General features: G+C 67.7%; 51 protein-coding genes (1 of these 51 only partly in view). 19 read left to right on the top strand and 32 right to left on the bottom strand.

From position 1 onward, the window contains the following. From QZ951_RS05645 to QZ951_RS05630, 4 genes are all read left to right on the top strand, one after another. A protein-coding gene (locus tag QZ951_RS05645) for a hypothetical protein (protein ID WP_292999456.1) crosses the window boundary here: on the top strand, positions 1–229 show its 3' portion. The gene continues 104 nt to the left of window position 1, outside the view; the window shows 229 of its 333 coding nt (coding positions 105–333); the start codon falls outside the window, past its left edge; the stop codon is at positions 227–229. 301 nt (positions 230–530) lie between these two features. Then, complete coding sequence (locus QZ951_RS05640) at positions 531–2,687, top strand: DUF4331 family protein (RefSeq protein WP_292999454.1); 2,157 nt, start codon at positions 531–533, stop codon at positions 2,685–2,687. A gap of 193 nt (positions 2,688–2,880) precedes the next feature. Further along, on the top strand, positions 2,881–4,116 hold the full coding sequence (locus QZ951_RS05635) for a hypothetical protein (protein WP_292999452.1): 1,236 nt from the start codon (positions 2,881–2,883) through the stop codon (positions 4,114–4,116). 20 nt (positions 4,117–4,136) lie between these two features. Then, entirely contained in the window at positions 4,137–5,495 is a 1,359-nt protein-coding gene (locus QZ951_RS05630; RefSeq protein WP_292999450.1) for a HupE/UreJ family protein, read from the top strand. Between the two features lie 76 nt (positions 5,496–5,571). On the opposite strand, the gene QZ951_RS05625 is transcribed toward QZ951_RS05630, so the two are convergent. After that, complete coding sequence (locus QZ951_RS05625; protein WP_292999448.1) at positions 5,572–5,775, bottom strand: hypothetical protein; 204 nt, start codon at positions 5,773–5,775, stop codon at positions 5,572–5,574. Between the two features lie 112 nt (positions 5,776–5,887). Beyond that, entirely contained in the window at positions 5,888–6,814 is a 927-nt protein-coding gene (locus QZ951_RS05620) for a histone deacetylase family protein (RefSeq protein WP_292999446.1), read from the bottom strand. 155 nt (positions 6,815–6,969) lie between these two features. On the opposite strand from QZ951_RS05620, the gene QZ951_RS05615 reads away from it, so the two are divergent. From QZ951_RS05615 to QZ951_RS05600, 4 genes are all read left to right on the top strand, one after another. Further along, on the top strand, positions 6,970–7,809 hold the full coding sequence (locus QZ951_RS05615; protein ID WP_292999444.1) for an ion transporter: 840 nt from the start codon (positions 6,970–6,972) through the stop codon (positions 7,807–7,809). Positions 7,810–7,920: 111 nt separating this feature from the next. Next, on the top strand, positions 7,921–9,474 hold the full coding sequence (locus QZ951_RS05610; protein WP_292999442.1) for an EAL domain-containing protein: 1,554 nt from the start codon (positions 7,921–7,923) through the stop codon (positions 9,472–9,474). 111 nt (positions 9,475–9,585) lie between these two features. After that, the gene (locus QZ951_RS05605; RefSeq protein WP_292999440.1) at positions 9,586–10,668 is read left to right on the top strand and encodes a phosphotransferase family protein; all 1,083 of its coding nucleotides are present in this window, start codon (positions 9,586–9,588) and stop codon (positions 10,666–10,668) included. A 21-nt stretch (positions 10,669–10,689) separates the two neighbouring features. Further along, positions 10,690–11,031: a hypothetical protein gene (locus QZ951_RS05600; protein ID WP_292999438.1), complete on the top strand. Its 342-nt coding sequence runs from the start codon at positions 10,690–10,692 to the stop codon at positions 11,029–11,031. Positions 11,032–11,055: 24 nt separating this feature from the next. Here QZ951_RS05600 and QZ951_RS05595 read toward each other — a convergent pair whose 3' ends face one another. Further along, entirely contained in the window at positions 11,056–12,936 is a 1,881-nt protein-coding gene (locus tag QZ951_RS05595) for a M48 family metallopeptidase (RefSeq protein WP_292999436.1), read from the bottom strand. A gap of 55 nt (positions 12,937–12,991) precedes the next feature. Here QZ951_RS05595 and QZ951_RS05590 point away from each other — a divergent pair, with 55 nt between their 5' ends. From QZ951_RS05590 to QZ951_RS05570, 5 genes are all read left to right on the top strand, one after another. Then, positions 12,992–13,768: an SDR family oxidoreductase gene (locus QZ951_RS05590; protein ID WP_292999434.1), complete on the top strand. Its 777-nt coding sequence runs from the start codon at positions 12,992–12,994 to the stop codon at positions 13,766–13,768. A gap of 32 nt (positions 13,769–13,800) precedes the next feature. Then, positions 13,801–14,400 carry an LON peptidase substrate-binding domain-containing protein gene (locus QZ951_RS05585; protein WP_292999432.1) on the top strand — a complete coding sequence of 200 codons (600 nt, stop codon included), beginning with the start codon at positions 13,801–13,803 and terminating at the stop codon, positions 14,398–14,400. Continuing rightward, the gene (locus QZ951_RS05580; RefSeq protein ID WP_292999430.1) at positions 14,400–14,960 is read left to right on the top strand and encodes a DUF1415 domain-containing protein; all 561 of its coding nucleotides are present in this window, start codon (positions 14,400–14,402) and stop codon (positions 14,958–14,960) included. Before QZ951_RS05585 ends, QZ951_RS05580 begins: the two co-directional genes overlap by 1 nt. A gap of 114 nt (positions 14,961–15,074) precedes the next feature. Beyond that, positions 15,075–15,863, top strand: coding sequence for an alpha/beta fold hydrolase (locus QZ951_RS05575; protein WP_292999428.1), 789 nt, complete (start codon positions 15,075–15,077; stop codon positions 15,861–15,863). Between the two features lie 68 nt (positions 15,864–15,931). Next, positions 15,932–17,590 (top strand): fatty acid--CoA ligase, encoded by a 1,659-nt coding sequence (locus tag QZ951_RS05570; protein ID WP_292999426.1) that lies wholly within the window; start codon positions 15,932–15,934, stop codon positions 17,588–17,590. Between the two features lie 375 nt (positions 17,591–17,965). Here the strand turns inward: QZ951_RS05570 and QZ951_RS05565 are convergent, their stop codons facing one another. The 3 genes from QZ951_RS05565 to QZ951_RS05555 all read right to left on the bottom strand — a co-directional run bounded on the left by QZ951_RS05565 (position 17,966) and on the right by QZ951_RS05555 (position 20,724). Continuing rightward, complete coding sequence (locus QZ951_RS05565) at positions 17,966–18,271, bottom strand: hypothetical protein (protein ID WP_292999424.1); 306 nt, start codon at positions 18,269–18,271, stop codon at positions 17,966–17,968. 397 nt (positions 18,272–18,668) lie between these two features. Next, a complete protein-coding gene (locus tag QZ951_RS05560; RefSeq protein WP_292999422.1) occupies positions 18,669–19,304 on the bottom strand; it encodes a response regulator transcription factor in 636 nt (211 codons plus the stop codon). Further along, positions 19,297–20,724, bottom strand: a complete 1,428-nt coding sequence (locus QZ951_RS05555) for an ATP-binding protein (protein ID WP_292999420.1) — start codon at positions 20,722–20,724, stop codon at positions 19,297–19,299. Before QZ951_RS05555 ends, QZ951_RS05560 begins: the two co-directional genes overlap by 8 nt. Positions 20,725–20,925: 201 nt before the next feature. Between QZ951_RS05555 and QZ951_RS05550 the strand changes: the two genes are divergently transcribed. The 3 genes from QZ951_RS05550 (at position 20,926) to QZ951_RS05540 (ending at position 24,610) form a co-directional block, all read left to right on the top strand. After that, the gene (locus QZ951_RS05550; RefSeq protein WP_292999418.1) at positions 20,926–21,834 is read left to right on the top strand and encodes a bestrophin family protein; all 909 of its coding nucleotides are present in this window, start codon (positions 20,926–20,928) and stop codon (positions 21,832–21,834) included. 44 nt (positions 21,835–21,878) lie between these two features. Continuing rightward, positions 21,879–22,886, top strand: coding sequence for a universal stress protein (locus tag QZ951_RS05545; RefSeq protein WP_292999416.1), 1,008 nt, complete (start codon positions 21,879–21,881; stop codon positions 22,884–22,886). Between the two features lie 365 nt (positions 22,887–23,251). Further along, positions 23,252–24,610, top strand: coding sequence for a hypothetical protein (locus tag QZ951_RS05540; protein ID WP_292999414.1), 1,359 nt, complete (start codon positions 23,252–23,254; stop codon positions 24,608–24,610). 127 nt (positions 24,611–24,737) lie between these two features. Here QZ951_RS05540 and QZ951_RS05535 read toward each other — a convergent pair whose 3' ends face one another. The 4 genes from QZ951_RS05535 to QZ951_RS05520 all read right to left on the bottom strand — a co-directional run bounded on the left by QZ951_RS05535 (position 24,738) and on the right by QZ951_RS05520 (position 28,832). Next, positions 24,738–25,244 (bottom strand): DUF417 family protein, encoded by a 507-nt coding sequence (locus QZ951_RS05535; protein ID WP_292999412.1) that lies wholly within the window; start codon positions 25,242–25,244, stop codon positions 24,738–24,740. A gap of 10 nt (positions 25,245–25,254) precedes the next feature. After that, positions 25,255–26,421 (bottom strand): beta-propeller fold lactonase family protein, encoded by a 1,167-nt coding sequence (locus QZ951_RS05530; protein WP_292999410.1) that lies wholly within the window; start codon positions 26,419–26,421, stop codon positions 25,255–25,257. A 249-nt stretch (positions 26,422–26,670) separates the two neighbouring features. After that, positions 26,671–27,141 (bottom strand): GNAT family N-acetyltransferase, encoded by a 471-nt coding sequence (locus QZ951_RS05525; RefSeq protein ID WP_292999408.1) that lies wholly within the window; start codon positions 27,139–27,141, stop codon positions 26,671–26,673. Further along, positions 27,138–28,832 carry an AMP-binding protein gene (locus tag QZ951_RS05520; RefSeq protein WP_292999406.1) on the bottom strand — a complete coding sequence of 565 codons (1,695 nt, stop codon included), beginning with the start codon at positions 28,830–28,832 and terminating at the stop codon, positions 27,138–27,140. The genes QZ951_RS05525 and QZ951_RS05520 overlap by 4 nt, the downstream gene beginning before the upstream one ends. Before the next feature lie 185 nt (positions 28,833–29,017). Here QZ951_RS05520 and QZ951_RS05515 point away from each other — a divergent pair, with 185 nt between their 5' ends. After that, on the top strand, positions 29,018–30,181 hold the full coding sequence (locus tag QZ951_RS05515; RefSeq protein WP_292999404.1) for an acyl-CoA dehydrogenase family protein: 1,164 nt from the start codon (positions 29,018–29,020) through the stop codon (positions 30,179–30,181). Between the two features lie 40 nt (positions 30,182–30,221). After that, positions 30,222–30,899: a transglutaminase family protein gene (locus QZ951_RS05510; protein WP_292999402.1), complete on the top strand. Its 678-nt coding sequence runs from the start codon at positions 30,222–30,224 to the stop codon at positions 30,897–30,899. A gap of 14 nt (positions 30,900–30,913) precedes the next feature. On the opposite strand, the gene QZ951_RS05505 is transcribed toward QZ951_RS05510, so the two are convergent. The 7 genes from QZ951_RS05505 to QZ951_RS05475 are packed head-to-tail and all read right to left on the bottom strand — an operon-like array spanning position 30,914 to position 38,002. Next, complete coding sequence (locus tag QZ951_RS05505) at positions 30,914–32,926, bottom strand: biotin carboxylase N-terminal domain-containing protein (protein WP_292999400.1); 2,013 nt, start codon at positions 32,924–32,926, stop codon at positions 30,914–30,916. Then, the gene (locus QZ951_RS05500; RefSeq protein WP_292999398.1) at positions 32,923–33,552 is read right to left on the bottom strand and encodes a GNAT family N-acetyltransferase; all 630 of its coding nucleotides are present in this window, start codon (positions 33,550–33,552) and stop codon (positions 32,923–32,925) included. Before QZ951_RS05500 ends, QZ951_RS05505 begins: the two co-directional genes overlap by 4 nt. Beyond that, on the bottom strand, positions 33,549–33,968 hold the full coding sequence (locus tag QZ951_RS05495) for a hypothetical protein (protein WP_292999396.1): 420 nt from the start codon (positions 33,966–33,968) through the stop codon (positions 33,549–33,551). The genes QZ951_RS05500 and QZ951_RS05495 overlap by 4 nt, the downstream gene beginning before the upstream one ends. Then, the gene (locus tag QZ951_RS05490; protein ID WP_366943823.1) at positions 33,965–34,789 is read right to left on the bottom strand and encodes an enoyl-CoA hydratase-related protein; all 825 of its coding nucleotides are present in this window, start codon (positions 34,787–34,789) and stop codon (positions 33,965–33,967) included. The genes QZ951_RS05495 and QZ951_RS05490 overlap by 4 nt, the downstream gene beginning before the upstream one ends. A 45-nt stretch (positions 34,790–34,834) precedes the next feature. Continuing rightward, the gene (locus QZ951_RS05485; protein ID WP_292999392.1) at positions 34,835–35,131 is read right to left on the bottom strand and encodes a GIY-YIG nuclease family protein; all 297 of its coding nucleotides are present in this window, start codon (positions 35,129–35,131) and stop codon (positions 34,835–34,837) included. A gap of 50 nt (positions 35,132–35,181) precedes the next feature. Next, positions 35,182–36,348 carry an acyl-CoA dehydrogenase family protein gene (locus tag QZ951_RS05480; RefSeq protein ID WP_292999390.1) on the bottom strand — a complete coding sequence of 389 codons (1,167 nt, stop codon included), beginning with the start codon at positions 36,346–36,348 and terminating at the stop codon, positions 35,182–35,184. A 28-nt stretch (positions 36,349–36,376) separates the two neighbouring features. Then, positions 36,377–38,002 (bottom strand): acyl-CoA carboxylase subunit beta, encoded by a 1,626-nt coding sequence (locus tag QZ951_RS05475; protein ID WP_292999388.1) that lies wholly within the window; start codon positions 38,000–38,002, stop codon positions 36,377–36,379. A 117-nt stretch (positions 38,003–38,119) separates the two neighbouring features. Here QZ951_RS05475 and QZ951_RS05470 point away from each other — a divergent pair, with 117 nt between their 5' ends. Next, positions 38,120–38,737, top strand: coding sequence for a TetR/AcrR family transcriptional regulator (locus tag QZ951_RS05470; RefSeq protein ID WP_292999386.1), 618 nt, complete (start codon positions 38,120–38,122; stop codon positions 38,735–38,737). Here QZ951_RS05470 and QZ951_RS05465 read toward each other — a convergent pair whose 3' ends face one another. The 15 genes from QZ951_RS05465 to QZ951_RS05395 all read right to left on the bottom strand — a co-directional run. After that, complete coding sequence (locus tag QZ951_RS05465; RefSeq protein ID WP_292999384.1) at positions 38,738–40,417, bottom strand: hypothetical protein; 1,680 nt, start codon at positions 40,415–40,417, stop codon at positions 38,738–38,740. A gap of 5 nt (positions 40,418–40,422) precedes the next feature. Next, entirely contained in the window at positions 40,423–41,343 is a 921-nt protein-coding gene (locus QZ951_RS05460; RefSeq protein WP_292999382.1) for a hypothetical protein, read from the bottom strand. 21 nt (positions 41,344–41,364) lie between these two features. Continuing rightward, positions 41,365–42,582, bottom strand: a complete 1,218-nt coding sequence (locus tag QZ951_RS05455; RefSeq protein WP_292999380.1) for a hypothetical protein — start codon at positions 42,580–42,582, stop codon at positions 41,365–41,367. A 37-nt stretch (positions 42,583–42,619) separates the two neighbouring features. Then, complete coding sequence (locus tag QZ951_RS05450) at positions 42,620–43,948, bottom strand: hypothetical protein (RefSeq protein ID WP_292999379.1); 1,329 nt, start codon at positions 43,946–43,948, stop codon at positions 42,620–42,622. A gap of 31 nt (positions 43,949–43,979) precedes the next feature. Next, positions 43,980–45,032, bottom strand: a complete 1,053-nt coding sequence (locus tag QZ951_RS05445) for a hypothetical protein (RefSeq protein ID WP_292999377.1) — start codon at positions 45,030–45,032, stop codon at positions 43,980–43,982. 49 nt (positions 45,033–45,081) lie between these two features. Continuing rightward, on the bottom strand, positions 45,082–46,857 hold the full coding sequence (locus QZ951_RS05440) for a hypothetical protein (RefSeq protein ID WP_292999375.1): 1,776 nt from the start codon (positions 46,855–46,857) through the stop codon (positions 45,082–45,084). A gap of 163 nt (positions 46,858–47,020) precedes the next feature. Further along, a complete protein-coding gene (locus tag QZ951_RS05435) occupies positions 47,021–48,436 on the bottom strand; it encodes a S8 family serine peptidase (protein ID WP_292999373.1) in 1,416 nt (471 codons plus the stop codon). Then, on the bottom strand, positions 48,433–49,212 hold the full coding sequence (locus tag QZ951_RS05430) for a hypothetical protein (protein WP_292999371.1): 780 nt from the start codon (positions 49,210–49,212) through the stop codon (positions 48,433–48,435). The genes QZ951_RS05435 and QZ951_RS05430 overlap by 4 nt, the downstream gene beginning before the upstream one ends. Continuing rightward, the gene (locus QZ951_RS05425) at positions 49,209–49,484 is read right to left on the bottom strand and encodes a hypothetical protein (RefSeq protein ID WP_292999369.1); all 276 of its coding nucleotides are present in this window, start codon (positions 49,482–49,484) and stop codon (positions 49,209–49,211) included. The genes QZ951_RS05430 and QZ951_RS05425 overlap by 4 nt, the downstream gene beginning before the upstream one ends. After that, on the bottom strand, positions 49,484–50,479 hold the full coding sequence (locus QZ951_RS05420) for a hypothetical protein (protein WP_292999367.1): 996 nt from the start codon (positions 50,477–50,479) through the stop codon (positions 49,484–49,486). Before QZ951_RS05420 ends, QZ951_RS05425 begins: the two co-directional genes overlap by 1 nt. Positions 50,480–50,503: 24 nt before the next feature. After that, the gene (locus QZ951_RS05415; protein WP_292999365.1) at positions 50,504–54,484 is read right to left on the bottom strand and encodes a papain-like cysteine protease family protein; all 3,981 of its coding nucleotides are present in this window, start codon (positions 54,482–54,484) and stop codon (positions 50,504–50,506) included. A gap of 3 nt (positions 54,485–54,487) precedes the next feature. Then, a complete protein-coding gene (locus QZ951_RS05410) occupies positions 54,488–54,817 on the bottom strand; it encodes a hypothetical protein (RefSeq protein ID WP_292999363.1) in 330 nt (109 codons plus the stop codon). Positions 54,818–55,098: 281 nt separating this feature from the next. Then, complete coding sequence (locus QZ951_RS05405) at positions 55,099–56,079, bottom strand: bacterial transcriptional activator domain-containing protein (protein ID WP_292999361.1); 981 nt, start codon at positions 56,077–56,079, stop codon at positions 55,099–55,101. Positions 56,080–56,348: 269 nt separating this feature from the next. After that, on the bottom strand, positions 56,349–57,209 hold the full coding sequence (locus tag QZ951_RS05400) for an SDR family oxidoreductase (protein ID WP_292999359.1): 861 nt from the start codon (positions 57,207–57,209) through the stop codon (positions 56,349–56,351). An 80-nt stretch (positions 57,210–57,289) separates the two neighbouring features. Beyond that, positions 57,290–57,474 (bottom strand): FAD-binding protein (locus tag QZ951_RS05395; RefSeq protein WP_292999357.1); only part of this gene is annotated, 185 nt, incomplete at its 5' end.

Genomic DNA, 57,474 nt, shown 5'->3' with positions numbered 1-57,474 from the left:
CATGTGCATCGTTGTCCGCTGGCAGACCCTCAGTCGACTGGAAATCTGCATCACCAACATGCAAACGATACCAGCCCGCGTGGCCGTTGGCGCGCCCTGCAAAGGGCGACATGAAACCGTGTCCGAATTGATTTGTTCGTGCTGCACCGCAAAAACGAGCAAATCGTCACAAATCCACAATCTGGCGACCGTGATCCAGCGCACCGATCGACGCCGTATTCCAGCTTGATCGGCGTCACTCCTGCAAGTTAAGTGCCTGAAAACCCGCAACAAATCGAGCGGGTATTTTCAAACTACTCTTGATTCTGATCAATTCCTGCCCTGACGGACGTTAATTACATTGCCGTCCAGCGGTGAAAGACTGCCGCTCGTGGTGCAACGCAGTAATCAAGGATTGGAAAAGCGGTGACCCAGCTTGGCCGGTGCGGTCCTCGGGATGTGGGGATGATTTGAGGTCAGCACAGGGACAGGGCATGGGGGTTGGACTTCGCCGGATCTCGGCGAAGAACAGAAATCAATCGGAGTCACACATGACACTCAAGATGAATAGCAAGAACTGGATGCTCGCCGCTGGCGCAGCGTTCCTGGCCGTTGGCGCTTTCGCGCCGGCCGCCATGGGCGCCGACCACCGCGACTCCTTCGCCGTCGACTCGGAAATCGAAGGCGACTACACCGACGCGTTCGGCTGGCCGGACCCGGATCGTCCCGGCAACATCATTCTGGCCGGCATGGTCAACCCGTTCGCGACGCCGGGTCTGACTACCTCGTATCGCTTCTCGGCTCCGTTCCTGTACCAGATCCAGATCGACAACAACCAGGCCAACGGCCCGGCTGCCGACCTCGTGATGCAGGTCGAATTCGCTGGCGTGTCGAACCGCGCTCCCAACCAGCCGTACCGCGTGCTGCTCGGCCCGGCCACCGGCTCGGCGATCACCACTCGTCTGGTCGAAGGCGCCCCGGGCGTCACCAACCTCTGCGCCCAGCCGCTGAACGCTCCGTTCACCACGAACGGCCAGCCGACTGCCTTCACCGGCGCTGCGACCAGCTCGGCTTCGAGCCCGAATGCGGCTCGTCTCGGCACGGACGTGCAGGACAACTACATCTTCGACAACGGCACAGTGAAGTGCTACGCCGGCATCGCCGATGACTCGTTCATCACCGACGCCACGCAGGCCATTCTCCGCATTGGCCTCAACGCCAACGCCCGTTCGCGCACGGTGCAGTCGCTGCGTACCGGCATGACCGCTCCGGCGGCGTTCACCACCGGCTCGGACAACCAGCCGAACCACACGCAGGATCTGTTCCGCGGCATCACCGGTGACATCATCGGCGGTCTGCGCGGCCGTCCGGTCCAGCTCAACGGCCGTTCGGGCATCGACACCTTCGGCGGCTTCAACGGCTCGCTGTTCGCCGTTTCGATTCCGGGTTCGCTCCTCCGTGGCCCGGGCATCCCGGATCAGAGCCTCGGCGGCGCCATCAACGGCAACCTGATTGGCACCTGGGGCACCGTGTCGCGTCCGGCTTCCACCGCGTTCAATGGCTACCAGCAGACCGCCACCGGTCCGTGGCACCAGTTCGAGCGCATGGGCCAGCAGATCACCGCGACGGTCTTCGTGTTCCAGCAGCCGATGCTGCAGGTCAGCGCGCAGTACCCGAACGGCGTGTATCCGCACCTCGTCCCGGCTGACTTCGAAGGCACCGGCGTCACCGTCCCGGCCAGCAGCAACCCGATCAGCACCGCAACGCTGAAGGACCTGCACAACGCAACGGGTCCGGAACATGACTTCCGCCTGTGGGATCGTATGTACCTCGACTTCCTGACCCCGACGCCGGCTGGCGCCAACAACAGCGGTGGTGGTCTGCTCGGCGGTCTGCTGGGTGGTCTGTCGAACCTGCTGATCGGCGGTGGCAACACCGTTCAGGCCCGTCAGGCGATCCTGACCGTCCTGGGCTTCAACAGCTTCGGCATCAACGGCGTGCCGCTGTACCAGGGCCAGTTCGCAAGCCTCAGCCAGAACCAGAACCGTCGCCTCCAGGCTCAGCTGGCGCTGCCGGACTACCTGCGCATCAACCTCAACACGACGTTCGACTCGGCTCCGGGCGCTGCCCGTCCGGGCGCCGCCGCGGCGAACAACAACTCGCCGACGCTGGCTCTGCACCAGTGGGGTCTCCAGAACGGCCGCCGTCCGGCGGACGACGTCACCGACATCGTGATTCGCATCACGCGTGAAACGGCTGACGTGAAGTTCCCGGACACGCTGGTTCTGCCGGGCATCGCCAACGTGGTTCCGGGTTCCGGTCCGCGCTGGACGCCGCCGAGCGCTGCGTTCCCGAACGGCTTTGCTCGCCGCGCTGTGAACTGCGAAGAGCTGAACGTCGCCGGTGGCATCCTGAACGGCGGCCTGATCGGCAACCTCATCAACGGTGGCGTCGCTGGTCTGCTGCGTCCGGGTGAGTCGGATGGCCTGCTCGGCCGTCTGAGCCTGAACGTGCTGACCCCGTGCGAAGACAGCCGCGTGTTCCTGGTGCTGCAGGGCACCGACTGGATCGAGCCGGCTGGCGATGTTGCCAACGTCGCGACGCAGAACAGCGAACAGCAGCACCTCCGCAACACGTTCCCGTACATCGGCTTCAACCCGCTGCACGGCGAAGCTGGCGACAACGGCTTCGGCCCGACCAACCCGTAATCGGGCGTCGGACCGAGAAACGGCAGGCCGGCAACAGGGCAACGTCGCTGGTCTGACCGTTTCATCGAGACAAGTTGCGTGACACAGTGGCGGGGAGAGTTTCGTACTCTTCCCGCCATTTTCATTTGCGGTGCCGCGTCGCGGCATCTTTCCCGAATTCGAAGCAAACCCGCCCTGCGGGTGGAGACACATGATGGCTGTTGAAAAGCGCAAGTTCCGATGGCTCGCCGTTGGCGTCGTGGCCATGATCGGCCTCGCCGGCGCGGCCTGGTACTTCCTGCAAGGTGGCAATGAGCGGCTGCCGTACATCAATGCCGCCGGCGTCAAGAAACTGAAGTACTTCGATCACCAGATCGATCTTGTGCAGCAGCAGGGCTCGCAGCGGCGCACGGACCTCGACTACGCGGTGACGCTGGTCGAAGCCATGCTGAACCGCGCGAAAGTCACGGCTGACGGGCGCGACTTCGCCAATGCGATGGCGGTGATCGACTCATCGGAGTCGCTGATTGCGACCCGCACCCGCACCGAAGACGGCGCCACCGCCATTCCGGAACTGTTCGCGGCGCGTGCCAAACTGCTGGCGGCACAGCACCGTTTCGTCGAAGCCCGCGCCGTGGCCGAGAAGGCGCTGCGCAAGTACCAGAACGAAACGGGCCTGATGGCGATCGCGGGCGAAGCAGCCGTGCAGGCAGGCGATCTGAACGCTGGCGAGATCTATCTGCGCAAGCTGGTTTCCGACGAACCCCGCGTCCCCAACAATTTCATCGGCCTCGCCTATTGGGCCGAGATTTCCGGTGACCTGGAACAGGCCTCGGAACTGCTGAAGCGGGCGCCGGAGGCGCGGTTCCCGAAGCCGCTGCCACGCCTGCGTCTGGCCTATGTCTATTCCGTGCAGGGCGACGTGCAGTCCAAGCTCGGCAAGCTGGCGGTTGCCAAGCAGTACTACAACGAAGCGGTGAATCTGGAACCGACCTTCGCGCAAGCCCGGGCAGGCCTGTCGGACATCGCCCAATATGAAGGCCGCGATCAGGACGCCGAGGACCTGCTTCGCGCCTTGATCGAAACCGAATGGCCGAACGCGGACTATCAGGTGAAACTGGCCGACTTGCGCGAACGCCGCGGCGACGTAAAGGAAGCGAAACAGCTGCGCCGCGCCGCCGAGAAGTTCTACGAGTGGTCCTACAACACCGGTTTCTACGGCTATGTACGCCCGCTGGCGATCCTGAAGATGGCCAAGGGTGATTTCGACGCCGCGGCGAAGTATGCGGCGGTCGATCTGGAGATTCGTCCGAACAGCGAAAGCAAGGCGATCTACAAGAACGTGTACGACGCCGCGCTGGCGGCCGGCGAGCCGCTGGGCGAAAACGCGCTCGAGAAGCTGAAGGCCGGAACCACCACCTCGCTGAACGCTGGCAAGCCGAAGCCCTGATCCGACGTTCGAGAATTCCGATGACCCTCTGCCCCAGCCATCGCCTGCTCCGGGCGCTTGCCACCAGCGCAGCCCTTGCCGTGGCCGGCTTCGGCACGGCCCACGCCCACCCGCTTGGCCAGAACGCGTTCAACCGCGAGGCGGCGATCGTGGTGGCGCCGGATCAGGTGCATCTCGACTACCTGCTGGATCTGGCCGAGATCCCGACGCTGGAAGCCGGCTCCGAAGCCGATACCGACGGCAACGGCGAGATCGCCGATGGCGAATGGGCGACCTATGCCGAACGCTGGGCCAAGGATGTGCCGGGCAAGATCGTGGTCGAGGTCGGTGGCCAGCCGCTTTCGTTGGAACTGGAAAGTCAGAGCTGGGCGCTCTCGCCCGGCCAATCCGGCCTGACGACGCTGCGGCTGCTGGCGAAAATGAAGGCGCCGCTGGCGCTGACCGACGCTGCCGTCGCACTGGCCTATCGCGATGGCAATCCGGAGCGGCTGGGCTGGCGCGAGGTTTCGATCAGTGCGGCAGCCGGCGTCCGGATCGTGTCGTCCGATGTGCCGGCGATCAGCCGCACGAAGTCGATGACCGATTTCACGCCGCGTGCCGAAGGCCCGCCGGCGATCACCTCGGCGACGGCGCAAGTGGCGCTGGCGGCGGCTGATGCGCCGGCGGCCGCCCCCCCGGTGGTCCTCGAAATCGGCGCGCGCAGCGGTGCCGCGCAACCGGAGCAGACCCGGCAGAGCCCGACGGTCTGGTCATTCTTCAAGCTCGGCGTGCATCACATCGCGATCGGCTGGGATCACCTGATCTTCCTGCTCGGGCTGGTGCTGCTGTCCGGCAACCTGAAGCAACTCGCGTTCACGGTCACCGCGTTCACCGTGGCGCACAGCATCACGCTGGGTCTGGCCTCGCAGGGGCTGGTGACGCCGCCGCCGAACTGGGTGGAGGCGCTGATCGCGGCGACGATCGCCTATGTCGGCATCGTCGCGCTCAGGACCCGGCGCGCGAAGCATGGTCCGGTGCTGGCATTCGGTTTCGGCCTGATCCACGGCTTCGGCTTTGCCGGCGCGCTGGCTGAAAGCGTCGGCGCCGACAGCAAGCTGAACCTGATCGGCCTGCTGAGCTTCAATGTCGGCATCGAGTTCTTCCAGCTGCTGCTGGTCTGCGCCGTGGTGCCGGTGCTGGCCGCCCTCGCCCGCCGTCCGTGGTATCCGCGCGTGCACCTGGCGCTGGGCAGCTTCGTGTTTCTGGCCGGCGCGTTCTGGTTCCTCGAACGCACCCTGCGCAACGATCTGCTGACCGAAATCGGCTTCGCGCTGACGCTGGCGGTACTGGTCGGTGTCCTGCTGCTGAGCAAGCGCAAGGCGGCGCTGGAACAGGCCTGAGGCACGCGCCGCCGGCTCATGCGGTCACGCCGCGGCGTGACGGCGGATCGATCATCGAGCGAGGCGCGGCTGCAGCTCAGCGGCCGCGCGGCAGGTGTCGTTCGCCGGCATGGGCGGCCGGCTCGGCCCGGGTCTGGCGTTCGCTGCGCCGTGGATCGGGTTCGGCACCGCGATCGGTCGCGGCGGCGAGGCCACCGGCGGCTTCGGGCTCGGCGACACACAGACGGGACAGGTTGCGGCGAAAACTCCAGGCAATCGGCTGGTGCGGCACGTTGAACATCCTTGTCTGGCGATTCCTTCGCCGATACCGCGACATTAAGGACCCGACGCGTCGCCGGGAAATCAAATTTTCCTGATCTTTCGATGTCCGGGCACTATCGCCCGCGAATGGCTCAGAACGCGGACGCTCTGACGAATTCCTCGACCGAGCGGGCCAGCGCATGCAGGTCGTAGCCGCCTTCGAGCGATGCCACGACGCGGCCCTGACTCCAGCGCTCGCCCCAGCCGCGAATCTGGTCGCCGATCCAGGCGTAGTCGGCGTAACCGAGCTGCAACCCGGCCAGCGGATCGGCGGCATGGGCATCGAAGCCGGCAGACACGAGGATCAGCTGCGGCTCGAACGCTTCGAGCGCCGGCAGCCAGCGCGAAGTGACCGCTGCCCGGAATTCGGCGCTGCCGTCGCCGCGCTTCAGCGGCGCATCGACGATGTGCGGGCGGTCCGGATCGCTGACCCAGCCGGGGTAGAACGGGTCCTGATAGGTGTTGCAGACCATCACCCGCGGGTCGTCGCGGAAGATGTTCGAGGTGCCGTTGCCGTAGTGCACGTCGAAATCGAGGATCGCGACGCGCGCCAGCCCGCAGGCCAGTGCGTGCGCCGCGCCGACGGCGATGCTGTCGAACAGGCAGAAGCCCATCGCCCGACGACGCTCGGCGTGATGACCGGGCGGCCGCACCGCGCAGAACGCGAAATGCGCGCGGCCGGCCAGCACCTCGTCGACCGCCAGCATCACGGCACCGGCCGCCGCCTGCGCCGCTTCCGAGCTGTGCGCGTTCAGCGCCGTGTCGGGATCGACGCGGATGTAGCCCTCGGTCGGCTTGGCCGCCAGCAGCGCATCGACGAGGCGCTCGTCATGCACGCGCACCAGCGCCTCGCGCGGCGCCAACGGCGCGGTCAGCGGCCGGAACATCGGCAGCAGGCCGCTGGCGATCATCCGGTCCTGAATCGCATGCAGACGCGCGATCGATTCCGGATGCGACGGCCCCATCTCGTGCAGCGTGCAGGCGGGATGCGTGATCCACAGCGGCGTTTCGGTGTTCATGCCGGCATTTCGTGGCGCGCGCTGCCGGCTGTCAAGGCACGGTGCCGTGCCGCATCTCGCCGTGCATGGCCGCAACGGCTGCGGCAGGCGAATTCCGGCAGGCGCTTGCATACACTCGTCAGGTCCGCCCGCCTGCTCCGAACCCTTCGCTCCCGATGACCGATCGCACCCCGGAATCCTCCGCCGCACCGGCCCCGCCCGCGCCCGGCATGATGGCGCGCGTGCCGCTGCTCGACTGGCTGCTGCTGATCCTTGCGCTGATCTCGATCGGCCTGTTGAGCTACGAGACCTGGGGCAATGTGACGCCGGAACAGAGTCGCCTGCTGATCCGCGCCGACTACGCGATCTGCGCGATCTTCGCCGCCGAATTCCTGTGGCGCTGGCAGGCCGTCGGCTGGACCCGCGGCTACCTCGCGCGCAACTGGTACGAAGTGCTCGGCATGATTCCGGTGTCGGAGCCCGCGCTGCGCGGCTTCCGGCTGTTCCGCGTCATCCGCATCGTGATCCTGCTGTCGCGCTTCGGCATGGCCGCCGACCGCGCGCTGGGCGACGAATTCACCTACCGCCTGGTCAATCGCTTCAAGGACGCGATCATGCGGGCGATCGGCGGCATGATCACCCTCGCCGTGCTGGCCGAAGTGTCGGACGTGCTGAAGAAGGGCACCTACACCCGCAACATTGCCCGGGCGCTGGAGGAGAACGATCGCGAGCTGCGGGCGATGATTGCCGAGAAGCTGAAGCAGAACCCGCGCACCAAGACGCTGAGCCGGCTGCCGTTCTACAACGACATCGTCGCCAGCGTCATCGATGCCGGCTTGAGCCTCGCGCACGAGGTGCTGGCCGACCCGCGCACCGACGAACTGGTGGCCGACATCCTGCGCGAGAACGTCGATCAGCTGCGCGGCGCGCTGCAGGACAAGGAGGATGCCAAGCACCATCACGGCCCCGGTCATCCCCCGCCTGCTGCCGCCGGTGACAGTGACCACACCCGCTAGGCACGGGCAACGCTGGCTCCCGGCGGCTGCCGACGATATCGTGTCGGGACGACGGAATGCCGTGTTCGACGGTGGTTCGAACCCAAACCTTTCACGGAGTCCAGAAGGAGAATGAAGCGGCGCAGACGAAGGCTGGCCTGGATCGCCATTGCCGCCGTGGTGGCCGGCATCCTGCCGCCGCTGCTGACCCTCGCCGTGACCTATCGTCAGGCCGTGCGCGAAGCCGAACAGCGGCTCGCAAGCTATGCCAGCCTGATCGAACGCCGCTCCGACGAAATCTTCGGCAACGCCGAATCCACGCTGCAGGATCTGGCCACGCATCTCGACCGCAACTGCACGCAGGCCAGCTTCGAAACCCTGCGCAAGGCGGTCTACAACTCCCTGTACTTTCGCGAAGCCGGGCTGATCTACGACGGCTCGGTGCAATGCACCAGCGTCCGCGTCCTCGAGCGCCCGGTGACGATCACCAACCCGGATCATCAGGTCTGGCCGCAGGACGGCATCCACATCGCCGCGCCGGATCTGACCCTGGAACAGGAGGTGTCGATCATCGTCTTCCACGGCGTCAGCGGCGGGGTTGCGGTCAATCTGCTGCTGAATCCGCGGCAACTGCTGGAGCCGATCCGCGACGCCATCGGCGAGAACAACCTGGCGCTGCGGATCGAGCGCAAGGACGGTGCAGTGCTGGCCCGCGCCGGCAGTGCCGCAGTGGTCGACGACGGCGATTCCCTGAACGTGAGCCGGGTCTCGCAGCGCTATGGCTTCCGCGCCGTGGTCACCGGGCCGCGCGGCGCGATGCTGCACCGCTGGTGGGAAAACGCGACGCTGTTCGTCGCACTCGGTCTGGCGATGTCGCTGCCGCTGTTCCTCGTGCTGTCGCACCTCGACCGGCGCGAGCGTTCGATGGACGCGCAGCTGCGCGATGCGCTCGACAACGGCGAGCTGCGCGTGCACTACCAGCCGATCCACGCGGCCGGCAGCCTGCGCGTGGTCGGTGCCGAGGCGCTGCTGCGCTGGCAGCATCCGATGCGCGGCATGATCCTGCCGAGCGTCTTCGTGCCGATGGCCGAGGAAACCGGCTTCATCATCCCGATGACGCACTGGCTGATGCAGCGCGTGCGCAGCGACCTGCACGACGTGATGAAGGAAAACCCGGATTTCTACATCGCGCTGAACCTGAGCCCGAAGCACTTCACCGACGCGACGCTGCCGAGCCTGATCGAGGACATCTTCGCCGAGCCGTTCTCGTCCGGCCGCCTCGTGTTCAAGGTCACCGAGCGCGAGCTGCTGGCGGCATCGAACAAGACCGTGCACGAGGTGATCCGGGCACTGCGCCGCAGCGGTGCCCGCATCGCGCTCGATGACTTCGGCACCGGCTACTCGTCGCTGCGCTATCTCGCTCAGTTCAAGTTCGATCTGCTGAAGGTCGACAAGGCCTTCATCGATTCGATCGGCACCGAATCGATCACCGCCGGGCTGGTCAACGACATGCTCGCGATGGCGCGCCGCCTGCAGCTGCAGGTGGTGGCGGAAGGGGTGGAGACCATCGAGCAGCTCGAATATCTGGCCAATCTCGGCATCGACTACGTGCAGGGCTGGTATTTCGCGCCGGCGATGTCGGTCGATGCGCTGCGCGTCTATCTGCACAAGCACCGCGTGCGCTGAGCCCGCGCCAGCGGCGCGGCACCCTGCACACGCCTGCACGACGGCCCGAACGGCATTGCTATCATCGCCGCCTGCCCGCGCCTTGCCGCGCCCTGCCCGTCCCGCCTGCCGATGACCGACATCCCGACCGTTCCGCTCGATTCCGCCGGCGCCGTGCGCGACGAGAACGCCTTCGATCCGCAGGCGATCCTGCCGTTCCTGCAGTCGCGGATTCCAGGGCTGGCCGATGGTCCGCTGGAGCTGCGGCAGTTTCCCGGCGGCGCCTCGAACCTGACCTATCAGCTGACCGTCGGCGGCCGCGAGATGATCCTGCGCCGACCGCCGTCCGGCACCAAGGCCAAGGGCGCGCATGACATGGGCCGCGAGTTCCGCGTGCTGGCCCGGCTGAATCCGCATTTCGCCTGCCCGAAGCCGCTGGCCTACTGCGAGGACACGAGCCTGATCGGCTCGGATTTCTACGTGATGGACAAGCTCACCGGCGTCATCCTGCGCCGCGACCTGCCCAAGGGCGTTGGCTACGATCCGGCCCGCGCGCGGCAGCTGTGCCTGAACCTGATCGACACCCAGATTGCGCTGCACGAGCTGGATTACGAAGCCGCAGGGCTTGCCGACATGGGCAAGCCGGCCGGTTACGTCGGCCGCCAGGTCAGCGGCTGGAGCGAGCGCTTCGGCCGCGTCATCACCGATGACATCCCGAGCTACGACGCGATCATCCGCTGGCTCGCCGAGCACCAGCCGGCGGATTCGGCGCGACCGGCGATCATCCACAACGACTACCGCTTCGACAACGTCGTGCTGTCGCCGGACGACCAGATGCGCGTCATCGGCGTGCTCGACTGGGAAATGGCCACGCTCGGCGACCCGCTGCTCGATCTCGGTTCGTCGCTCGCCTACTGGGTCGAAGCCGGCGATCCGCCGGAGATGCAGGCGATCCGCATGCAGCCGTCGAACATCCCCGGCATGCTGACGCGCGCCGAGATCATCCGGCACTACGAGGAAAAGACCGGCCGCGCGATCCCGAACGCCGACTGGTACTACGTGTTCGGCCTGTTCCGCCTCGGCGTCATCGCGCAGCAGATCTACTACCGCTACAAGCTGGGCCAGACCACGAATCCGAAGTTCAAGGCCTTCGGCCTGTTCGTGACCGTGCTGGCGCAGGTCAGCGAGCGGGTCATCGCCAAGTCCCGCGTCTGAGCCGGGCACCGATCGCCGCCGATGAGCCTGCACGATCCGATCAGCGCCGAGGACGACGCGCGCCACGAGCGCATCCTCGAACGGATGCTCAGCGCCGCCACCAGCATGACCGGCATCTGCGTCGGCCTGCTCGGCGCCGTCAACGCGTTCAGCCGCTCGCAGAAGATCGAGACCGTTGCCGACGACGTCCTTGCGCTGAACGCGCTGATGTTCCTGATCTGCTGCTACCTGATCGTCTGGGGCCTGCGCACCAGCAGCCGCCGGCTGACCGCGCAGCTGCTGTCGGCGGTCGAATACCTGTTTCTGGCGGCCATGACCGTGCTGGTCACCACCGGCTTCTTCGTCGTCTACTCGATCCTGTAGCGGCCGCGGCCGGGTCCGTGCCGTTCAGGCTCGGTAGACCAGGCTGCCGTCGACCTTCCGGACCTTCTTGAACAGCGCTTTCAGATCGCTGCTGTAGACGGCCACGGTGATCGACGGGTCCAGCGCGAGCGTCGACCGCAGTTCTGCCAGCGCCGTGGCCTGACGGATGAGCGAGAGCCAGTTCGGCTTCGCCAGCAGCAGCCAGGCCGGCCGATCCGGGAACACCGTCACTTTCTTGCGCACCAGCCAGACCGTGCCGAGCCAGCGCAGGCGGCGACTCGCCGTGCGCAGCGTGTCGAGTGCTGCCTCGTCCAGCGCATGGCCCAGATAGTCGTCGGTGGCGACGAACTGCGCGCGTTCGGCCATCGCCTGCTGCTCCAGCGCCTCGCGTTCGCGCCAGGCCTGCACGAACGGCTCGGTTTCAGCCTCGCGTCCGTGCTTCATCAGGTAGTCCCAGGCCAGTTCGGCACCGGGCTTGATCGCCTCGGCATCGGCCTGCATCGCCCGTGTGAGCCAGTCGAGGCCGGCATCGTCGTCGCGCGCGAGCAGGCGGCGGCCGAGCATGAACATCGCCCCGGCATCGTCGGGGAAGCGCTCGAGATGCTGCTGCACCTGCGGCAGCGCATCGGCCGGATCGTCATGCAGCAGTTCGGTCAGCGACGCGCGCCGGTAGCTCGCCTCGCATTCCAGCGGCTGCTCCGCTGCGGCGCGATCGAGATCGGCCAGTTCCTGCTGCTCCTGCTGGCGGCGCTGGTGCAGATCGCGCCACGGCTCGGCGATATCGGCCTTCCAGCGCTCGTCGAACTCGCGGGCGATACGCTCGGCGCTGGCGCCGAGAAACACGGTTGCGGCGGACGGTCCGGACTCCGTCGGCAGTACCGGGGCCTGCCCGATCGCGGCCAGCCGGTCGACCAGCGCCGGATGGGTGTCGGACCATGCGGTACGGACCTTCAGCGCACGATCGAGCTGGCTGCCGGCCTCGCCCCACTCCGTGTAGCGCGGCGGCGCCTGCAGCAGTTGCGCATTCGGCAGCACGCTGGGCTGCGCCTCGTCGCGCACCCGCTTCCACAGCGGCTGCCAGACCTGCTGCTGCTGATAGGCGCTGCCGAGTCGCGCCAGCATCAGCGCTTCGGCCGCCGGCCGTGCGCCGACCAGCCGCGCGCTGGCGGCATCGGCGGCGTATTCCTGGGCCCGCGCCATGACGAACGAGTAGGCATTGAACTTCGGTCCGAACCAGGCGAAGAATCGCCGGAAGAAGAATCCGCCGCGCTGCTCGAACTGTCCCTGCAGGCGGCCCCACAGGATGCGCATGCGGTAGATCCGGCCCGTCATCCGCGAATCGCCCGCGCCGAAGTGGCCGAACTCGTGTGCCAGCACCGCCCGGAACTGATCCGGCGACAGCGCCGACATCATCGGCAGCCCGAGGATCAGATAGTTGCGCCACCAGCCCAGCGGCCCGAGCCGCGCATGCTCGGTGACGGCGGCATTGAAATCCTCGGTGATCAGCACGTGATGCGGCGCCGGACCGGGAATCGCGGCGCGAATCCGGGCGATTTCCGCGAACAGTTCCGGGGCTTCGGCCGGCTTCAGCTCGCGGCCCTGCGGCGGATCGAAGCGAATCCACAGCGCGCTCAGCACCGACCATGCGAACCACACCGGCAACCAGACCACCTTCAGCAGCTTGACCAGCAGGATCGGCTGCAGCAGGCAGATCACGGCGATGCCGATGCTGAACGCCAGCGCGATGACCACCAGCACCAGCACATAGACATACCCGATCGCTGCCAGCCCCAGCAGTTCCAGCCGATAGCGCAGCGGCTGTCGCTGCGCGCGCTCGGTCAGGCGTTGCACCAGGGTCTCGAACTGCTGCTCGGTCATCGCGTTCCGGCCTCCACCGGTCTTCATCGTGGGTAGCGAGCGGCTACACTCGCCGCACCCAAAATACGCAACAGGAGCAGCCGTGGCGACTCAACTTTTTGACCTGACCGGCAAGGTCGCCCTGATCACCGGCGCCTCGCGCGGCATCGGCGAGGCCACCGCCCGCCTGCTGGCCGAGCAGGGCGCGCATGTCGTGATCTCCAGCCGCAAGCAGGAAGATCTGGACAAGGTCGCCGCCAGCATCGTCGCCAGCGGCGGCAAGGCCACCGCCATCGCTGCGCATCAGGGCGAATCGGCGGCGCTGAAGGCGCTGATCGCCGACATCGACAGCCAGTTCGGCCGGCTCGACATCCTGGTCAACAACGCCGCCACCAACCCGTACTTCGGCCACATCAGCGATACCGACATGTCGATGGTCGACAAGACCATGCAGGTCAACATCAAGGGCTATTTCGAGCTCGCCGCGCTGGCCTCCAAGCTGATGAAGCGCGGCGGCGGCGGCGCCATCGTCAACATCGCGTCGATCAACGGCGTGAAGCCCGGCATGTTCCAGGGCATCTATTCGATCACCAAGGCGGCCGTGATCAATCTGACGCAGGCCTTCGCCAAGGAATGCGCGCCGTGGGGCGTGCGCTGCAACGCCGTGCTGCCCGGCCTGACCGAAACCAAGTTCGCCTCGGCGCTGACCAAGAACGAGCAGCTGCTGAAGCAGGTGCTGCCGCAGATTCCGCTGAACCGCGTGGCGCAGCCGGCCGAGATCGCCCCGGCGATCCTGTATCTGGTGTCGCCTGCCGCGAGCTATGTCACCGGCACCACGCTGACCGTCGACGGTGGCCTGATCGGCTGCGGCGGCCTGTAACGCGGTCACGCGAGATGGCGAGCCCCAACCCGATGCGCATCCCCACGGTCATCGAGATCCCGATCTTCCCGCTCGGCACCGTGCTGTATCCGGCCGGCAAGCTGGCGCTGCGGATCTTCGAGCCGCGCTACGTCGACATGACCAAGGCCTGCATCCGCGACAACAGCGTGTTCGGCGTCTGCCTGATCAAGGCCGGCTTCGAAGCCGGCACGCCGGCGATTCCGTCGGACATCGGCTGTTCCGCGCGCATCGTCGAGTGGGATGTGCCGAACCCCGGTTTGTTCAACCTGCAGTCGCAGGGCGAAAGCGTGTTCCGGCTGCTGGAACGGCGCACCCGGCCGGACGGCCTGATCATCGGCACGATCGAATACCTCGACCCGCCGGACCCGATGTCGCTGCCGGAACGCTTCGAGCCGCTGCAGCAGTTGCTGACCGACCTGATCAAGGAAATCGGCGAGGACAACTTCGCCAAGCCGGCCCGGCTCGACGATGCCGCATGGGTCGGCTACCGGCTGGCCGAACTGCTGCCGGTGTCGCCGGAGCGCAAGCAGAAGCTGCTCGAAGCCAATGATCCGCTGGCGGTGCTGCAGGACATCGAAACCATGTTGAAGCAGCTGCGGGACGATCGCTGATGTCGGCTCCGGCGCCGCATCCGGTCGAGGTGGCCGTACGCGGCTGGCTCGAAACCATCGTCATCGGCCTGAACCTGTGCCCGTTCGCCGGGCACCCGTTTCGCAATGGCCGCATCCGGATCGTGGTCAGCGAGGCCGCGACCGACATCGACCTGCTGACCGAGCTTCAGCTGGAGCTGACCCGGCTGAACGAGACCCCGGCGCGCGATCTCGAAACCACACTGATCGCGATTCCGAAGATGCTGGCGGATTTCGCCGACTACAACGATTTTCTCGATCAGGTCGACGCCCTGCTCGACCAGTACGAGTGGACCGGCGAGTTCCAGGTGGCGAGCTTCCATCCGGATTACCAGTTCGACGGCACGTTGCCGACCGATGCCGAAAACTTCACCAATCGCTCGCCAGTGCCACTGCTGCACATCCTGCGTGAGGACAGCGTCGAAGCGGCCATCGACGCGCACCCGGACCCGGACGGCATTCCGGCCGAAAACATCCGCAAGATGAAGGCGATGACGCTCGCCGAACGGCGCGCGCTGTTCGCGTTCCTGAAGCCCGGCTGATCGCTGCGGGAGCGGCGTCGCCGGCGCATCGCCGCGGGTTATAGTTTTGGAAACAGGGCGAGATCGCGAGCCCTGCGGAAAACAACGACTATTTCTTCACTTTCGAGGAGCGCGATGCCCCACGCCCACGTCAACGGCCAGCGGCTGTTCTATCAGGACAGCGGCGGCAACCACCCGGCCCTGCTGTTCTCGCATGGCCTGCTGATGGACCACGCGATGTTCGCGCCGCAGGTCGCCGCATTCCGCGACCGCTACCGCTGCATCGCCTGGGACGAGCGCGGCCATGGCCAGACCGCCGGCGACAGCATCGCCCCGTTCAGCTACTACGACTCCGCCGACGATGCCGCCGCGCTGCTTCGGCATCTCGGCATCGAGCAGGCGGTGCTGATCGGCATGTCGCAGGGCGGTTACCTGAGCCAGCGCGTGGCCCTGCGTCACCCGCAGGTGGTACGCGCGCTGGTGCTGATCGACACCCAGTCCGGCCCCGAAGACGCCACCAAGATGCCGGGCTACCTGGCGATGATCGACGACTGGTGCCGGAACGGCCTGTCCGAGCAGACCGCCACCATCATCGAGCAGATCATCCTCGGCAACGGTTGGAATGGTGCCGCCGAATGGCGTGCGAAGTGGGCCACGTGGCAGCCGCACAACCTCGCGGCGTGCTTCGCCACGCTGGGCGAGCGCGACGACATCAGCGAGTCCGTCCGCGCGATTCGCGCCCCGACCCTGGCGATCCACGGCGCGGACGATGTCGCGATCAGCGTGGCTCGCGCGCAGGCCATGGTCGATGCCATTCCCGGCGCCCGGCTCGAAGTGATTCCCGGTGCCGGTCACGCCGCGAATCTGACGCATCCCGAAGCGGTCAATCCGCTGATCGACGCTTTCCTGCAGCAACTGCCCTGAGCGGCGCGCCGGCTGAGCGATCGGTCGCGCGTCATCACTCCATTCACTGCCTTGACGAGATCACTTCCGTGAACAGCTTCAACAACATCGAACGCACTACCAGCGCCTACGACTACCAGCTGCTGATCAAGCACCTGCTGACCAGCCCGATCGCCCGCGCGTCGAAGCACGAAATCGTCTATCGCGATCAGGCGCGCTTCACCTATCCGCAGTTCGTCGCGCGCGTGAACCGCCTGGCCAACGTATTGACCGCGCTCGGCGCCAAGCCGGGCCAGACCATTGCCGTGATGGAGTGGGACAGCCACCGCTATCTCGAACTCTATTTCGCGATTCCGATGCTCGGCTGCGTGATGCAGACCGTGAACATCCGCCTGAGCCCGGACCAGATCCTCTACACCCTGAACCATGCCGCTGCCGACATGGTGCTGGTCGCCACCGATTTCGTGCCGGTGCTCGAAAGCCTGCATGACAAGCTCGAAACCGCGAAGACCTTCGTGCTGATCTCCGATGACGGTTCGAAGCCGGCCTCGAAGCTGCCGTTCGTGGGCGAGTACGAATCCCTGCTGGCGCAGGCCGGCGATCACTTCACGTTCCCGGAGTTCGACGAGAACACGCGGATGTCGACGTTCTACACGTCCGGCACCACCGGTCTGCCGAAGGGCGTGTACTACAGCCACCGCCAGATGATGCTGCACACGCTCGCCGTGGCCTCGACCTTCGGCACCGCCGGCGTACAGGGCCGCATCCATCAGGACGACGTCTACATGGCGATCACGCCGATGTTCCACGTCCACGCCTGGGGCATGCCGTATGTCGCCACCTTGCTCGGCATCAAGCAGGTCTACGCCGGACGCTACACGCCGGACATGCTGCTGCAGCTGCTGGCGAAGGAAAACGTCACGTACTCGCACTGCGTGCCGACGATCCTGCACATGATCCTGAGCCACCCGGCCGCGAAGGGTGTCGACCTGTCGCGCTGGAAGGTGCTGATCGGCGGCTCCGCGCTTCCGAAGGGCCTGGCCAAGGCCGCGCTCGATCGCGGCATCGACGTCTTCACCGGCTACGGCATGTCCGAAACCGGCCCGCTGCAGGTCATCAACCACATCCCCACCGACCAGCTCGGCGGCGACAGCGACCACCAGGCCAGCTTGCGCGTGCGCACCGGCCGGCCGGCGCTGCTGTGCGACGTGCGCACGATCGACGATCAGGTCAACGTGCTGCCGAACGACGGCAAGGCCGTCGGCGAAATCGTGTTCCGCTCGGTCTGGACCACGCAGGGCTACTACAAGAACCCCAACGCCTCCGAAGAACTGTGGAAAGGCGGCTGGATGCACTCCGGCGACATCGGCACCTTCGGCGACGATGGCGTGCTGGTGATCTCCGACCGCGTGAAGGACGTGATCAAGACCGGCGGCGAATGGGTGTCGTCGCTCGATCTCGAAAATCTGATCTCCGCCCACCCGACGGTCAGCGAAGTCGCCGTCATCGGCATCAAGGACCCGAAGTGGGGCGAACGCCCGGTCGCATTGATCGTGCTGAAGCCGGACGCGACCGGCGACGAAGCCGAGATCAAGCGCTACATGATGACCTTCGCCGACAAGGGTGTGATCTCCAAGTACGGCGTGCCGGAGCGCGTGCTGTTTGTCGAAGCACTCGACAAGACCAGCGTCGGCAAGCTCGACAAGAAGGTGCTGCGCGTGAAGTACGCGGAAGCAGGGGCGGCCTAAGCAGCGCGGGGCGGGTGCCGACCCCGCTCTCGCTTCAATCCGCCATGCCGCGGCGGACGATCGGGCAAGGGCGGAAGCGATCGGCTTTCGCGCCGTGCCCGATCGGCACATCGCGTGCATCGCTGCCGGACGGGCGCGGCTGTTGCTGGTTATCGCCTCGCCCGGCAGAGCGCGTGGATGCACCTCTGCGGGACAGTCGGCCGTGCCCGGTTCACAAGCGCGCCGTCATGTCCCGAGTGTTGGCGAGAATCGCCCACGCTGCTGGACGAGTCATGACCGAGATCAGAGCGGACGACGTCCAATCGACCGCCGTTCCGCCTTGTACGCAACTTCGGATTGGATTCGGCACGCTTGACCGGTCAGGCCGATGCGCGGTCAATACCGCTTGGATGAGTCGGTAGAACCGGGCTCGGTTTTCTGGTTGCCGCGGCTCAGTGCCGAGTGGGTGTTCTCCCGCTTCGCCTTGCGCACCTTGAGCAATTGCAGGCACACGAAGAGGATGCCGGCGCCGAGCGTCAGCAATGCGAGCCACAGCAGCGGGTTGCCGGCGGTCGCGGCCGCCGCGCCATCCTCGCGCTCGGCTGCGCGCGCCGACAGCACCGGGAGGAGCGCGAGGGACGACAGCCAGGGTTCGTGGCGCATCGGCTTCATGATCGCGGCGGACACAGGGCGGGTCTTCATCGCGCCGGCATCAGGATGCGGTCGATGACCGCGAGGACGAGCGGCGTAACGATCAGGAAGATCGCAAGATAAGGCTGCATGGCTTGACTCCAGATGAGGCGGATACCGCGCATCGGCGAATGCCGACGCGTCTGGCTTGCATGCTCTGGAGGACCGCATTCGCCGTGCCCGCGCCCGCGGATCGGCTGGCGCACCGGTGACGGCCGCGCGAATCGCCGCGTTCTTCGGCTGACACGCGCGGTCGATCGGCACCGGGTCGGTTCGCGGGCGCGCGAGCCGGGCGGCCACACGCCACACAAGCACGTTGCTCAGATGTCAGCGGCCCGCAGACAGCATCGCCATCGCCAACGCTAGGCCGCAGCGCTGTCGCCGATGGTGCAAGACGTAATGACGTGTCTCAGATCAGATCGCCGTACTGCTGGATCACGACCATCACCAGCTGGCTGCGCGAGCGCACGTCGAGCTTGTTGAACAGCTGCTGGAAGCTGGCCTTGATCGCGCTTTCCGAGCTGCCGAGCTGGCGCGCGATCTGCTTGTTCGAGTAGCCCTGCAGCAGGCCGCGCAGCACCGCGCGTTCGCGTTCGGTGAAGCTGACCCGGTCGCTGCCCGCACTCGCAGCGACGATCGACTGCAGGTAGCGCTGCTCGATCAGCACCTGACCCATCGCCACGGCGTGGATGCTGGCCTTGAGTTCGTCGGTCGACACTTCCTTGCGGCAGATGCCGGAGACGCCGAGGCGGATCAGCTCCAGCGCATCGCGTTCCGGCACGCCCGCGGTGACCAGCAGCGCCGCACCGGCCTTGGCCGGGCGCCGGCGCATGAAGTCCAGCGCGCTGTGCTCGCCGAGGTCGTAATCGACGATCACCACGTCCGGGCGCAACTGTTCGAGCTCGGCCAGCGCCGGTTCCAGCAGCCCGGACTGGCCGACGACCACGAAGCGCGGGTCGGCTGCGAGCAGGCGCAGCAGGCCTTCGCGGAACAGCGTGTGATCGTCGAGCAGGTACAGCCGGATCGCCGCCGGTGTTTCAGTCATGCGCGGCCTCGTCGGCCTGCGCGAGCGGCAGCAGCAGTTCGAAACAGCAGCCGGCGGTGCCTGGCACGTGGCGCAGCTGGCCGTTCTGATGGCTCATCAGGGTCCGCGAGATGTACAGCCCTAGGCCGGTGCCATCGGCGCCGGGCCGGAACGGTTGGAACAGGCGCTCCGGATGAGCAAGGCCGGGCCCGGAATCCTGTACCCGCAGCACCGCGCGCCCTTCGCTGATCCGGGCGCTCAGCGTCAGCCGCCGCACCGGCTGCGGTGCCACGGCGCGCAGCGCGTTCTGCGACAGGTTCAGCAGCACCTGCAGCAGCGCGTGGCGATCGGCGCGCACCGGCGGGAAATTGGCCGGCACGTCGATCTGCACCTCGCCGTCGATGTCCGACCAGTCGGGGGCGATGATCACGTCGAGCTCGTTGCACAGCGTCTGCAGCCGGGTCGGGCTGATCGACGGGCTGGCCTGCCGGCGCAGGTCGAACGAGGCCAGTTCGAGCAGCGCCTGCACCAGACTGCGCAGCGCGGCCAGATCGGGATCGTCCTGCATCGCCGGGTGGCGCGACAGGTTGGAGCTGACCACGCCGGCCGCCGAGCACAGGTTGCGGATCTCGTGCGACACAGCGCCAGCCAGCAGCCGGTTGTACTTGTGCAGATCCTGGAAGTGCGCGTACTCGCGCTCGCGGACTTCGTCGGACACGTCGACGACGATCGCCGCCAGGTGCCGGGCTTCGCGGTTGCCGTAGACCGAGAACCAGATCGTCGCCGGGAAGCCGCTGCCATCGGCGCGCCGGCCCCAGGTCGAGGTCGAGGTGCGCATGCCGTCGACCGTTGCGCTGACCGACAGGGCGTCGTGCAGCACCGGCAGGAATTCGCGCACCGGCTGGCCGATCAGCGATTGCGCCGGCTCCAGCGCCAGCATGTCCTGCGTGGCGCGATTGGCGGCGACGATGCGACCATCGGCCGCCACCGTGAGGATCGCCGCCGGGCTGCTTTCGGCGAGCAGCCGCAACTGGCGCTCGGCGCGACGGCGCAGCTGCTGTTCGGCACGCAGCCGCGCGTAGTGGCCGAGGATCACCCGCCGCGTGCGGCTGATCTCGGCGACCAGCAGGCCGCAGCCGGCATAGGCGACGGTGGCCATGATGAAGCGCAGCAACTGTTCGACTTCGCGCTCGCTGGTCACGTAGATGCCGCGCAGCGCGGCGCAGGCGATCGCCGCCATGACGATCTGCCCGCGCGTCAGCACTGTGGCCGCGACCACCACCGGCAGGATGTACAGCAGCCCCAGCGACACGCCGAGATGCGAGTACCACTCGGCCACGAACAGGATCACCAGCATCGCCGCGGCGATCCACAACGTCGTGCCGTAGCTCAGCTTCACCACCTTGCCGCGCACTTCGAACGGCAGCTTCAAACGGTCCATGCGGGCAGTTTTGCGAATTGGGAATTTTCTTCTGATCGGCGGATGCCGCGCAGGTTCCTGAACCCATCGAAAGATAGCCTCGGGCCATCCGCCGGCCAATCCAAGGCTGCGAAACGGGCGGCCATCCGATGACGGCTCGATAGCAGACAGGCCGCGCCCGGCTGACTGTAATGGCGACGTCCCCCGATTTCCGGTGTCGTCATGATCCTTCGCGAAAGCGTTCCGTTGCAGCGGCTCTGGCCGCGCACCTTCAAGCGCCTGATGCTGCTGCTGGCCTTTGATTGCGCGGTGGCCGGCCTCTACGTCTTCCTCGACTGGCACTGGCTGGCCTTCGATGCGCTGCCGATCGGCACGCTCGGCTCGGCGCTGGCGATCTTCCTTGCCTTCCGCGCCAACGCCGCCTACGGCCGCTGGTGGGAAGCGCGCCAGCTCTGGGGCCAGCTGGTCAACACCTCCCGGGCACTGGCCCGGCAGGCGCTGACGGCGCTCGATGTCGATCCGGACAACGCCCGGCATACCGCGCTGCGCAGCGGCATCGTGCTCAATCAGGTGGCCTTCGTGCATGCGCTGCGCTGCCATCTGCGGCGCCAGAATCCGTTCCCGGAGCTGGTCGGCGTGCTCGGCCATGCCGAGGCCGAAGCGCTGCGCGGCTACGGCAACATCCCGAATGCGCTGACCTTGCGCGTGGCCGAGCAGTTGCAGGAGGCGCGTGCGCTCGGCCTGATCGACAGCCTGCGCTGGAGCGCGCTGGACGGCAGCCTGACCACGCTGGCCAACATCCAGGGCGCTTGCGAGCGGATCAAGAACACGCCGCTGCCGCGCCAGTTCAGCTTCCTGCCGCGGATGCTGGTCGATGCCTTCTGCTGGCTGATTCCGCTGGCGCTGGTGTCCGGCCTCGGCATCTTCACGCCGATCGCCTCGGCGCTGATCAGCTTCACCCTGATCGCCATCGACACCGCCAGCCAGGCGATCGAGGACCCGTTCGAGAACACCGTCAACGACACGCCGATGACGGCGCTGTCGCGCGGCATCGAGCTGACGCTGCGAGAGATGCTCGACCAGCGCAAGGCGCTGCCCGAGGTCCGCGCCATCGACGGCTTCGTCTACTGAACCCTTCCCCCAGCCATCCCGAATCCATCAGCGGAGGAACCGCCATGCTGCCGATGTCCTGCACCCCGAACCCGCATCTGATCTTCGCCACCAACTTCTCCGAGGCCTGTCACGCCGCGATCCCGATGGTCGCCAACTGGGTCGACAGCCTGCAGGCGCGGCTGACGCTGCTGCATGTGCATCCGCGCGGCAACGGCGTGCAGGCAGCGCGGGCGCTCGATTCGTTCTTCGCCGAATCCGCCCACTACCCGAACAGCGAGCGGCAGCTGCTCAGCGGTCCGGCCGCCACCGGCATCGCCGAGTTCTGCCGCCAGCATCCGCAGGCGATGCTGGTGATGCCGCCGAGCGTGCGCAGCTACCTGCCGCGGCCGCTGCATGTATCGCTGCGCACGGAGGTGCTGCGCACGGCGGCCACGCCGATGCTGACGATGTTGCCCGACACGCGGGCGATCGCCACGCAGGCCACGGCCGGCGGCCATGTGGCCTGCTGGATCACGGGCGAGGAAAGTCACCTCGAGCACGTGCGCGAAGCGGCGGCGTTGGCGCAGCAGCGCGGCGCCGAACTGCACCTGCTGTTCGTGCTGCCGGAAGTCAGCGAAGGCCTGATGATCGAGGCGCTGTACTCGAATCGGCCGCTGGCCGAGCCGGCCGCCATCCGGATGCTCGATGACATCGCCGCGCGCATCGGCAACGGCGTGCGGGTGCGCGTGCATCTCGGCACGGGCAGCGCGCGGCCCACCCTGGCGCGGCTGCTGCGCGACAGCCGGGCCAATGTGCTGGTGGTCGATCGCGACACCACGGTTCGCAAGCAGTTGCTGCGGCACTCGTTTGCCTCGGCGCTACGCGACAGCCCCTGCCTGCTGGTCAGCGTACCGTCGGGCAACGCAGCGGAACGCGATCGCTTGCCGCCGCCAAACGCCAGAAAGCCGCTGGACCGGCTGGCGGCTCCGGTGGCATCGCTGCATCGTCAGCGCTTCGCGACGAAATCGCTGGGCGCCTGGCTGGCGCTCGATGGCACCGGCAATGGCTGGCGGAGCCCGCTGCCGGCGTGAACGGCGCGGCGGCCGGTCGCTTGTCGCCGGCCGTGTCGTCAGACCGTTCCGGCGTCGGCAGTGCGGATCGCCGATCCGCGCTGCCGACGGGCAAGACGGTTCGGTTCCAGTGGATTCGGCGATGCGCTCGGGCATCGTGAACGTGGACTCCACTCGTCGGAATCCCGAAATCAATCCTCCATTCGCGTCCGTCCCTCCTCCATTCGGCCGAGTCCGAATGGCCGACGGCAATGCTGACTTCGGTCACTGGCGAGGCATTTTTCGCGTGCTAGCCTGACAACGAGATCAGAACGCAGGCAGCGCCTGCCGCGCACAGGGAGACCACCATGTCGAATCGGGGATTGAAACGCGGATGGAATGCGGTTGTGGCGACGTCAGGCCTTGCGCTTGCATCGATCGGGCTGGCACTGACGACAAGCCTGCCGGCGACAGCACAGCTGGGGCTGCCGGGCCTGCCGACCTTGCCGATCAACGTGCCCGTGCGCCAGACGCTGACCTATCCCTGCAACTGGATCGAGTCGATTCATCATCAGCGACGCAACACCGGCTACCCGGATACGCACGCGAACTATCAGGTATCGGCAATGCCGGTGCTGCCGCCGGCCGGCACGGTGATCAAGGTCTCCGGCGTCTATCCGCGAACACGCTACTTCACGTTTTCGGTCTACGACGGCTTCCGGCCGGGCAATCTGCTCGACTCCATTCAGGACTGGCAACTGACGCCGCGGCTCAATGGTCAGCCGGTGCTGCCGCCGAACCTGCTGCCGGCAAATCTGCCGAACAGCGGCAACCACACCTACACCTGGGAAATCACGCTGAAATACACGCCGCCGCCGGCCAACGATGCCGACCGCGAGCCGGACACGCTCTACATGAGCGATGACACCGTGCGCTATCTCGGCTTCCAGATCCCGAACGTGTTCGGCAACAAGCAGCTCGGCCTGCGCACCTATCTGCCGGATGCCGGCCAGAACGAGTTCGGCGGCGCGCCACTGCCGGTGATCACCTACACCGCGCCGGATGGCACCGTGGTGGACTCGCGCAACAATCCCGATCAGGCCCAATGCGATCGCCTGAGCAACGGCCAGGACCTGCTGCTGACGGTGTTTCCGCAGGCCCGGGTCAGCGGCCCCGAGAATGTGGAGTTCCGGCCGGATACCAGTGTCGATACCTTCCACACCTATCCGAACGGTGGCACCAACTACATGCGCGGCCCGGCTGCACGGATCTATTCCGACATGGTCATCGCCCGCTTCCGCATGCCGGTGTCGCCCGATGCCGACGCTCAGAACGCCCTCGTACGCTACACCTCGATCTGCCAGAACCAGTACAACAACACCGCCGTCGTCGCCTGCCTGGCCGACCGCGAACTGACCGTGCAGCCGGATGGCTATGCCATCACCGTGATCTCGACCAACCAGCGCCGGCCGGTCAAGGCCTCGCCCGCGTTCGGCTACAACTGGATGCCGTGGGGCCCGGCAAACGAAGTGCTGGTCTACATCCGGCAGATCCTGCCGAATCCGGGCTTCGTCGGGAACTACGATCTGGCCGAGGCGCAGCCGCGCCAGCCGCTGTCGACGACGATCGGCGTCTGGGCACCGGAGCTGACCTACTGCGACACCCAGACCTTCAACGCCAATGCCGATGCCGGCGGTGCGGCGCTGATCGCCGCATGCCGCGCCAACTACCGGCCGTTCCGCAACGGCATCAATACCGGCAACTGATGCCGGCGATCCATCCGATGCGGCGGGCCTGACGACCCGCCGCGGCTGACCTGAAACCGGAGCACGCGATCGGCGGCTCCGGTTTTTTTTTCGATCCGCCGGGCGACCGCCGACCACCGCCGAGCGTCTAGCGCGCGGCACTGCTCGCCGGTGCCGCACCCGGATTCATCGGCGACACTCGCGCCGCCCGATATGCCTCGCCCGCCGTGCAGACCGATGCCGCGAGCAGCACCAGATCCTTCGCCAGAAACTGCCCCGGCATCGGTGACGGATACGGGAAGCCGTAGCCCGGCTGCCAGACGCCCGGCGTGGTCGCCATGAAGCTCAGCGTGATGATGAAGGTCAGCACGGCACCGCCACTGCCGATCGCCGACGCCAGCGGCGACACGCTGCGAGCCGCCATCAGCAGGCCGATCAATACCTCGATCACGCCGATCAGCTTGGACAGGTTGCGCAGGCCCATCGACTGGTGGAGCGGAGACCAGATCGCGCTGTTGACGAGAAACGGCTCGATGCCCAAGGCCTCGTATTCGGTGAACTTCAGCAGGCCGATCCACAGGAAGACCGCGGCCAGTGCGTAGCGCAGCATCTGGAAGCCGGCCGCTTCGATCCTGTGCTCCGCACGGGGGCTCACGTCCGGCAACTCAGTAGACCGCGAGGCCGGAAGCGCCATCGGCCACCGGCAGGCCGCCGATCACTGCGGCACCGAGCGCGGTCAGACTGCCGTCGGTTTCGAGCCGGAACGGCGCCACGCCACCGCTGCCGCGCAGCAGTTGGTACAGGTAGCGGCCATCGCCGCTGATGCCCACGTCCACCGGCTGGCTGGTGGCACCGACGCTGGCCGCCTGCCCGTTCAGCAGACTCAGCGTGCCGTTGCTGGCGCTGGCGTAGCTGGAGATCGTGCCGCTGCCGAAGTTGGCGGTGTAGACGTAGCGCTGATCAGGGCTGACCACGATCCAGCAGGCATCGGTCTGGCCGTTGGCGATCGAACGGCTGACCGGCGTCATCGCCCCCGTGGCCTGCACGCTGTAGGACGACGTGGCCGAACGCGCGGCAAACGCGTTGAACGCTTCCACCACCACGACGCTGCCATCCGCACGGAACGCGAGACTGAACGGCCGTATGCCGACCGAGGCATTGGCCACCGGCACCGCACTCGCCAGACCATCGCTGCCGACTGTGAACGCATCGATGGTGTTGACCGGCGTCAGCAGCGCGTTGGCGGTCTTGTGTGTGACCAGCAGCAATCCGCCATCCGGGCTGAACTGCACGATGCCGGGCACGGCGATCGGCGAACTGAGCGCGCGAAACGAGTTCGCGATCGGCGTCAGCGTGCCGTCGGCGGCGATCCGGAAACCGGTGATGCCATTGCCGGCCACCGAGCCATTGAGCACGTACAGCAGCGTGCCGGACAGCGTCAGGCCGACCGGCTGATCGCCGACGGCAATGCGCTGCACGAAGGTCAGAGTCGAACCGCTGACCGAAAACACCGTCAGATCGTCGCTGCCGGCGTTGACGGCGTACAGGAAGCGGTTGTCGCGGCTCAGGCGCAGCGATCCCTGCGTATCGAGATCGACGCCGATGCCGAGGCCGCGGGTCGAAACGCTGTCGGCATTGCGGGTCAGGCTGCCGTCGCTGGCCCGGGTGTAGGCCACGATGCGGTTGTCGGCCGTGACATTGGTCACGGCGAAGACGGCACCTTGCGTGTCCTGGCCATTGGCCTTGCCGCAACCGGTGGTGACGAAAACGGCGCTGGCAATTAGTGCCGCGCAGACGAGCCGGAGCCGCATGCGCTTGCTGATGGTGATCATGGAATTTCCTCGGCGTGCAGCCAGCAGTCGGGGACCGTGGTTCACTGCAGTCGCGGGGATTCGCAACGCGCCGACTTTGCGCCGGCACTGACCGCCACTCGGTACGACGCCGAACATTGCGAAGCGCGGATGCCGTGACCCATGCGGCATCGGGTTTCGCCGATCATGCGGCGTACGCGCAGCGCAGCATCGATCCGCTGCCGCATCGCTTCCGAAGCCGCAGGCGCCCGGCCGCAGGCCGGCCGGCGGTCAGCCGAGCGCGAGCACCATGTCGCAGCGGTCGATGCCCGGCGCGAAGCCGCCGGGCACGATGCGCTTTGTGACGAAGCCGTGGCGCTGGTAGAAGCCGGCCGCGTGCTGGCTGGTGCTCAGGCGCACGTCGAGCACGCCGCCTTCGGCACGAATCGCGCGCAGGCGAACATCGAGCAGCACGGTGCCGTAGCCGGCGCGATGCTGGTTCCGCTGCACCATCGCCCAGCACAGGTCGGCGCAGCGGCCATCGGCGCTGAGCGCGTAGCCGGCACTGCCCTGCACCGCGCCATCGGCATCGACGACGACGAAGTAGCGACCCGGCCGCGCATCGAGAAAATCCTCGAAATCCGCCCGCTCGGACGGATCGAAGAACATCGGCACATTGCTGTCGAACGCGGCGAGGCAGGCCTCGCGGTCACCCGCTTCGTAGGCGCGCGCGTGAACCGCTGCGGCCGCGTCGCGGCTCACGCGGCACCGTGCCAGACCACCGCCTTCTTCGCCTTCGCCCAGGTGTCGAAGTCCTTGGTGTAGGCGTCTTCGACGACGTTGCGCTTGATTTTCAGCGTCGGCGTGATGAAGCCGTTCTCGACCGTCCACGAGCCGGGCACGACCACGAGATGGGTCAGGTGCTCGTGCGGATCGGCCTGCTCGTTCGCTGCGGCCATCGTCGCCGCGAGCGAGGCGCCAAGGGCTTCGCGCTGCGCCGGATCGGTGAACGCGGGCTGCGCATCCGGGCTCAGGATGACGATCGCGAACGGCTGCGGGAAGCCGGCACCGGTGACGCAGACCGCCTCGATCTTCGGGTGCGCCGCCAGGCGGTTCTCGATCGGCGCCGGGGCCACGTACTTGCCCTTGCCGGTCTTGAACAGTTCCTTCACGCGGCCGGTGATCTTCAGGCGGTTCTCGCTATCGATCTCGCCGCGGTCGCCGGTGTGCAGCCAGCCGTCCTCGGTCAGCGCTTCGCGGGTTTTCTCGGGCTCCTTGAAGTAGCCCATCATGTTGCAAGGCGAGCGGACCATGATCTCGCCGTTCTCGGCGATGCGATGCTCGACCTCGTCATACGGCACGCCGACATAGCCCGGCCGCCCCTGCCCCGGCTTGCTGCCGTGCGAGACACCGAAGTTCTCGGACATGCCATAGCCTTCGAGCAGATCGAGCCCGAGCGAGCGATACCAGTAGATCATCGAGGCCGGCATCGGGGCCGCCCCGCCGCCGGCGAAGCGCACGGTATCGAAGCCGAGCTGCTTCAGGATCTTCTTCTTGACGATGCGGCCGAGAATCGGGATGCGGAACAGGCGGTCGAGCTTTTCCTTCGGCGCCTTGGCGAACACGCCCTGCTGGAACTTGACCCACAGGCGCGGCACCGAGATGAACAGGGTCGGACGCGCACGCTGCAGATCCTGCAGGAAGGTTTCCTGGGTCTCGGCGAAGAAGATCTGCACGCCGCTGCGGATCGACACCGATTCCACCGCCCAGCGCTCGGCGATGTGCGACAGCGGCAGGTACGACAGCATGCGGTCCTGCGGTGTCGGGTTGATGCGCTGCTCCATCGTGATCGGCGCGCGGGCGATCGTGCGGAAGCTGTGCATCACGCCCTTCGGCATGCCGGTGGTGCCGGAGGTGTAGACGATCGTCGCCAGCTCGTCCGGCACGCGCCGCGTCTCGCCCGGCATCGGCGGATTCGATGCGACGATGTCCTCCCAGGTGCGATGGTCGTCGGCCGGCGACAGCACGCAGCCGAAGCGCGTGACCTCGTCCGGAATGCCCGGCCGCATCATCGCGTAATCGTCGAGCTTGCCGACGAAGATCGCCTTCGACTCGCTGTGTTCGAGAATCTGGCGAACGCTGTTCGCGGTCAGGGTCGGGTACAGCGGCACGCTGACATAGCCGGCCATCCAGATCGCGATGTCGGCCATGATCCAGTGCGCGCAGTTCTTCGACAGGATCGCGACCTTCGCATCGACCGGCCACTGGTGGATGCGGCCGTACGACTGCAGCCATTCGGCCACGCGGCGCGCTTCGTTGATCGCTTCGGCCCAGGTCCAGCTTCTGACCTCGCCCTTGCCCATCGGCTGGGTCAGCCAGGTGTGATCCGCCAGTTCCTTTTCCCAGCGGTAGATGCGGGAAAGCGGCAGGTCATCCTGTGAAATCGGCATCATCGGTTGCTTCCTCGGTCGTGCATGTTCCGGGCGGGTGGCGGCCATCGTGCGTCAAAAGCAGCGCGAATGGTACGGCTGACGGTAATGTCCGTTGTTGTAACGAATATTGTTGTAGCGCAATGGTAACCGACGCCCTAGAGTCTGCCCAACGCAAACCAGCCGCCGATGGAAACAGGACGATTACCGTGAACAAGCCCGTCACCCCCAGCATCGCGTCGCCGTTCTACACCGAGGAGCACGAGGCCTTCCGGACGCAGGTTCGCCGCTTCGTCGAGCGTGAATGTGCACCGAACCTCGACGCCTGGGAAGCGGCCGAGGAACTGCCGCGCGAGCTGCACGCGAAGGCCGCCGAAGTGGGCCTGCTCGGCATCGGCTTTCCGGAAGCCTACGGCGGCATTCCGGTACCGGACCTGTTCTATCTGGTGATCGCGGTCGAGGAGCTGGCGCGCACCGGCAGCGGGGGTCTCATTGCCAGCCTGCTGAGTCACGGCATCGCGACGCCGCCGCTGATGCACATGGGCTCGCACGAGCAGAAGGAGAAGTTCATGGCGCCGGTGCTGCGCGGCGAGAAGATCGCGGCGCTCGCGATCACCGAGCCCAGCGGCGGCTCGGACGTCGCCAACCTGCGAACCAAGGCCGTCCGCGACGGCGATCACTACATCGTCAACGGCAGCAAGACCTTCATCACCTCGGGCATGCGGGCGGACTACCTCACCGTCGGCGTGCGCACCGGCGGCGATGGCATGGGCGGCGTGTCGCTGCTGGTGGTCGAAGCCGGCACGCCGGGCTTCTCGCGCACGCCGTTGCAGAAGATGGGCTGGTGGTGCTCGGATACCGCCACGCTCTATTTCCAGGATTGCCGGGTGCCGGTGGCGAACCGCATCGGCCCGGAGAACGCCGGTTTCATGGCGATCATGATGAACTTCAACAGCGAGCGGATCATGCTCGCCGCGCAGGCCTGGGCGTCGGCGCAGGTCTGCTACGAGGAAGCGCTGGCCTGGGCGCGCGAGCGTCAGACCTTCGGCAAGCCGCTGATCACGCGGCAGGTCATTCGCCACAAGCTGGTCGATCTGAAGATGCGGATCGATTCGGTCAAGGCGCAGCTCGACATCCTGTGCTGGCGCATCGCGCAGAAGCAGTTGCCGATCGCCGATGTCTGCCTGCTGAAGAATCTCGCGACCTCGACGCTCGAACACGTGGCCGGCGAAGCGGTGCAGATCCTCGGCGGCGCCGGCTACCTGCGCGGCAGCAAGGTCGAGCGGATCTTCCGCGAAACCAAGGTGCTGTCGATCGGCGGCGGTGCCTCGGAAATCATGAAGGATCTCGCGGCCAAGCAGCTCGGCTACTGAAGGCTTCCCGCCCGCCGCCTCGAATGCGACGATTCGGCGCATGAACGATCAATCCGCTGCCCTGGCCGCCACGGCCTTCGTCGATGCCGATCACCCGGCGATCCGCACGTTTGCCGCCGAGGCCATCGGCACGCTGAGCGATGACCGCGAGAAGGCCGTCGCGCTGTACTACGCCGTGCGCGATGGTTTTCGCTACGACCCGTACGCGATCGACCTGTCGGACCGCGGCATGCAGGCCAGCACGGTGCTCGCGAATGGCCGCAGCTGGTGCGTGCCGAAGGCGGCGCTGCTCGCCGCCGTGTGTCGCGCCACCGGCATTCCCGCCCGGCTCGGCTTTGCCGACGTGAAGAATCACCTGTCGACCGAACGCCTGCGCGAAACGATGCAGACCGATGTCTACTACTGGCACGGCTACACCGCGATCCTGATCGACGGTGTGTGGCGCAAGGCGACACCGGCGTTCAACATCGAACTGTGCACGAAGCTGTCGCTGAAGCCGCTGGAGTTCGATGGCCGTGAAGACTCGATCTATCACCCGTTCGATCTCGTCGGCAATCGCCACATGGAATACGTGAACTTTCGCGGCGAGTTCGACGACCTGCCGATCGCCGCGCTCCGCCGCGATTTCGCCAAGCACTACCCGCGGCTGATCGGCCTTGATCGGGCTGCCGACTTCACGGCGGACGTCGAAGCTGAGGCCGCCGCCAGCCGCGGCTGACGCGCCGCCGCGGCTCAGCCCGCGTCCGGCGTCAGCTGTACCAGCAACTGTCGCGCCTTCACCTGCGTGCCGGGCGCGACACTGACGGTTTCGACCGTGCCGGCCACCGGGGCCGCGAGCTGGAACTCCATCTTCATCGCCTCCAGCACGGCCAGGGTCTGACCCTTGGCGACACGCGCGCCCGGCTGAACCATCACCGCGACGATCTTGCCGTCGCTGTGCGCGGTGATGCGGCCATCGGAACCTGCGGCGGTGGTCTCGGCCGGCGCGTAGGTGCGATCGACGAACGCTTCGGTGGCGCCTTCCGCCATGATCCACAGCACCTCGTTCGCGCCGCGGGCGTAGCGGGCGTGGCCCTGCACGCCGTCGGCCAGATAGCGGAAGCGGCCGGCTTCGACCGCGGTCACGTCAACGCCGAGGACGCTGCCGCCGATCACGGCGCTGAACTGCCGGCCATGGCGTGCCTGCAATTCAAGCGCGTAGTCGGTGGAACCCCAGCGCAATGCGAGATCGACCGGCGACTCGTGCGAGCTGTGCCAGCCGATCATCTCGCTGCCGAGCCCATGCTCGGCCGCCAGGCGCTGCGCGTCATCGAGATACAGCGCGACGGCGGCCAGCAGCACGAGGCGCGCCGAAGGCTGCGCCGACGCGATCGTCGACTGCGGAAAGTGCTGGCCGACGAACGCCGTGCTGAACGCGCCGGAGGCAAACGCGTCGGTCGCGAGGATGGCCGCGAGGTAATCCTTGTTCGAGGCCACGCCGAGCAGTGCCGTGTCGCGCACCAGCTTCAGCAGCCGCGTGCGGGCGATCTCGCGATCCTCGCCCCAGGCGATCAGCTTGGCCTGCATCGAGTCGTAATGCGGGCTGATGCGGCCGCCGGTTTCGAGATAGGTATCGACGCGGATGCCATCGCCGCCGGGCGCCTCCCACAGCAGCACATCGCCGGTCTGCGGCAGATAGTTCTGGCGCGGATCTTCCGAACACAGGCGCACTTCGATGGCGTGGCCGAAGCGATTGTCGAGGATCTCCGCCTGCGTCAGCGGCAGCGGCTCGCCCTGCGCGATGCGCAGCTGCCAGGCGACGAGATCGACGCCGTAGACCAGCTCGGTCACCGGATGCTCGACCTGCAGGCGCGTGTTCATTTCGAGGAAGTAGAACGCCCCGTCGGCGGCCAGCAGGAACTCGACAGTACCGGCACCGACATAGTTGACCGCCTTCGCCGCGGCCACGGCGGCTTCGCCCATTCGCGCCCGCAGCGCGTCATCGACCGCCGGACTCGGCGCTTCCTCGACCACCTTCTGGTTGCGGCGCTGGATCGAGCAATCGCGCTCGCCCAGATGCACGACGTTGCCGTGACGATCGCCGAAGATCTGGATCTCGACGTGGCGTGCGTCGATCACCGCTTTCTCGATCAGCAGCTGACCGCTGCCGAAGGCGTTGCTCGCTTCCGAGCGTGCCGAGGCAATCGCGTCGCCAAGCTGCGCCTCATCGTGGACCAGTCGCATGCCGCGACCACCGCCGCCGGCTGCCGCCTTGACCATCACCGGCAGGCCGGCGCGCTTGGCTTCGGCGATCAGCGTGGCGTCGCGCTGGTCATCACCCTGATAGCCCGGCACGCACGGCACGCCGGCGGCCAGCATGCGGATCTTTGACGCGCTCTTGTTGCCCATCGCTTCGATCGACGCGGCATCCGGGCCGATGAAGACGAGGCCGGCGTCGTGCACGGCCTGCGCGAAGTCGGCACGTTCCGACAGGAAGCCGTAACCCGGGTGGATCGCCTGCGCGCCGCTGGTCTTGGCCGCGGCGAGGATCTGCTCGATCCGCAGATAGCTGTCCTTCGCCGGCGCCGGACCGATGCGCACCGCCTCATCGGCTTCACGCACGTGCAGCGCGTCGGCGTCGGCATCGCTGTAGACGGCGACCGTGCGGTATCCCTGCGCCTTGGCGCCGCGGATGACGCGAACGGCGATCTCGCCCCGGTTGGCGACGAGGACCTTGGTGAAGCGCTTCTGGGCGGACGGGTTCAAGCGGGAATTCCTTCGGGATCGAGTCCCGCGGCAAAGTGGCCGAGCCATGCGGCCCGGTGACATTCGAAGTACGCGAGCCGGCCGCTCTTCACGAGATTCGGATGCGGAAACAGGCGATCACCGACGCGGTGGAGGCCGACATTGGTCAGCACGCGCTGCGACACGACGTGATCGAGATCGGTGATCGCGGTGATCAGCTCGAGGCGCTTGCGGGTGAAGCCGTACAGCATCAGCGCCAGCGACATCTCGGTGGCATAACCCCGCCCCCAGTGCGCGCGCTCGATGCGGTAGCCGACCTGGATCAGCGGCTCGCCGTGGATATGGTTCAGGCAGTGCATGCCGACGGTTTCGCCGGTCTCGCGCAGCGTGGTCAGCCAGATGCCGAAGCCGGGATGCACGTCGTAGTAGTTCAGCATCCGGGCATCGAGGAACGCGCGCGACTGCTCTCGTGTCATCACGCCGCCGAGATAGCGCATCACTTCCGGATCGGCGTTGATCGCGACCAGCGACGGCAGATCATCGAGCGTGTAGCGGCGCAGCACGAGACGCGCGGTGGTCAGACCGTCCCCGGCGTCGTGCGGCATGCGCACGGGCACCGGCATCGGCGGTCGCGCGAGCACGCTCACGACGGCAGCTTCACCTGGCAGCCGCTCAGCAGCACGATGCCATCGCGCGAAGCGGTGGCCTTCTCGCCGACCACGCGGACATTGACCGAGTCGCCGAGGAACAGGGTGCCGTCTTCGGTCGCGACCGGTCGCAGCACATGCGTGTCGCCATCCAGGACGACGCGCGTGCGCTGATCGGTGAAGAACTGCAGCACCATCGTCTGACCGCCATTGCAGACGTACTGCACGCGCTGGTACTCGGTCGGGTTGTCGACCGGCAGGATCGGCGCGACGTCGCCCTTCAGCCTGGCGCCTGCCGTCACCGGATCGGCAGCTGCGCCGGTCTTGGCATCGTTCGACTTCTTGTCCGAGCAGCCCGCGACCATCAGGGTTGCCGCCAGCAGGGCTGCGAGCGGCAGGTTCAGCGTGCACGTCATGTTGGCTCCACCCAGTTCGGTTTTCGCTTCTGGACGAAGGCACCAATGCCTTCGGCCGACTCCGGCCCGCGCACCGCTTCCGCGAACTTCGCGGCGGCATCGTCGAGCACCTGATCCATGTCCTGACGCGCGACGTTCAGGATGATCGCCTTGGTCATCGCGTTCGCAGCCGGCGCGCAGTTCAGCACCTGCGCCAGCGCCGCATCGAGCTTCGTCGACAGTTCCGCCTCGTCCACGTAGCCGTCATGCACCACTCCCAGACGCAGCGCTTCGGCACCATCGAACATCGCGCCGGTCAGGCACAGGCGGCGGGCCTGCGTCAGGCCGATGCGCTCGACCACGAACGGGGCGATCTGCGCCGGCGGCAAGCCGCGCGTGGTTTCCGGCAGGCCGAACTTCGCATCCGACTTCGCGAACGCGATGTCGGACACGCACGCCAGCCCGAAGCCCCCGCCGAGCACCGCGCCTTCGCAGATCGCGATGACGACCTGCGGCGCCGTGCCGACCTTCCGCATCACCGCCCCGAACGCCCGCGAGTTCGCGGCCACCGGATCGGTTTCGCCGGCAACCGCTGGCTTCAGGCCGCTGGCCATCATCTCCTTCAGGTCGCCACCGGCACAGAAGTGACCACCGGCACCGCGCAGCACGATCGCCCGGATCGTCCGGTCGTCGCGCACGGCATCGAACAGCGCACCGATCGCCGCGACCATGTCGCGCGTCATCGCATTGCGCGCCTCCGGCCGGTTCAGCGTCACGTGCAGCACGCCGCGCTCGAGGCGTGCCGGTAGCTGAGGGTGTTGTGGAATGTCGGCCAAGTTCATCACTCAATACAAATCGTCATTCCCGCGAAGGCGGGAATCCATGGTTCAGACTGCGATGCCGTCAAACAGATCATTCCAATTGGGATTTTCAGCTTCGATCAAACCGACTTTCCAAGGACGATTCCACTTCTTGAGCTGCTTCTCGCGCGTGATCGCCGATACCGCATCCGGATGAACCTCGAACCAAACCAGTCGGTGGACACCGTATTGGCGCGTAAACCCCGCTACTACATCATTCCTGTGTTGCCAGACTCGTTGCACCAGATCGGAAGTGACGCCGATGTAGAGTGTTCCGTTCTTCTGGCTGGCCTGCATGTAAACGAAGAAGTGCTTTTCGTTCATGCGCGGTCAATCCTTTGACCGTGGATTCCCGCCTGCGCGGGAATGACAAATTACGACACCTTCCGCTTGCCCCCGTAGCCCAGACCCTTCGCCAGAATGCGCAGCATGATCTCGTCGGCACCGCCGCCGATCGAGTGCAGACGCAGGTCGCGGTAGAACTGCGCGACCGACGATTCCCACATGTAGCCCTGGCCGCCCCAGTACTGCAGGCAGCTGTCGGTCACTTCACGGGCCAGACGTCCGCTCTTGAGCTTGGCCATCGAGGCCAGCATCGTCGCGTCGCGGCCGGCGACGTGTTCGCTGGTGGCGCGATAGGTCAGCGCCCGCAGGGCCTCGACTTCCGTCGTCAGTTCGGCGAGGCGGAAGTTGATCACCTGATTGTCGAGCAGCGAGCCGCCGAAGGCCTGCCGCTGGCGCGTGTAGTCGGCGGTATCGGCGATGACCTTCTCCATCGCCGCGATGACGCTGGCGGCGAGGAAGATCCGCTCTTCCTGAAACTGCTGCATCTGGTAGACGAAGCCGCGGCCTTCTTCGCCGATCAGGTGTCGGGCCGGCACGCGGACTTCATCGAGGAAGATCATCGCGGTGTCGCTCGAACGCTGGCCGAGCTTGTCCAGCTTCTGCGTGCGATCAACGCCCTTGGCATCGAGCGGCACGACGATCAGCGACTTCGACGCATGCTTGTTGATCGATGCATCGCCCGTGTTGACGAGCATGCAGGCCCAATCCGCCTGCGTGCCGTTGGTGATCCACATCTTCGAGCCGGTGATCACGTATTCGTCACCGACCTTGCGGGCCACGGTCTTGACGCCGGCCACGTCGGAACCGGCCCCGGCTTCGCTGACCGCGATCGCCGCGACCAGATCACCGGCGACCGCCGGCTTGAGATAGTTTTCCTTCAGATAGTCGTTGCCGAAGCGCGCCAGCGCCGGCGTGGCCATGTCGGTCTGCACGCCGATGGCCATCGGAACACCGCCGCAGGAACACGTGCCGAGCGCTTCGGCAAACGCCACCTGATAGCTGTAGTCGAGCCCGAGCCCGCCGACGCTTTCCGGCTTCGCGATGCCGAGCAGGCCGAGGTCGCCCATCTTCTTCAGCACTTCGCGCGCCGGCCAGATGCCGGCCTTCTCCCAATCCTTGACGTGCGGGTTCAGCTCGGTTTCGACGAACTTCTTCGTCGTGTCGTACAGCGATTGATGTTCGTGCGTGAAGTGCATGGCGCGCTCTCGGAAAGGAAAGGGGGAATCAGAAACGGGCGACGCCGAAGCTGTTCGGCGACACCGGCCGGCTCTGCGCTTCGCGGCAGATCGACAAGGTCATGCCGAGCACGCGGCGGGTATCGCGCGGGTCGATGATGCCGTCGTCGAACAGCCGGGCGCTGGCGGCGTAGGCGGTGGACTGTTCGTCGAACTGCCGGACGATGCCGGCCTCGATCGCGGCGAGTTTGGCTTCCTCGGCATCGCCGATGGTGCGGCCTTCCTTCAGCCACTTCTCGCGGGTGACGATGCCCATCACCTTCGCCGCCTGTTCGCCGCCCATCACCGCGGTGCGTGAATTGGGCCACGCGAAGATGAATTCCGGACCGAAGCCGCGGCCGCACATGCCGTAGTTGCCGGCACCGAAGCTGCCGCCCATGACGATCGTGAGCTGCGGCACGGTGGCATTGGCCACGGCCTGGATCATCTTCGAGCCGTGCTTGACGATGCCGCCCTGCTCGCTCTCGGTGCCGACCATGTAGCCGGTGGTGTTCATCAGATACACCAGCGGGATGTCCGACTGGCAGCACATCTGGATGAACTGGCCGGCCTTGGTCGCGCCGCGAATCGTGATCGGCCCGTTGTTGCTGATGATGCCGACCTGATGGCCGTGGATCACCGCGCGGCCGCAGATGGTCTGCTGGTCGTACTCGTTCTTGAATTCGAGGAATTCCGAGCCGTCGACCAGGCGCGCGATGACTTCGCGGCAGTCATACGGCTTGCGGTAGTCGGCCGGAACCACGCCGCAGAGTTCGTCGATGTCGTACAGCGGCGCGCGCACTTCGCGCAGCACGGCCGTCGGCTTGCTCCGGTTCCAGTCGAGGTTGCGGACGATGTCGCGCGCGATGCGGATGCCGTCGGCATCGTTCTCGGCGAGGAACTCGCCGGTGCCGGCGACCTGCGTGTGCATCTCCGCGCCGCCGAGGTCCTCGTCGACCGCGATCTCGCCGGTCGCCGCCTTCAGCAGCGGCGGGCCAGCAAGAAACACCTTGGCGTTCTTGCGGATCATCACGACGTAATCGGACAGGCCCGGCATGTAGGCGCCACCGGCGGTCGACGAGCCGTGGACGACGGTGACCTGCGGAATGCCGGCAGCCGACAGCCGCGCCTGATTGGCGAACGTGGTGCCGCCCGGGATGAACAGCTCGGCCTGATACAGCAGGTTGGCGCCGCCGGACTCGATCATCGACACCACCGGCAGCTTCTGCTTCAGCGCGATGTCCTGCAGGCGCAGCGTCTTCTGCACGCCGAATGGCGTCATCGTGCCGCCCTTGATCGCCGAATTCGACGCGATGACCATGCAGCGCACGCCGGACACGTAGCCGATGCCGGTGATCATGTTGCCGCCGGCCAGCGAGCCATCCTTGTCGTCGTGCATCTGGTATCCGCACAAGGTCGACAGCTCCAGCCATGGCGAGCCGCGATCCAGCATCAGGTGCACGCGCTCGCGCGGCAGCAGCTGCCTGCGCTCGTGATAGCGGGCGCGCTTGGTTTCTTCCTCGGCCCGGCCGCGGGCTTCGAGCGCACGGAACTCGGCGATCTTCGCCAGCAGGTCCTCGCGCTGCTGCCGGAACTGCGGGCTGTTGGTGTCGACCTTCGATTCGAGTACCGGCATGACGGCTTCCTGATCGGTGTGCGCGTGCAGGCTGGCACGGCGGCTGGCGCGAAATCTAGCACAAGAAATGAAGTAACCTTCATTTCTTGAATCCAGAGTCACTTCTGCCCGGTCGTCATGGTCTACCGCCGCTCAGCCCTGATGGAGGAACGCCTCGCGAGCAATCGCGAGCGGATCGTCGACGCCTGCCGCACGCTGATCGCCGAGGGCGGCCTGCGCGGCGCGCAGATCAGCGCCGTGGCTCACGTCGCCGGCATGTCGACCGGCATGATCTACCGCTACTTCAAGGCCAAGACCGACCTGTTCGTCGAAGTGCTCGAAGCGGCGGTGACCTCCGAGATCGAACGGCTGGACGCGATCCGCGTCGGTCCGGGCAGCGCCACCGAACGCCTGTATGCCGCGGTCGAGTCGTTCACGCGGCGGGCATTGGCCGGGCCGAACCTCGCGTACGCCTTCATCGCCGAACCGGCCGATCCGGAGGTCGACGTGGCCCGTATTCGCGAGCGCCGGCGCTTCGCGAGCGTCATCGGTCTGATCGTCGCGGATGGCATTGCCCGCGGCGAATTCGCGCCGCAGAACGTCGATGCGAGCGCCGCCTGCATCGTCGGCGCGTACACCGAGGCCCTGGTCGGCCCGATCGGCCCGGCGCGCGAACCGGTGCGCGATCGCGATGCGCTGATCCGCTCGATCTGCACGTTCTGCGTGCGCGCCGTCGGCGGCACGCCGCCGCCCTGACTAGCCAACCGTCGCGCCACGCCCGGGCGATGCCGGCGGGCCGGCCGCCGCGCGGGTCGCGTCACCACTTCCCGCTCCAGACCCAGACCCAGACCCAGACCCAGACCCAGACCCCGAGCCCGAACTCGAGCCCGTGACAGGTCCGGAGCCGGCGGCCGGTGCTGCACCGCCGGAGGCCGGCGCCGAGCCACCCGACGCGGCCGGTGCGACAGCGCTTGAGCCCGATCCGGTACTGGAGCCGGCACCCGAACCCGAGGTGGAACCCGTGCCGGACGCGGGGGCAGTGCCTGCAGCCGGCGCAGCGGTTCCGCTGCCGGGCGGGCGGCTGCCTGTGCCTGTGCCTGTGCCGGTGCCTGTGCCCGTGCCTGTACCCGTCGAGGCCGACCCCGACCCCGACCCGGAACCCGCACTTGCTGCCGCGCCCGGTCTCGGCACGCTCAAGGTCGGCGAGGCCCCGAGCGCCGGGCCTTCGCGGCCAAGCACGGTGTTGGTCGCCGTGCGTCGCTCGGCTTCGGCGGCGCGCTGCGCGGTCTGGCGCGCGCCGCGCTCGGTGCGCGCGGCTGCGGCTTCGGCGTCCGGGTTCAGCGAGTTGGCGCGGATGCGCTCGGCGCTGCTGTCGGCCGCCATCCGGTTCAGCGGCAGGTAGTCGCTGCGGAAGTGGATCTCGACCGACGACGACAGGTCGAGATCGGTGTTCAGTTCCTCGCTCGACTGGCTGCGCTGGGTCGAGACGTAGCCGATGGTGTTCTCGACTTCCGCACTCGCGCCCCACGGCCCGACCGAAGCGCTGGCACCGGCCTTCACCCGGTTCTGGAAGTTGAAGCTGCTGCCACGGTCGTCGTTGGCGACACTGCGGGTGTCGATGTGGAAGCGCATCGCGGCGTTGATCTTGCCGCTGTCGATGACGATGCGCTGCATACCCATCTGCACCATCGTCGCCAGCATCTGCTGCCGTTGCCGCGCAATCTGGCGCCGGGCCAGCGGTACCAGTTGCTCGGGATTCCCGGCGTCCACCGCTTCGTCCGGCTGCATGCCGAGCGCGGTGCGGATCGCGTCCGGTTCCGGCATCGCCTTGCTGGGCCTGAGGCGCAGACGGGACGGCTCGACATCGTCCGGGTCCGGCGGCGGCTCGCCGGGGGTCGGTGGATCCGGCGTTTCCAGTTCGAACTGATCCGGAAACCGGTCGGCCAGCCAGCCGCGCGCGTAGTCCAGGCTGAACTGACTGCCGGCGAAGCCCTCGGCCGACGCGGCGACGTTGTTCAGCAACTCCACGTACTGGTGCATCTGGGTGGCGTTCGAATCGAGCATGGCCTTGAACACGCCATTGATCAGCTCGGTGACGAAGCGCGGAAACGACACGGCATTCAGCACGTCGCGCGTGGTGCCGGCGACCCGCCGTGCCGATTCCCCGAACGGCTGCGCTTCCTGTGCCTGCGCCAGCGGCGCACGCGCGGCGGGGGTCGTGTCGGCGACGGCAAGTTCCTCGCCGATCAGGTCCGAGGCCAGCGCCGACACCTTGACCATCGCGTGCGCCAGCCGCTGCCGATGTTCCGGCGTCAGCGCGTGGTACCCCGGCGAGCGTTCGAGTACGTCGCGCACGGCACTGCGCACCCACGGCGCGGGCGGCGGTGGGCGGGCGGCGGCGGGCGGTGCGGATGCCCCGGCACGGGCTGCCGTCATGGCCTTCAGCCGGCGACGAGACTGCGCCGACGACCGGCGCCGGGCAGCGTCGGCGGTGGCGCTGCGGCCGGCGCCGCCAGCAGCCAGCGCTCGGCGGCGGCGATGACGCCGGCGGTGTCCGGCGCGCGCAGATCGAGCCGATGCTGGCCAGCGGCCGTCGCCCGGGCCAGCCAGCCGAGCACCGTCTGGCCATTGCGGGCGCGGTCGACGTGATCCTGCAGGCTGCGGGTCGAGCCGCCGGTGGCATCGCCCGAGGCCAGCGCCACCAGCGGCCACAGCCCGCGCACCGAGAACGCGGCATGCAGTGCCGGCTCGCGCAGGAAGGCCAGCGCTTCGGTGATCGAAGCGACGATCTCGGTCGCGGCGAACAGGGTCATGCCGCCGGCGCGGGTCAGCAGGAACTCGGCCAGCGCGCGGGCGCTGACTTCCAGCGCGACCGCTTCCCGCAGATCCTCGACCGGGCCGTTGTCGGCATGCGCGGCCAGATCGCGCATCAGCGCGGCCAGCATCCGGTCGAAGTGCGGCGCTTCGAACACGCGCTCGAACAGTTCGCCGCGCTCGGCCTCGGTCAGGCGGTTGCGACGCTCCTGCCAGTAGCGCCGCAGCAGGGGCCCGGCCGCACCGACCGGCTGCGTGATCGCGCCGCTGCCATAGAGCCCGGCCACCTGCTCGGCCGCGCGCAGCACGCCGGCCTGATCCAGTTCGCGCGCCAGATAGAACGGCCCGAGCGGGCCGAGCGTGCGGGCGTCATCGCGGGTCGGCGCGCCATCGGGCAGATCGATGTCGCCGAGTTCGGTCAGTGCCGCCGCCAGCGCCTGACTGCAGTGCTGCAGCGTGTCCGCGGCATCGGCCAGCGCAAGGCCCAGACCGGCCGCCCACGCCGGCTCGTCGGATGCTGCGGCAGCTACGGGTGGCGCGTGCGCCATCGAACCGGGCCGGTCCGAAGCTCAGGGACGCGCCGGCGCGGTGGCGGCCGCGCCGCGTTCCGACGGCTTGACGTTCGGGTCCACCGGCGTCGAATTGCCCTGGATCGCGGCGATCATGCCGGGCGATGCCAGCTTTTCCATCGGGAAGTAGTCGGACTTGAAGTTGACCCGCACCTCGCCGGTCAGCTTGGCCTTCACTTCCGCCTTCGATTCCGAGTTCTCGTCGACCGACGAGGCCACCGTCGTCACATGGCTCTGGGTGTTGACGTTCGACGCCGCCGCGCCGCCCCACGGCAGGAAGGCTCCGGCCGCCACGCGATTGGTGTTGGAGCTGGCATTGCGGTCGTACAGCGACGCCCGCGCGTGGCGCTGGGCCTGATCGCTGGCCTTCAGGTCGAACACCACCTTGGCATTGATCAGGCCATCGGTGACGACGATGCGGTTGATGCCGAGCAGCACCATCGACGCCAGCAACTGCTGGCGACTGCGCGCCATCTGCAGGCGAGCGGCCTGCACCAGCCGCGCCTCGTCTTCCTCGTTCGACAGGTCGCTGACCGGCTTCGCGAGTTGCAGTTCCTCGTTGATGCGCTTGATCGCGGCATCGGCGTCGTCGGCCTTGACCGTGATCCTCGGCGCGCTGTCGTCGCCGGCACCACTCTCGTCGAGATCCAGCGCATCCGGAAACTTCTGCACCAGCCAGTCGCGAGCGTTGTTGGTCGAGATGTTGTCCTGGGCGAAATCGTTGACCGACTGCGACACCGACTTGAGCATCGCGGCGTAGGCGTTCATCTGCTGGATCGACGCCGTGACGATGGCCTGGAACACGTTCTGGATCAGCCCGCCGACGAACTCGGGAAAGTTCACGGAGCCGACCAGTTCCTTGAACTGCTGCGTGCCTTCCTTGATCGCGCCCCCCTTGAAATCGGCGCCGGCGAACGTGCCGACCTTGTCCGAGGCCTTTTTCTTCGCGTTGTCGACGCCGGCATCGGCCTGCGCCTTGGCGAGGATGCCCTGCCCCGGCGTCAGTTCCTGCTTCGCCAGGCCGTCGGGATTGGCCATGTACGAGGCCACGCGCACCATGTTGCGGGCGATGTCCTGCTGCTCCGCCGGCGGCAGTGCGCGGAAGCCGGGCGAGGATTCGAGCAGACGGCGCACCTGCGGCCGCACGGCGGCCAGGGTCTCGTCGTCGAGCCAGGCCGGATGGCGGGAATCGCTCGGGGCCGCGGCGGTCGTGGTCATGGTCGGGCTCGGCGCTCAGGTCGGGATCAGACGGACATCACGGCGTGGCCGCCGGTGGCGTCGCCGCCGCTGCCGGTGCCGCCGGCCGCGAGGCCAGCGTCTTGGTCATGCCCGGCTGCGCGTTGAACTGGATCTGGGCGATCGACTCCGGATTCGCCAGCTTCTCCAGCGGCAGGTAGTCGCTCTTGAAATTCACTTCCATCAGACCGGCCAGCTGCGCCTTGGTCTGGATGTTGGCGTCGATCGAGGTGGTCGACGCCTTCGACAGGGTGATCACCGGCTGCGCGGTGTTCTTGTACTCGCCCTTGGCGTAGTAGCTGGCGTTGCGGGTCGCGCCCTGCGACTGGTAGCCGGCATCCTTGTTGTACGACGACGAGGCGCCGGTGCGGCTGTCCTGGCGGTCGCTCTCGTAGGCGCCCTGGCTCGTGGTGTTCTTCAGCTCGCGGTCGTAGTCGTATTTCTGGGCGCTGCTGCGGTACTGGAAGTTGTCGCGGGCCTGGAACTCGTACTGGACCTTGGCCTGCAGCTTGCCGTCGGTGACGACGATGCGGTTGATGCCGAGCAGCACCATCGTCGCGAGCAGCTGCTGGCGGCTGGTCGCCATCTGGGTTCGTGCGGCCGAGACCAGGATCGACTCGGCGACGTCGTTGTCGAGCTTCTCCAGCGGCTTGTCGAGCGGCAGCGTGCGGTTGATCTTCTCGATCGCCGCCCGGGTGTCGACATCGTCGCGCAGGGTCACCTTCGGTCCGCCACCGCTACCGCCACCGCCACCGCCGCCGAAGCTGCCGAAGTCGTCATCGCCGCCGACGCTGATCTGGAACACGTCCGGGAACTGCTCGACCAGATGATCGCGGCCCTGGTTCTGCGTGGTGTTGTCGTCGCGGAACTGGTTCAGGCTTTTCGAGACGTCCGCCACCATCTTGGCGTAGGCCTCCATCTGCTCGATCGAGCTCTGCACGATCGAATGGAACACGCCGTTGATCAGGCCCGAACAGAACGCCGGAAAGTCGACCTGATCAAGCAGCGCCCCGGCCACGGCTGCGCCCTCGCGCGCGGCCTGGGCCCTGAATTCCGGCACCGCGTCTTCATCGGGTGATTTCTTCTGCGCCAGGCGGCGACCATCGTCGGCCAGCGCCCGCACCGGCTCGCTCTGCTGTTCGGGCTTCAGACGCACGCCGTCCGGCTCGGCCAGATAGCTGCCGATCTGCACCAGACCCTGCGCCAGCGCCTGACGCTTGTCGGGCGACAGCTGCTTGAAGGCATCGCTGCGCTCCAGCAGGTCACGGACGGCAACGCGCGCGGCGTCGCGGGTTTCACGGCTGACCGGAGGTCCGCCGACGGAAGCAGCTTGCGGGGCGTGGCTCATGTTCGAGGCTCGCGGTGGCGCGGGGCGGGAACTACTGGAGGATGCGGCCCTGATCGATGGTGTCGCGCAGCTCGAACTCGATCGGTCGCACGTACAGGCTGATGCGCGCCTGCGCGCGCGGCGTGACCCGCACGCTCAGGACCGAGAAGCTGCCTTGCTCGCTGGCGTCCTGCATGCCGAAGGCGCCGAGCCAGCGATCGAGTGCCGCGAGCTGGCGCGGCCGTTCGGCCAGACCGAGCTTCAGCAGGTCGAGGAAGCGCGACGGCAGGTCCGGCATTGCCGCGAGCAGGATCTCGAGCTTGAGCTCCGGGCCATCCGCACCTTCGCGCAGGCCGATCAGCACGCCGCCATCCGGCAGCTCGAAGCGGCCGCCCAAGGCCACGCCGACCACCCGCATCAGGCTGGGCAATTGATGGCCGATGCCGAGCTGGTTCATCAGCGGCCCGAGCGACGACACGGTCAGCGGTCCGCGATGCATGAAGCTGACGCGCTGGCTGCCGGCGTCGCGCTTGCAGCCGATCGAGGTGAAGATCGGCATCAGGGTCGGCATCACGTCCATCGCAGTCCGCGTCAGCCGCGCGAGCCCCGGTGCCAGCGCGCCGATCTGCGACGGCAGCAGCTCGTAGTAAATCTTCGCGGCGTACAGGCCATCCTCGTCGAAGGCACTGCCGAACCAGGCACCGTAGCTCATCCAGCCCAGCCCGCCCATGCCGCGCCATTCCTCGCTGCGCGAATCGAACCAGCGCAGCGCCTCGTTGCCGAAGATCGGCGAGATCAGCCGGCGCATCTCGCGCGTCGCTTCATCGCGCCGGGCAATCGGCGGCGCATCCGGCGGCAGCGGCTGGATGGTGAAGCGCAGGGTGTCGGGCTCGGCTTCGGAGAACGACGGCTCGTACGGCACGGCACCGGGCGCCAGTCGATTGCGGGCATAGCTGGCATCGTCTTCCGGCAGGCTGAACGCCTGATCGACCATGCGGCCGACCAGCGGCAGCGGATCGCGCGTGCCCAGCCGGTGGGCGGCCATCGCCAGCGAATGCTTGACGTGTTCGGCCATCGGCCGTTTCCCGCGGGGATACTCGCGCATGGCGTGCTCCTGATGAATGTCGCGTGCGTGGCGTGGCTGCGCGAGGGATCTACATGCCCGGCAGGCTGATGCCGGCGGCGCTCAGCACATCGCGCGCGGCCGGCGGGATGTCGATCGGCCGCGACGTCATCACCGGCGATTCGATCGGCTGCGAGTACTGTTCGATGCTGGTGTCCTGCACGCCGCCGACCGCCAGCCACTGCTCGCAGGACTGCACCAGATCCCAGTCGCTCGGCGTCACCGTCGGCTGATCGCTGCCGAAGCCGCGCAGCGCCGGGTCGTTGAGGCTGGCGACCGACAGCACGTCGGTGCCGTAGCGGCCGGTCAGCCGCTCGTGGTTGTTGGCCAGCCAGCGGATGATGATCGCGCCGGCGCGGGCCTGCGTCCTGAAGCGCTGCGTGTTCTTGGCGCCGCCGAAGTAGTTGACGTTGACCTGATCGATCACCTGCCACATGTCGCGCGCGCCGAACGCGCCCTTCACTTCCGGGTCGGACAGCACGTCGCGGAATTCGAGGATCGTCGACTGCAGCTCGGTCGCCGCGAAGTAGGCGATGCCGTAGCCATGCAGCGACAGGTTGGCGGCAAGATCGCGCGCCGACTTGCGCACCTGCTCCTGGCTCACCGCCATCGGCAGCGAGTTGCGCAGCAGCTTCTCGATCGTGTTCTGGCGCGAGAAGTTCGACACCGCCGAGACGAAGCGCAGGAACAGCTCGTTGAACTCGCGGTTCGGCAGGTTCGCTTCCGGATCGCCGCCCGGCGCGCCGAACGCCCGCACGTAGATGTCGCGGCGCTCGCTTTCGGTGATCCGGGTCGAGGCGGTCTTGTAGTACTTGTACAGGTAGTCGCCGGCCTTGCCGCGGCCGAGCGGCAGCAGGCCCTGCCGGAACAGGTCGACGATCTTCTCGACCACCTGGAACAGGCGCATCTCCTCGAGCATGAACGCGAAGTAGTGGGCCTGCATCGCATGCAGGTTCTCCTTGACGATCTCGACATCCACGCTTTCTTCGAGGTCCGGCAGCATGATCTCGATCGCCGACGCCGGCGCTCCGCCGACGACGCCGGTCTGCAGGTCGAAGCCGTTGTCGATGCGGCTGTTCAGCCACGGATCATTGGCGCTGACCCGGTCTTCGGCCAGACGACGGACGACGGCGGCCGCGCTCCTCGCGCTGATCGCGTTGACCAGATCGCCGCTCGCCGGAATCAGGCCCTCGGTCGACGGGCCGTTCTTGGTGCCGCGCTTGCTGCGGCTGGAAATGCTTTGGTCGGGCCGGATGCAGCCGATGATTTCGGCACCGACCTGCATCTTGTCGATCTGGCTCTGCAGCCGCACCACGAACTTGCCGTTGAGCCGCGCGAACACGGCATCGAACAGCTCGCGGTTCTCGCGGTACTCGCCCTGCGCCTCGGCGACCTTGCGCCGGAAGTTGGTGCGCTTGGCGTCGACGATGTTGTCGAGCTGCAGCAGGCCGCAGATGCCGGCGATCTCCTGCTCCTTCTCGCCGAGCGCACTCGGGGTCGGCACGCCGCGCTGGCTGCCGAACAGGCCATGCTTGAGGATGTAGTCCCCCTCGCCTTCGTCCGACTCCAGCATCTGCTGCCAGCTGCGCTGGGTATAGGTCGATGCCACGACCTGATAGAACTCGTCGACCGGACTGTCGCTGTCGAGCAGTTCGACGAAGCGCTCGAGATCCGCTTCCTGATCCGGGGTCAGGCCGGCGCCGTCGCGCCGTTCGGACAGATTCTTCAGGCGTTGCGCCTGCGACTCCAGCGCGCGCCGTGCCTTCAGTTCCCGCTCGCTCAGATCGACCAGCAAGATGCGATTCATGGTGCTACCTCCATTCGGATCATTAGGTGTTCCGCCCGGAGGTTGCGTTCCTCCGCTTCCAGCAATGAATGCCGTCATCGCATCGCCGGGGACGGCGGGCGGCGCGCTGCCGGCTCTCGTTCGTGTCTTCTTCGTGGCCATGGCCGGTCCTCGAGGCCGCCGGTCAGGCGGCGTTCTCCCAGTCGGTGGAGGCGCGCTCGTCGGCGTCGATCGCGTCGTCGATGTGCGCATCCAGGGCTTGCAGCGCGGCGAGCGCGTCGAGCACGCCGTGGCCGCAGCCGTCGACGCCGGCCTGCGCGAACGGCCGCGCGGTGCGCATCAGCAGGTCGCGGCAGTCGGCCGCGCCGAGGGCGTAGGCGCGGCGCTCGGCGCGGGCCACCATCAGGCCGCAGATCGCGGCCACGAACGGCGACGCGAAGCTGGTGCCGGTGGCGTGCTGGAGGCCGTCGAGGCCGCAGGTCAGGATGTCGCGGCCGGGCGCGCACAGCGCCACGTGCTCGCCGCGCGTGCTGAAGCGGCTCGGGCGGTTGTCGCAGTCGACCGAGCCGACCGCGATCACGCCGTCATGCGCGGCCGGGTAGAAGCGCTCGGCCGCTCCGGAGTTGCCGCTGGCGGCCACCAGGATCACGCCGCGCGCGCGGGCATAGGCCACGATCTCCGCATGCGGCAGCGGATCGTCCGGCCGCAGGGCCGAGGCCGGCGTGCCGAAGCTCATGTTGATGACCTTCGCGCCGAGATCGATCAGCCGCTTCATGCCGGCATCGATGTTGGTCAGCGCGCCGATGCCGAGGCGCTTGCCGTTGGCGCCGAGGGCGGTGCCGAGCACGCGCGCCGGCGTCAGGCTGCAGCGGCCGCCGGCACCGGTCGGCATCGCCTCGCCGAGCGCGGCGATGATGCCGGCACAGCCGCTGCCGTGGCCGACCTCGTCGCTGGGATCGGTGTCGATGCCGCGGTCGTCGCCGAACAGCCGCGCGCCACCGGTCATGGCGTCGCTCAGGTCCACGGTGTCGAAGCCCGCGCGCAGGCGCTCGTGCAGTTCGGCATGACCAAGCGCGACGCCGGAATCGGCGAGGCCGATGACGATCGCCGGATCGCCCGGCTCGTAGCCCAGCGCTTCGGCGAGGCGGATCTGGTCGCGTGCGGCGAATGGATCGATCGCGCTGCGCGACGGCGCCTGCCCGACATCGAACGGCATGCGGCAGCAGCGATCGACGCTGACCCGTTCGACCTTGTGCAGCTGCGACAGCGCGTCGACCAGCGCCGGCAGTCCGGCGTCGTTGACCACGCGGACCCGCAGCACGCGGGCGACGCCGCTGATCTGCTCGATGTCGTCGAAGCGCGTCGTCGCCCGGCGCGGTGCGTGCAGATGGGCGGCGCCGAGCGCTTCGCCGTGATGGCGCAGGATGCGGTCGATCGGCCCGCCATCGATGCTCTCGGCCAGCGCGATGCCGCCGCGCCGCGCGTGCCGCGGGGGCGGCAGGTGTTCCGGGGTCTCGCCGAGCCGCAGGGTCAGCAGCAGCCGGCGCGGCAGGCGCTCCGGCAGGCCATCGGAGCTGCGCAGGATCGACGCGGTGTTCATCGTCCCTCCCAGCGGCCGACGCTGCCATCGGCCAGCGCAACCCGGCCGACTTCGCCATTGCCGTAGTCGAGTTCGGCCTCGCAGCCGAGCTGGCTCGCCAGCGGCGCCAGCACCAGCCCGCCATCGGGGGCGGCGACCACCGGCACTTCGAGTCCGGCCGCCCGCACCTGCGGCAGCACGCCGCCGCGCAGGCCGGGCGCGCGCAGGTGCACGCGCGCGGCCGGCTCGCCGGCACCGGATGCCGGCGATTCGACTTTCGTCACGCGCGGCGCCGCCGCCGACAGCAGCGCCTGCTGCAGGCGGTTGACCGGCAGCCGCGCGAGGCGGGCGATGACATCGGCGCCGGCCGATTTCTTCAGCTCGTCGAGCTGGGTGACGGTGCGCACGCCGATGCGTTCGAGCCGCCGCTGTTCCTCGTCCGAAATCTGGTCGCCGAGCGCTTCCTTCAGATTGAGCCGGGTGTCCTCGACCTCGTACGACACGGCGTTCTCCTCGACCATCGACTTGGTGATCGTGGTCAGCGAGAACTTCATCGTGCTGGCGGCGGCATCGCCGGGACCGGCCGGGCGCAGGTAGATGTCGTCGTCGACGATGTTGACGAAGGTCCGCAGGTCGAGCGAGACATCCTTCACTGCGAAGGTCAGCGGCAGCTTGCCGATGCGCGCCTTGATCGCCATCGACGCCTGGGCCTTGTCGAGCTGCTCGGTCAGCGTCTGGATGAACAGGTCCAGCGGAATGCCCGCGTCCTGCACCAGCGGCGGCACGGCGGCGTTCATGCGGCGCCTCCGGCCGCATCGAGCGGCCGCGACTGCCAGACGATCTGCAGCCGCGACCGATCGCCGCCCCAGCCGCTGGCATCGGCCTGATTGCGGGTGACATCGGCCAGCAGCACGCAGCCACCGTTGCGGAATACCGGCACCACGTCGATCGGCAGGTCGAGCGCGAGATCGGCGATGCGCACGCCGGCCTGCTGCGCGAGCGCCTGCGCCGACACCCCGGCGACGGCGTCGTTCAGCTCTTCGAGCACGGTGGCGAGTTCGCGCAGCATCAGCCGTTGCCTCCGCGATCCGGCGACGGCGGCGGCGGCGCGGCGGCCGCCGGTGCCGGTGCCGCACCCTGCTGACGAACGCCCGGCGCGTTGCGCTGCACCAGCGCGATCTTGGCCTGATCGGCCAGACGATCGAGCGGCAGGCTCTCGCTGACGAAGTTCAGCTTCACTTCGCCGAACAGCTGGGCGCTGAGTTCGGTGCCGCTCTGGGCGTTGACGCCGAGCGTCGAGACCATCGTCGACGCGCCGCCGTAGGTGTTCGAGCCGCGCTCGCCCCAGTTGGCCGAGCCCTGCGGGTCGGCACCGGCGGCATAGCCGACCTTGGCGACATCGTTCGCCGCTGCCCGGAACATGACCTTGGCCGAGATCGAGCCATCCTTGACCGCGACCCGGTTCATGCCGAGCAGCACCATCGTCGCGAGCAGCTGCTGACGCTCGGAACCGACCTTGGTCCGCACCTGCGGCAGGATGCGGTCTTCCAGCAGTTCGGCCGTGAATTCCTCGCCGTCGACGCCGTAGTCGACCAGCCAGATCGGCGTCAGGCCTTCGGCGCGCGGGGCCAGCCGGGGCTGCGGCTGTTCGGCGGTCGGCAGGATCACGACCACCTCGCCCGGATAGCGCTGCGCGAGCCAGTCCCGCGCCTGATTGACGCTGACGTTTTCCTCGGTGAACTGGTCGACGGTCTTGGCCACGGCCGAAACCAGGCTCGAATAGCTTTCCATCTGCCGGATCGAGGCATCGACGATGGCGTCGAACGTGCCGTGCACCAGTTGCGCGACGAAGCCGGGGAAGTCGACCTCATTGACCAGCGCGCCAGTGCGGCGGGCCAGCGTTTCCGTCGCCGGCGGCGCCTTCGCGGGTGCTGCCGGCGGGGCGCCGGCCGCCGCGGGCGGCGTGGCCTGACGCTGCGCCGGCAGGCTGCCGGGCGGCGCGACCAGCGCCAGCCCTTCGGCGAATCCGACCTGCGGCGGCGGCGGTGGTGGACGGTGGCTCATGGCGGTCGTCGCGGCGCAGGCGTCCTAGTGCTGTTCCCAGCGGCCGGTCACGTTGTAGCGACCGTTGCCGAACAGGTGCACGTCCTGAATGGCGATCGCATCGTCGTGGATCGGGCTCGAGAAGCGGTACTCGAAGCGGATCTTCAGCGCCGCGAACGTCGGGTTGTCGCGCGGGTAGACGATGGCGTCGTCGATGATGTGGGCCTTGACCGTCAGGCCCCAGGCGACGGCGTCGTTGGTGGCGACGTTGCTGATCGACACGTTGCCGACCGACTGGCCGTTGTACTGCCAGTTGATCTCGAAGCCGGCGGAGATCTCGTCGCCGATGTTCAGCTCCCACTTCGGCCAGTCGGTGAGCCGGATCACCGGGCCGTCCATCGCCGGCGGCAGCGGATTCGGCGCCACGTTGTTCGGATGCTTCAGGCCGTTGAGCTGGTCGAGTTCCCAGCTCACGTCACCGTCATCGTTCAGCAGCCGCGTGCTGACCGCGCCGACGAACGCCGCCACGATCGGGATCACCACCGGTGCGGCCAGCGGCCGTGCCGACGCCGCGGCCGACAGTGGCACGCCGACCACCGGCGCCGGTGGCGGCGGCAGGGTCACCTTGATGTCGGTCGCCGGACGGGCGTTGCCGTCGGCCGACATCACCAGCGCGAACGGCGACACCGTGACCGGGCGACGCCCTGCCGGGACCGATGCCGCATGCAGGATCTGGTTTTCGAGCACCTTGCCTTCGGTGCCGACCCGGCCTTCGTAGAAGCGCAGGAAATCCCGGAACGGCCACTTGACCTTGCCGCGACTGGCGGTCGGATTGTGCAGGTACATCATCGTGTCGGAGCCGTCCTCGGCGCCGTCGCTGGTCATGCCGACCAGCACCCAGGCATGGCCGCCGGTGGCCGCGCTGTTGGTCATGTCGAGCCACAGCGGGCCGCAGGTTTCGAGCAGGTTGCGCCAGGCGTCGATCGTGTACGAGGCCGGCGGCTCCGGCACCAGGTGCCAGACATCGCGCAGCTGGCGGCGATCACGCGGCCACAGCCCCTTGCGGTAGGCATCCAGCGCCGGGACCTTCGCGGCGATGTCGGCGTCGCTCGGCACCGTGCCGTCGCGCCAGCCGACCACCATCGCCGCCGCGGCGGCCCAGCACGAGGAATCGGTCTGCTGGCTGATGTACGGCACCGTGTCCCAGTGCACCGACCACGATTGCCCGGACAGCGCCTGGCTGCCGGTTGCGAGGCCCTGCGCGACGGCGGACGCGGCGCCGATCTCGACATAGCCGGTGTCGACGCTGCGGTCTTCCGGCGGCGACAGCGCGTACGGCGATTCGCCGACCGGTTCCGGGTCGTATTCGTAGACGCGCTTGCCGGCCACGTACAGCTCGTAGGCCGGGAAGCCGTCGTGACTGCCCTTGACCCAGGCCTTGAGCCGGCCACCGTCGTTCTTCAGGTGCAGATGCAAGGTCGCGTCGATGTTCGGCGCGTAGCCGACCAGCGGGTTGCCGCCGGAGACGATCAACGTGACGAGCGTCGTGCCCTCGGTCACGCTGAGGATGTTGTTGGTGGTGCTGCCCGCGCCGCCGAGCACGATCTTCAGGTTGTCGTCGGTCAAGGCCAGCGTCGCCCGGGCGATCGGCATGGCGCCGCTCGCGAGCTGCTTGTACCAGTCGGCCCGGCCGGGCACGTCGAGCAGGGCCGAAGGCTCGTACTCGGTGGTCTCGCCCCAGCGCCGGTCGAGCACGGTGATCGCCGGGGCCACGCCGCTGGCGGCAAGCCGCACGCGGGCCTTGATCTCGGCCCGGCTGGTGCCGCCGCTGTACGAGAAGCTGCGGCCATCGCCATGGAAACCGCGGGCGCCGGTGATGCCGGGCGCCGGCAGCGCCGGTGCCGGGATGAACACGCGCAGCTTGACCTCGACTTCCGGAGCCTCCGCCGACAACGGCCGCACCGTCGCGCGGGCCGGCGGCGTGGCGGCCATCGGCGCGTCGATGCCGAGCGCGACGCCGAGGAACTCGTCGCGTGCCTTCAGGTGGCCGACATAGTTCAGCCGGCCGTGCGACAGCCGCACGATGTCGTTCGGCACCGAGTTGCTGGCGCGATCGCCGGTCAGCGGAATGCCGGCGTGGGCATAGGCGGCGAACAGCAGTTCCGAGCAGTAGTACGAACCGGCCGTGTCGGGATCGACGCTCAGGCGGTCGTGAATCCAGCCGGCAACGGCGGCCACCGGATTGATGATGCGCAGACCCGTGGCGGCCACGCCGGCGTAGCTGTACGGCTTGCCGACCTGGGCCTTGGCGTATTCGCAGATCAGTTGCGCCTTGTCGGCATCGACGCGCGGATCGCGGTAGGCGACGGCGAGGATGGCGTCGTCGATGGCGGTGGCCAGCGTGGTCCGGCGCACGCCGCTGCCGACGGCTTCGACCACCTCGCCGTCGCCGATGTACAGCATCGCGTGGCTGACCGACGAGAAGGTGCCGCCGCGGATCGCGTACGAGACCGCCGCGCGCACGGTCGAGACGATCAGGTCGCCGGCCTGCAGCGCGGCGAGGCCGATCGACTGGCCACCGGCGCCGGGATCGAGCGGAATGCCCTGCGCCCGGCTGGCGACGCGTGCGGCCGGTGCCTCGTCATAGGCGAACGCCGTGGTCCGGCCTTCGATCCAGTCGATCTTGGCCGGCGTGATGAAGCAGCCGCGGTTCAGGTCACCGCTGCCGACCGTGGTGACGTGCACCGCGCAGATCAGCGCGCGGACCTCGCCGCTGCTGTCGTCGAGGTGATACACCGGCGAGCCGCTGGCACCGGCCAGGGTCTGGATCGAGTAGTCGATCAGGTCCGGGTCGGTCATCTGGCGAGCGAAGCTGCCGTGCAGGTGCTGCTTGCTGCCGTTGATGACGCCCGTCAGCTGCGGCACCGTGCGCGACTGCCCGGAATAGCCGCAGACGACGATCGGCATGCGATCCGACGGCGTCTGCTGCAGGAACTCGAACCACTTGCCGCCCGGCGCCGGGATCGGGAAATTGTCGATGACCGCGAGGTCGTTCACGAAGTTGCCGCTGCCGGTGTAGCCCGGCGCGATCCGCCACGAACTCGACGCGATCGTGCGGCGGCCGAACGGTTCTTCCGCCGGCGACGTTCCTGCCCCGTTCTTGCCCGGCACCACCGTGATCGAACGGGCGCCGCTGAGCACATGCGCGGCGGTCAGGATGCGGTTCGGGCCGATGTAGAAGCCGGTGGCCCAGAGATCGCCGAACGGGCCGATGGCGCAGATCGCCGAATGCGGAAAATCGCGGGTGTCGGTCACGCCGGCAAACCAGTTGATGCTTTCGGCGAAGAACTGCAGCTGGTTCCACAGACCGCCCTCGTACGGCCGGGTCAGCAGTTCCTGCGCGCCGGACAGCGGCGCCGGCTGCTGCCAGAGGTCGTCGGAATAGCCGTCGCTGTAGGCCTGGGCCGTGGCCGGCGCGGGGGGCGCGGCGCTGTTGGCACCACCGCTGGCTGGCGCTGGCGCTACCGGTGCGGCGCTGCCCGGCATCGCGCCGCCGGCAGCCAGCAGATCGCCGCCCCAGTCGAGGCCGGCCTCGGCGCCGTCCGGCTTGCCGTAGCTCGAGGGCGCCATCCGCCCCGGCACCAGCCGGCGCAGGCCGCGCTCGGTCAGCCCCGAGACGTTGACGTACATGCTGCCGGCCGTCGGTGCCTGCACGAAGTCCGGCTTCGAGCGCGGGCTTTCCGGATACGTGGCAAGCCCGAAGTAGACGCGCTGCGCGCCGACGAAGCGGGTCATCACGTCGGGTGGCACCAGATAGACGGCCTCGCCGCGGCGCGCCCGCATCGCGCCCTGAGTGCGGCTCGAGTAGAAGTTGCGCCGCGTCCGGCGCGGCCGGTTTTCCGGCTTGAACAGCTCCGGATCGGTGGCCAGCCCGACCTCGAACAGCGGGCTTTCGGTGCGCACGCTGAAGCCGAGCACGGCGAAGCGGTCGTCGATCGAATCACGATTGGCGCGAATGACGGGCATGGTCTACTCCTGGCGGCGCGGACCGCGCTTGCGGACCGGGCGGGCGGAACGGGCGGGTGCTGCAGCGGGCGCAGCGGCGGGCAGCAGAGCGGCGTCATCGCCGATCGACGGCGAGATGCGCTCCCAGAAGCGCTCGGACGGATCGATGCCGATCGCTTCGAGATGCGGCTTCAGGAACGCCGTGATCACGTCGAGATCCCGGAAGAACTGGCGCTGGCCGCTGCCGATGTGTTCGATCGAGCCGCGCCATTCGCAGGCCGCGCCGTCGTATTCGCCCGGTTCGCGCCAGACGCGAACGATGAACGAGGCAGACCGATCTCCAAGCAGCGACATGGCATGGGCAGCGCCGGGTCAGGAACTGGACTCGACTGTCGTCCTCGTCGGTCACCGCGGCGTCACCGCCAGATCACCGCGACATCACCAATCCCGTGATGCGCGCCGCGATTCGGTGATGTCGCCGTGAGGTCGCGCTCAGAGGTGACGACGCGCAGCCGCGAGCGGCGACCGAACGGCCCTCGTGACCATCGATGGAGAAAGCCGCGCGAAGCCGGCCGGCATCCGGCAACAGCGGCCCCGTTCGCGGCACGCGCGGTCCGCGGCGTGCGGGCCGCGGGTCAGTGCTCGCTGAAGCCGAGCGACAGTTGCAGGTGGTGATCGGCCTGCAGCAGCAGTTGCCGGGCAGCCGCGATGTGCGGATTGCTGCCACCGGTGGTGGGAACCGTCATCTCGCGGCGTTCCCAGAGTCCGCCGGCGCTGGTCGGCTCGGCGCCGGGCGTTGCCGCAAGCGGTGCCGAGGCCGGCCCGAACAGCGAGCGCTCCAGTTCCGGCTGAGCGATCGCGCTGTCGGCGATGCGCTGGTACAGCAGCAGGGTTTCGCGCATCGGCTGGATCGCGAGTTCCCGCCGCAGCTGGGCACGGCAGGTCTCGAACTGGCGCAGGGCCGAGGCCCGCTGGCCATTCAGCACGTACCAGCGCATCAGGTCGCGATGCACGTCCTCGCGCAGCGCGTCGATGTACAGGATCGCCTGCGCGTGGCGGATGGCCGCCTCGTGATCGCCCTGCGCGGCGCTGGCCTGCATCAGCCGCCCGAGCAGGTCGAGATGCAGCCGCCGCAGCCGCTCGCGTTCGCGCAGCGCCCAGGCGCTGCTCAGCTCGCCGAGGATGTCGCCCCTGTACATCGCCGCAGCGCTGCGCATGTCATCGAGATCACGCGGCGTCAGCTGATGCAGCGGCCGCGCGAGGCAGGCACGGACGATGCGCTCGAAGCGGTCGGAATCCAGCTCGATCTCGCCCGGTCCATTCAGGCCGATGTGGCCGAGGCGCTTGACCGACAGGTATTCGCCCGAGCGCACCGGCGGCACCTCGATCAGCCGTCGCAATCGCCACAGCGCGGTGTTCAACGCGCCGGGCGCCATCGAGGCATCGCCCTCGCCCCACAGCATGTCGAGCAGCTCGCCGCGCGAGTACTCGCGGCCACGACCGAGCGCGAGGAAGGCCAGCAGCGCTGTCAGTTGCGGCGACAGCGGCAGGACCTTGCTTGTTTCCCCGTGGCACAGAGACACCGACACCGATCCGAACAACATGATTCTGAGCATGTTTGTCCCTATCCGATCCGCGTGCATCATTCGCGCATGGAGTATTCGCCGGGTTGGAAGCGTCCGGATCGACTGCGCGTGCCGAGGCCGGGCCCTTAATTTCGTCCAGCGGCCACGACGCTTGCAAGCTGCGGCCGGCGTCAGTTCGGGCAGCCGTTCACAGGGCGAAAGCCTGACTTTTCCGTCGTGACCGGGGCCGTGCGGCGGGATTGCTGTCCGTCAGCGCCGGGTGACGGCGCGAAGTGGCGCGTCGCGAAGGCAGCGGCCGCTCACGCCGGGCGGCGGTGACGTCCGCGGTGAAAGCCGTGGAATGGCGTCGATGCGCCATGGGCCGGCACCGGCAGCATCTTCTGGCTCAGACTCGTCCCGCCATCGATCTTCAGGCAGGCGCCGGTGATGAAGGCGGCGGCCGGCGACAGCAGGAACACGATCGCCGCAGCCACCTCGTCTTCCTCGCCCATGCGCTTCAGCGCGGCGAGTCCAGCCATCTGCGGAATGGTTTCGGTGCGAAACTTCTCGTCGTAGTGCGCCATGCCGCTGGACGCGATGAAGCCCGGCGCCACGGCATTGACGCGCACGCCGGACGGCGCCCATTCCACCGCGGCGGTCTCGGTCAGATTCATCATGCCGGCGCGCGCTGCACCGCTGTGCCCCATCAGCGGCATGCCGCCCCACATGTCCGCGATCATGTTGACGATGGCGCCGCCCTGCATCTGCATCGACTGCCGATAGACCTCGCGGCTCATCAGGAAGCCGCCGCTCAGGTTGTTCGCGATCACCGCATCCCAGCCCTTCTTGCCGATCGACGCGAGCGGCATCGGGTACTGGCCGCCGGCGTTGTTGACCAGCCCGTGGATCGGGCCGTGCTCGGCGACGATCTGTGCGACGGTCGCGGTGACTGCGTCCTCGTCGCGGATGTCGAAGGCGTAAGACGCCGCCGACGCGCCGTCCTCGTGCAACTCGGCCACGGTCGCATCGAGCTTTTCGCGCTTGCGGCCGGTGATCAGCACCGTGGCGCCGAGGGCGGCGAGTTCATGCGCCGTGCAGCGACCGATGCCGGAACCGCCGCCGGTGACGACGATGGTCTGGCCGCGAAACAGGTCGCGCGAAAAGATCGATTGGTAAGGCATGTCGGGGCTTCCGGCGACGAAAAAGACGAAGGCCGGTTTCCCGGCCTCCGTGGTTCAACGGTGACGCTGTGGCTGCAGCCTCAGGCCTTCGCTTCGAGTTCCGGCACCAGGGTGAACAGGTCGCCGACGAGGCCGTAGTCGGCCACTTCGAAGATCGGGGCTTCCGGGTCCTTGTTGATGGCGACGATGGTGCGGGCATCCTTGATGCCGGCCAGATGCTGGATCGCGCCCGAGATGCCGATCGCGAAATACAGTTCCGGCGCGA

It is taken from the genome of Nevskia sp. (assembly GCF_021732705.1).
In the GTDB taxonomy this organism is placed as follows: Bacteria; Pseudomonadota; Gammaproteobacteria; order Nevskiales; family Nevskiaceae; genus Nevskia.
This window is presented reverse-complemented; position numbering and strand designations above follow the sequence as displayed.

Bases quoted from the DNA above. Each gene is read 5' to 3' on its own strand.
- QZ951_RS05640 (WP_292999454.1), top strand. From the start codon at position 531: ATGACACTCAAGATGAATAGCAAGAACTGGATGCTCGCCGCTGGCGCA.
- QZ951_RS05635 (WP_292999452.1), top strand. From the start codon at position 2,881: ATGGCTGTTGAAAAGCGCAAGTTCCGATGGCTCGCCGTTGGCGTCGTG.
- QZ951_RS05630 (WP_292999450.1), top strand. From the start codon at position 4,137: ATGACCCTCTGCCCCAGCCATCGCCTGCTCCGGGCGCTTGCCACCAGC.
- QZ951_RS05625 (WP_292999448.1), bottom strand. From the start codon at position 5,775: ATGTTCAACGTGCCGCACCAGCCGATTGCCTGGAGTTTTCGCCGCAAC.
- QZ951_RS05620 (WP_292999446.1), bottom strand. From the start codon at position 6,814: ATGAACACCGAAACGCCGCTGTGGATCACGCATCCCGCCTGCACGCTG.
- QZ951_RS05615 (WP_292999444.1), top strand. From the start codon at position 6,970: ATGACCGATCGCACCCCGGAATCCTCCGCCGCACCGGCCCCGCCCGCG.
- QZ951_RS05610 (WP_292999442.1), top strand. From the start codon at position 7,921: ATGAAGCGGCGCAGACGAAGGCTGGCCTGGATCGCCATTGCCGCCGTG.
- QZ951_RS05605 (WP_292999440.1), top strand. From the start codon at position 9,586: ATGACCGACATCCCGACCGTTCCGCTCGATTCCGCCGGCGCCGTGCGC.
- QZ951_RS05600 (WP_292999438.1), top strand. From the start codon at position 10,690: ATGAGCCTGCACGATCCGATCAGCGCCGAGGACGACGCGCGCCACGAG.
- QZ951_RS05595 (WP_292999436.1), bottom strand. From the start codon at position 12,936: ATGAAGACCGGTGGAGGCCGGAACGCGATGACCGAGCAGCAGTTCGAG.
- QZ951_RS05585 (WP_292999432.1), top strand. From the start codon at position 13,801: ATGCGCATCCCCACGGTCATCGAGATCCCGATCTTCCCGCTCGGCACC.
- QZ951_RS05580 (WP_292999430.1), top strand. From the start codon at position 14,400: ATGTCGGCTCCGGCGCCGCATCCGGTCGAGGTGGCCGTACGCGGCTGG.
- QZ951_RS05575 (WP_292999428.1), top strand. From the start codon at position 15,075: ATGCCCCACGCCCACGTCAACGGCCAGCGGCTGTTCTATCAGGACAGC.
- QZ951_RS05565 (WP_292999424.1), bottom strand. From the start codon at position 18,271: ATGAAGACCCGCCCTGTGTCCGCCGCGATCATGAAGCCGATGCGCCAC.
- QZ951_RS05560 (WP_292999422.1), bottom strand. From the start codon at position 19,304: ATGACTGAAACACCGGCGGCGATCCGGCTGTACCTGCTCGACGATCAC.
- QZ951_RS05555 (WP_292999420.1), bottom strand. From the start codon at position 20,724: ATGGACCGTTTGAAGCTGCCGTTCGAAGTGCGCGGCAAGGTGGTGAAG.
- QZ951_RS05550 (WP_292999418.1), top strand. From the start codon at position 20,926: ATGATCCTTCGCGAAAGCGTTCCGTTGCAGCGGCTCTGGCCGCGCACC.
- QZ951_RS05545 (WP_292999416.1), top strand. From the start codon at position 21,879: ATGCTGCCGATGTCCTGCACCCCGAACCCGCATCTGATCTTCGCCACC.
- QZ951_RS05530 (WP_292999410.1), bottom strand. From the start codon at position 26,421: ATGATCACCATCAGCAAGCGCATGCGGCTCCGGCTCGTCTGCGCGGCA.
- QZ951_RS05520 (WP_292999406.1), bottom strand. From the start codon at position 28,832: ATGATGCCGATTTCACAGGATGACCTGCCGCTTTCCCGCATCTACCGC.
- QZ951_RS05510 (WP_292999402.1), top strand. From the start codon at position 30,222: ATGAACGATCAATCCGCTGCCCTGGCCGCCACGGCCTTCGTCGATGCC.
- QZ951_RS05495 (WP_292999396.1), bottom strand. From the start codon at position 33,968: ATGACGTGCACGCTGAACCTGCCGCTCGCAGCCCTGCTGGCGGCAACC.
- QZ951_RS05490 (WP_366943823.1), bottom strand. From the start codon at position 34,789: ATGAACTTGGCCGACATTCCACAACACCCTCAGCTACCGGCACGCCTC.
- QZ951_RS05485 (WP_292999392.1), bottom strand. From the start codon at position 35,131: ATGAACGAAAAGCACTTCTTCGTTTACATGCAGGCCAGCCAGAAGAAC.
- QZ951_RS05480 (WP_292999390.1), bottom strand. From the start codon at position 36,348: ATGCACTTCACGCACGAACATCAATCGCTGTACGACACGACGAAGAAG.
- QZ951_RS05475 (WP_292999388.1), bottom strand. From the start codon at position 38,002: ATGCCGGTACTCGAATCGAAGGTCGACACCAACAGCCCGCAGTTCCGG.
- QZ951_RS05470 (WP_292999386.1), top strand. From the start codon at position 38,120: ATGGTCTACCGCCGCTCAGCCCTGATGGAGGAACGCCTCGCGAGCAAT.
- QZ951_RS05465 (WP_292999384.1), bottom strand. From the start codon at position 40,417: ATGACGGCAGCCCGTGCCGGGGCATCCGCACCGCCCGCCGCCGCCCGC.
- QZ951_RS05460 (WP_292999382.1), bottom strand. From the start codon at position 41,343: ATGGCGCACGCGCCACCCGTAGCTGCCGCAGCATCCGACGAGCCGGCG.
- QZ951_RS05455 (WP_292999380.1), bottom strand. From the start codon at position 42,582: ATGACCACGACCGCCGCGGCCCCGAGCGATTCCCGCCATCCGGCCTGG.
- QZ951_RS05450 (WP_292999379.1), bottom strand. From the start codon at position 43,948: ATGAGCCACGCCCCGCAAGCTGCTTCCGTCGGCGGACCTCCGGTCAGC.
- QZ951_RS05445 (WP_292999377.1), bottom strand. From the start codon at position 45,032: ATGCGCGAGTATCCCCGCGGGAAACGGCCGATGGCCGAACACGTCAAG.
- QZ951_RS05440 (WP_292999375.1), bottom strand. From the start codon at position 46,857: ATGAATCGCATCTTGCTGGTCGATCTGAGCGAGCGGGAACTGAAGGCA.
- QZ951_RS05435 (WP_292999373.1), bottom strand. From the start codon at position 48,436: ATGAACACCGCGTCGATCCTGCGCAGCTCCGATGGCCTGCCGGAGCGC.
- QZ951_RS05430 (WP_292999371.1), bottom strand. From the start codon at position 49,212: ATGAACGCCGCCGTGCCGCCGCTGGTGCAGGACGCGGGCATTCCGCTG.
- QZ951_RS05425 (WP_292999369.1), bottom strand. From the start codon at position 49,484: ATGCTGCGCGAACTCGCCACCGTGCTCGAAGAGCTGAACGACGCCGTC.
- QZ951_RS05420 (WP_292999367.1), bottom strand. From the start codon at position 50,479: ATGAGCCACCGTCCACCACCGCCGCCGCCGCAGGTCGGATTCGCCGAA.
- QZ951_RS05415 (WP_292999365.1), bottom strand. From the start codon at position 54,484: ATGCCCGTCATTCGCGCCAATCGTGATTCGATCGACGACCGCTTCGCC.
- QZ951_RS05410 (WP_292999363.1), bottom strand. From the start codon at position 54,817: ATGTCGCTGCTTGGAGATCGGTCTGCCTCGTTCATCGTTCGCGTCTGG.
- QZ951_RS05405 (WP_292999361.1), bottom strand. From the start codon at position 56,079: ATGCTCAGAATCATGTTGTTCGGATCGGTGTCGGTGTCTCTGTGCCAC.
- QZ951_RS05400 (WP_292999359.1), bottom strand. From the start codon at position 57,209: ATGCCTTACCAATCGATCTTTTCGCGCGACCTGTTTCGCGGCCAGACC.